We start from the raw sequence: 57,671 nt of genomic DNA, 5'->3' as shown, positions 1-57,671 counted from the left end.
TGCACTGGTTACGCCAGCGCACACAGGCAAAGGCCAAAGCCTGACTGGTTGTAGGAGCGAGCTTGCTCGCGAGCTCGCTCCTACAGATGGGTCTTAGTCCTTTTCCAGCGGCGAAAAATACAACCGCCCCAGCCCGCGCCAGGTTTTCCCGGTCCAGTGCCTGAACGGAATCTGGGCCAACAGCTCCCGGGCCAGGGCGCGGTTGCGGTTCGCGGTTTTCAGGAACATGGAATTGAGAAACTTGTACCGCACCTCGTCATACAGCGGGTGATCGCTGAATAACGCATAGGTTTTCAGAATGCTGTCGATCATGAAACGGTGGTTTTTGTACGAGTTGGTTGCGTGCTTGCGATAGCGCGCCATCACCACGTTCAAGCCATCAATGAAATACCCGGCATGGGTGATCTTCAGCTCGATATACAAGTCTTCCAGGCGGATCTGCGGGTCGAACCCCCCCACTTTATCCAGCGCTTCACGACGGATCATCAGGGTCGGAGCCGGCGGATACGGCTTGCGCTCAAGAAACATGTCTTCGAAATCGAGACGGCGAAACGGCACGTCACGGCGCTGACGCTTCTCCGGAAACAGGTTGCCATCGGCATCAATCAACTCGATGTTACCCGCGCAAATCCCGACCTCGGGCTTGCCGTCCATGTAGGCGACCTGAACCGAAATGCGGTCCGGCATCATGATGTCATCCGAACCGAACGGCACAATCAGGCTGCCTTTGGCGCGGGCAATCGCGCCGTTGAGCGTGTTGGTCAGCCCCTGATTCTGCTGTACCCGAAAATCGAAACCATGGGCCTGCTGCAGGCGCTGAATACGTTCCACGCTGTCATCGGGCGAGCCATCATCGATAACCAGCAACTCGATATTGGGATAGGTCTGATCCAGAACGCTCTGGATGCTTTGCTCGATGTACGGGCCATGGTTGTAGGAAGCGATGATCACTGTCACCAGCGGCTGCGAGTCGGTCATGGGCGATCCTTACGTGCCTGGCTCAGGCCAGAGTCAATCAAGTCCAGATACTCCTGACGGAACACCTCAATGTCATGGTGCTCCTGCAGGTAACGATACGCCTGCTCGCCCTTGGCCTGCAGCGCTGCATCCGGCAATGCCAGATACTCATCCAGCGCAGCGGTCAGTGTCACCACATCACTGGGTTTGACCGCCAGACCGCCGGCCCCCTCAATTAACGGCAGCATGGCCGGGACATTGGTAGCGATGACCGGCAAATGCCCGCTCATGCCTTCCAGCAGCGCCAGCCCCAGGCCTTCAGCGAGCGAAGGCATGGTCCAGATATCGAAGGCACGTACGTACTGCAGCGCGTTCTCCTGAAAGCCCAACAGGTGCGCCCGCCCCTCAAGCCCCAACTGCCCGATCTGCTCGCGCAAACGCGACTCTTCGCGCCCGGCGCCAATGATTGCCAGCTGCGCCTGCGGGTATTTGTCTTTCAACGCAGCGAAAGCCTGCAGCAGAAAACGGTGGCCCTTGATCGGCACCAGGCGACCCAGCGCGCCAATCATCCGCGCATCCTGATCCAGGCCGAGCTTTTCGCGCGCCTGCTGGCGTGGCAACTGCAGAGCCTCGGCCTGCTCGATGTCGATGGCGTTAGTAATGGCGTAGGTATTTTGCTCAGTGAAACCGCACTTGCAGTCGAGCAAGTACTGTTTGACCGCAGGCGATACACCGACAAAACGCCAGGCTTTATCGATCAGGCGCTTGGCCTGACTACGCCGGTAAAAGCGGTCGTACTCGCCAAAACCATGGGAAATCCCCACACACAGCGGGATCTTCAGCCAGCGGTTGAGTTGCAGCATCATGTTCACCGGCTTGAAGCGGTTGCAGATCACTACATCGAACTGCTCTTTGCGGCAGAACTTGTACAGCGCCCACATGGCACGGATACGCATGCCCTTGAGCGACTTGTCGCTGAACTCGAAATACACCGAATGATCGGCTTTGCTCACGGGCTCGCCCGGACCCGGACGGCCACGCAAAAAGGCCGCCGTGATTTCGTAGCGCTCAGTGGGCAGAGCGCGCACGATCTGCTCGGCAAGGTCGGCAAAGTCATGGGATTTGACGTTGTAATCAGGCTGCAACTGCAAAACCTTGGAACGCTTCATAGCTCTCCCCGGTAAAGACCGGACGCATCGGTTTTCAGGATCCAGAACAGTTCATGTCGCCGGACCGCTTTACGGAAAAATTCATTTTCGCCATAGGGGGAAGGTTTCCTGCCCGCCAGCAACTGCTGGATCAAGCGCCGGATTCGACGCTTGAGCGCGGCACGCGGTTGCAGGTCATGCATCATGCCCAACGCCATGGCCTTATCACGCTGCTGCGCGAGGTCGAGCGGCAAACTGCAGGGTTGCAATACGAGGGCCGGGTTGAACACCGGCGGCAAGGCGATGCCATCCCCGCTATCGCCCATCGGCCAGCGATCGTTATCGTGCAGATGGTTGGCATACCCCAGAATTGTAGTCGGTTGCCACTCCAGACCTTGCAGCGCTTCAAGAACCGCAGCATGGGCACAGATATGGTCCGGGTGCGGATCGATAGCAGGATGCGGCAACACCATGACTTCGGGTCGCGCGCGCAGGATCAAGGCGCGCAAGTCCGCAAGCAGGTTGTTCCAGGTAGGGGCGCCATCCAGATCACCGGGCAACGCATACGGGTTGAGCTGACGGAACAGGCGAGTGTCGCTCAGGTCTGCCTCCCGCGAACCTATTGGTTGGTCGGGGGCCGCCTGCATTGCGGATAGCTGCAGGCAAAAATACCCGAGCTGGGCGCAATGCGCTTCGGGAACCCCCGCCCAACGCGGTACCGCCAGGCTGTCCCAGGCACGCAGACGACCCTTGAGCCGTGCCGCCTCGGCACGTTCAAGGCCCATGTGCTGATAGTGTTCGGCTTCAATTTCGCCAGCAGTCAGGGTCACGATCCAGGCTTCTTTGGCCTGGCTGTACAACCCGAAGGCGGCGAGCTCGGCATCGTCGGCATGGGGCGCGATCACCATGACCCGCTGATCACGGTAGTCGGGCTGGCGAAACACCCACAACGCGGGCTCGCCCGCCAGTCGGCAAAAACGCCCTTGCAGGCGCAACGTGCCGCTGACCAGCGATGAAGCAAAGCCGCTCAGATTCAAATAGCGCAGGCCGTCAACTCCGCGCTCGAAGGTCTGTTTATCCATCGCCCCGGCGGCGAGCAGTTGCACGAACGGATCGACAAAACGCCCGAGTATCCCGGCCTTGATCTTGACTGCCAGTATCAGGGTTTCGTCGCCAGTCAGGTCCAGAGGCTGATCGACTACCAGCCTTGCCCCCTCAAGACGTACCGCCACACGCTCGCTGTCCGGCGCAAAGCTGTACTGATAATCGTCTTTTGGCGAGTAGAAAAGGTGGTCGGCAAACCAGGCTTCATGGGCTACCCAGCCCAGAACCGCCAACACCAGTGGCAGCCACCAGGCCAGCAGCACACCGCTGGCAATCAACACCAGCAGGCCAATCAGCAGGCCCATGCGCTTGTTACGCCGATGACGCTTGAGAAGTTGTTGTTTGCGGCTCATGGCTTTTGCTCTAAGGCTTTTGATTTCCTGCAGGAGCGAGCTCGCTCCTGCAAGGCCAATTACACTTTGAAGACCGGCACCGGGTTGCACCACCGCTCTTTGTACTCGCGGTCGGCACGACCGAACGAGAAACGCAAAGGCTTGTTGACGCTGCGAGCCTGCTCCCAGGCCGACTGGGTATTGAGGAAGCTCAACACGCTGCCAGGGCTGAAGGCACGGGTTTCGGGGTCAACGCCGCCATTGACGTACTCAATGCTGATCCACTCCGGCGACTCAGCGCGATACACCAGCTGAATCGCAATCGGCGCATCGTTCAGGAAAATCACCGAGCCAATCAACAGCTCGCGCAACAGTTCGATCACTTCAGCCATACGCTCGGCGCCGGTCGCGACAAATCCCCAGCGGCGCAGGAACAAATCGCAGTAAATAGAGGCCAGTTCGACACTGGAAAACTGCGCAACCGGACGCACCACACCCCCCGCCTCTTCCAGCAAGCGAAGTTCACGGCGCTGGTTATAGCGGAACTTCTTGGAAAGCTCTTCAGGTGTGCGGGCCATGGCCAACTGCTCGGCCTGGGGTACCAGGTTACTGAAACGACCTTCGTTGAGTTGCGACAGATAACGTGCGCGATGGCGCAACGGCGCATTGGCATCGGCTGCCGCAGGCAGGATCAGCTCGGCATTGCCCAGATCAAACAGACCTTTTTTACCGTGACGCTTGAGCACGTCCTTGGACAGGGCCACATCACGGCCCCAGACAGGAATTGCAGCTTTGAGCTCGCCATTTTGCTCCCAGGCCAGATAACGCACCGGGATACCCGCCAGCTGGGCCAGACGCTCGACTACCAGCGGATGCGTCGCAACACTGCCGCCAAAACGCTGCCAGGCGTCGGCATAAGCAGGAGCATCGACAACGCTCCAGCCACGCTCGCGCCAGCCTTGAAATCGATTGAGCATCAGGACTCCGCAGTCAGGTCGGTGACTTGCGGCAAATGCCAGAATGTATCGCGCACGGCCTGATCACTGAATCGCTCTTGCAAGCGCGCCAGCATCAGCTCAGCGCAAGCCAGACGCTGCGCATCATCGAGCACCGCAAGGTGTTGCAGGCCCTGGGCCAAATGCTCGGCATCACCGAGCGGGAACAAAATCCCCACGCCTTCGACCACTTCCCTGGCGCCGCCACAGGCCGTAGCCAGCAGCGGAACACCGGCGGCCATGGCTTCGAGCAGCACCATGCCGAACGGTTCGTGATCGGAGCTGAGGGCAAACACATCAAACCCGCGGAAATAGCGACGCGCATCAGGCACCTGACCCAGGAATTTCACCTGTTCGCCAACTCCCAGCTCGATCGCCAGTTCTTTAAGATCTTGCTCCAGGCGGCCCTTGCCAAGGATGGCCAGCTGACTGTCGGCAGGCAGGCCGGGCAGCGCCAGGGCAAAGCCCCGGATCAACGTGGCCTGGTCTTTATCCGGATGCAGACGCCCGACGTTGCCGACAATAAAGCCATTAACCGATAACCCCAGCGCCTCACGCGCCTGGGTGCCCGGCAATTGACCGGCTTGTACGCCAGCAACATCGATGCGGTTGTAGAGCGTGCTGATGCGCCCGGTCGGCCACTTGGGCAAGCACTGGCGCATGTCATCACGCACCGCATCCGAAACACCGAGCAGGCTCAGGCGCTTGCGGAACAGGTTCGCAAACAGCTTGCGGCTGCGACGCTGATAATCGCCAAACGCGTGATGCACGCCAATCACCGGCAAACCAGTGGCCAGCAAGGCGATATAAATCGGCTTGAAGCGATGGGCGATGCAAAAACTGAAATTGCGCGAAGCTGCGATTTTACGCAGCTCGCGGATGGCACCCAGCTTAAGGCCACGAATGGCCTTTGAGCTGAATTCCATAAACAGCACTTCATCAGACGCGCAGCCTGCAGCCACCTCGGGATCGGCCGCCCCGGTCAGGAAGACCGTGGTAACGCGATAGCCGGTACCGGAAAACAGGCTGGCGTACTGACGCGCACAGTCCAGAAACGGCCCGTCATAGCCGTGACAGAACTGCAGTACATGACGCTCAGTCGAGCGATTCATACGTTTGCGCACCTTCTTTAACAACCAGAATGTCTTCCATGATCAGGTACTGCAGGTCGGAGCCGAAGAACATGTTCAGCGCATCGGTCGGCGAGCAAACCATCGGCTCGCCACGACGGTTGAGCGAGGTGTTCAGCGACACACCGTTGCCGGTCAGCACTTCGAGGGCCTTCATCATGTCGTAGTAGCGCGGGTTGTATTCGCGCTTGAGCACCTGGGCACGGGAGGTGCCATCTTCATGCACAACTTCCGGCACACGGCTCTTCCACTCGTCCGACACTTCAAAGGTGAAGGTCATGAACGGCGCCGGATGATCGACCTTGATCATCTGCGGGCCAACGGTGTCGAGCATCGACGGGCAGAAAGGCCTCCAGCGCTCGCGGAACTTGATTTGTTCGTTGATGCGGTCAGCCACGCCTTCGCTGCTCGGGCAACCGATGATCGAACGACCGCCCAGTGCGCGCGGACCGAACTCCATGCGGCCCTGGAACCAGGCCACCGGGTTACCGTCGACCATGATCTTGGCGATGCGCTCGGGGGTATTGTCGATTTTGCGATATGCCGGCTTGCCAGGGTGACGGGCACAGGCCGCGATCACGTCTTCGTTGCTGTACGCAGGGCCGAGGTAGACGTGTTCCATCTTCTCGACCGGCACGCCGCGAGCGTGGGACACATAGGCCGCCGCGCCCACCGCCGTACCAGCATCGCCGGACGCAGGCTGCACAAACAGTTCTTTGACTTCAGGGCGGGCAATGATCTTCTGGTTCAGCTTCACGTTCAACGCGCAGCCGCCCGCGAAGGCCATCTTGCCGGTTTCCTTGAGGATGTCGCCCAGGTAGTAATCGATCATTTGCAGCGACAGTTTTTCAAACAGCGCCTGCATGCTGGCCGCGTAGTGGATGTAAGGTTCGTCGGCGATATCGCCTTCACGCTTTGGCCCCAGCCACTCGATCAGTTTTGGCGAGAAGTAGAAACCCTTGCCGTTTTCTTTATAGCGACGCAGACCGATGACGTTGGCGTATTCGGTGTTGATCACCAGTTCGCCGTTCTCAAACGAAGCCAGACGCGAGAAATCGTACTTGCTGGCATCGCCATACGGCGCCATACCCATCACCTTGAACTCGCCGTCGAGCATCTCGAAACCGAGGAACTCGGTAATCGCGCCGTACAGGCCACCCAGGGAGTCCGGATCGAAGAATTCCTTGATCTTGGTGATCTTGCCGTTTTCGCCATAACCGAAGAAAGTCGTGGCGTACTCACCCTTGCCGTCGATGCCGAGGATCGCGGTTTTCTCTTTGAAACCCGAGCAGTGATAAGCACTGGAGGCGTGGGCCAGGTGATGCTCAACCGGTTCGATCTTGATTTTCTTCGGATCGAAGCCCAGTTGCTCAAGGCAGAACACAATCTTGTTGCGGTAGCGCTTGTAGCGGCGGTTACCCATCAGGATCGCGTCAAGGGCGCGGTCCGGGGCATACCAGTAACGCTTGGCGTAATGCCAGCGCGCCTTGCCGAACAAGCTGATGGGTGCGAAAGGGATCGCTACCACATCAACGTCGCCAGGCTTGATACCGGCTTGTTCAAGGCAGAATTTCGCCGATTCGTAAGGCATGCGGTTCTTGGCATGCTTATCACGTACAAATCGCTCTTCTTCAGCCGCTGCGACCAGCTTGCCGTCGATATACAGGGCTGCGGAGGGGTCATGGCTCAGGGCGCCGGACAGGCCAAGAATCGTCAATGCCACAGGTTGTGCCTCTTTGAAATGCAGGCAGGCGGCAGGCGCCTGAAAAAATGGTGTGCTGCGCACTTCGCGCAGAAACAACTAAAGGGCGGGATTATAGCGTAAAGAACACAGGAATGACCCAGCGCGATTTGCCGCGCTCTCGCAACCCCCGCCGCGACGCCGGCTGTGGACACAGGGCTGCAGATGATGGCCCGATGAATCGCAGGAGGGGGGGGTGATGCTTATACGGCGCAGTGGCTATATCTGCGTCGGCCATGACGGCTGCACTTAGTGCAGCAATATGCTGCCATCCCTGCTCTGTCGATAAATCGTGTACGGCAAGGCCAGCGTGTCGGCCAGAGCAGAGGCGACAACATCTACAAACAACAATGGAATCAAGCCGCCCCCCATACCTGTGGTGTTGGCCGGGGCGTGTAAAACACAAAGATCGAACGCTGCACCGCTATAAACCCTGGGCACGGAGTCACAATAGGTTGACTCCTTTTTGAGCGCCGCACTCACTTGGGCGTCGCTATTGAATACAGTTTTGACCGTTCCACAGCCGCCCAGCGTCAGAACCAGAACACACCAAACCACAGGTTTAAAAGTCATCTGCACCAGCCCCCCAGGAAAGTCAGGCAACCTAGCAACTACTGACCAGACCTGACATAGGAGCTGTCCGAAAAAACCGTGCGAAACCTCCTGCATCCCGCAGTACCTGCCCCTCACGCCGATGCACCCAAGCAATTGCAGCGCTCAGCCGCTAAACTGCGCGCCCTCTGCTAGCCTGATACCCGTCGCCCGGACGGGTCGCTTCACACGGAACCCCTGAACCGCCCATGAAATTTTTTGCACCTGCACGCTTTGCTCTGCTGCTGCCCGGCCTGTGCCTGGCCTCCAACGGTTTCGCCGCCCAAACCCTGGAGCTGGACCCCAGCGTCATCACCGGCTCGCGCAGCGCTAGCCCAAGTTTTGATCTGCCGTACTCGGTAGACAGCATCAGCCAACAGCAAATCAGCGATGGCCAGCTGGGTATTAATGCCTCGGAGGTTTTATCCCGGGTGCCGGGGCTGGTGGTGCAAAACCGTCAGAACTACGCTCAGGACCTGCAGATTTCATCCCGCGGTTTTGGTGCCCGCTCGGCATTCGGCGTACGTGGCATCAAGTTGATTGCAGACGGCATCCCGGCCAGCACCCCTGACGGTCAGGGCCAGGCTGCCACCTTCAACCTCGACACCGCCGAGCGCATTGAAGTGCTGCGCGGCCCGGCGGCCACCTTGTACGGCAGCAACGCCGGCGGGGTCATTCAAATGTTCTCCCGTGATGGCGAAGGCCCGCCGCGCATAGGTGCCGAAACCCTGATCGGCAGCGACGGCCTGAGCAAAAACCACCTCACCGCCGAAGGCGCCACCGATGACATCGGCTTTGTGCTCGATGCCTCGCGCATGGACACCGACGGCTACCGCGACCACAGCGCTGCACGCCGCGACCAGACCTTCGCCAAGCTCAACCTGCACCCTGATGACGACAGCAAGCTGGCGCTGATTTACAGCAGCCTTGAACAAAACGGTACGCAAGACCCGCTGGGGCAAACCTGGGAAGCCTACAAGGCCGACCCGCGCTCGGTAACGCCAGCAGCCCTGACCTACAACACGCGCAAGAGCATCGACCACCAGCAACTGGGGATGAACTACGAGCGCTATATCGGCGACGCCACCCTGCAGGTCAACGCCTACACCGGCACCCGCAGCGTGATTCAGTATCTGGCGATCCCAAAGGGAACTCCCAGCAACGAGCAAGGCGGCGGTGTCGTTCAATTCGACCGCAAGTTCTACGGCGCCAGCCTGCGCTGGCTGCAACCGGTAGATGGCGTGCCGGGCGAGCTGACCCTGATTGGCGGCCTTGACTTTGACCAAAGCCAGGACAGCCGCCACGGCTACAACAACTACATAGGCGACCAACTAGGGGTCAAAGGCGCGATGGTACGCGACGAGGTCGATACCGCCCGCAGCCTGGATCCGTATGTACAGGCCAACTGGGCTATCGATGACTGGACCGTGCAGGCCGGCTTGCGCTACAGCACCATGGAAATGGACGTCAATGATCAATTTTTGAGCAATGGCGACGACAGCGGTACCAAGCGCTATGAGAAAGCCACGCCATCGGTCAGCGTGATGTATGCCTTCACCCCTGATCTGCATGGTTATGTCAGCGCGGGCAAGGGGTTTGAAACGCCGACCCAGGCCGAGCTGGCTTATTCCCCAGGCGGCAATGGCTTTAACTTCGGCCTCAAGCCTTCCGAAAGCACCCAGTACGAAATGGGCCTGAAGGCTCAAATCAATAACACCCGAATCAACGCGGCCGTGTTCCAGATCACCACCGAAGATGAGCTGGTGGTTCTGAGCAATACCGGCGGACGCACCACCTATCAGAACGCCGGCCGCACCCTGCGCCGCGGATTTGAACTGGGGGTCGAAAGCCAGCTCAGCGAACACTGGACCACCACCCTGGCCTACACCCGCCTGCAAGCGACCTACGACAGCGACTTCGCCAGCACCAAAGGTACTATCGACAAAGGCAACTACCTGCCCGGCGTGCCGCAGACCACCTTGTTTGCCGAGGTGAACTGGAAGCCGACCGACTGGGTCAGTACCGCCATCGAAGGCATGTACCGCAGCAAGGTCTACGTTGAAGACACCAACACCGCAAAGGCAGCACCGGCTTACAGCGTATTCAACTGGCGGGCGAAGTTTGAACAGAAGGTCGAGCACTGGACCTTCCACCAGACATTGCGTCTGGACAACCTGCTGGACCGTCAATACGTAGGCTCGGTGATTGTGGCCGATGGCAATAGCCGCTACTACGAAGCAGCCCCGGGCCGTTCGTGGTATGCCGGCGCAGGCGCCGAATACAGCTTTTAAACGAATCCCCGCCCCTGTAGGAGCGAGCTTGCTCGCGAGCTCTTATAACGTCGCAACCAAAAGCTCGCGAGCAAGCTCGCTCCTACAGAGGGTTGGGGTCAGGGCTGTCTGGGCAGGCGCCCGTCGATCAATTGATACAACGCACTGTCCGCTGGCCAGTTACGCATGAAGCGCGCCCGGTCACGGGCATACGCCGGGGCGAAACTGCTCAGGGAACGGTGCTGGCACATCGAATCCAGATCAATCAGCGCCCAGCGCCCTTCATCCCAGAACACGTTATGTCCCTTGAGGTCGCCGTGACTGATGCGCTCGCGAATCAAATCGGCAAACAACCCGTCCAGCGCCTGCAACTCGACTGGCGGCGCATCACCCCTCTCAACATAGGGCGCAAAGCGCTCGATGATGTCCGGGCCCGGCAAGTACTCGGTCACCAGATACGCTTTGCCGCGCAGCCAGCAAAAACGTGTTTCCAGCAACGCCAGAGGCTGGGGCGTCGCAATGCCCAGAAACGCCAGGCGGTTGCCCTCGCGCCACGAATGCCAAGCCCGGCTCGGACGCCAAAAACGCTTGAGCCAGTGGGCGAAACCTTTGATGTTGTAGCGCTTGACCACCAGCGTGCGGCCCGCCACTTCAACCTTGCCGACACTCGCTGCACCACCGGTTTTATAAAGGTGTCCCTGATCGAGCAAGGCATCGGCCCGGGCCAGTACCGGCAGCATCGCTGCCTCCTCGTCGCGGCGAATGGCGCGCAAGGCAAAAGCCCCGCGCTGCACGCTGAACAAGGTGCAGTCCCGACCGACCTTGGTCAAAAAGTCGTTCAGCCGCCAGGCACGGATTTTCTCGACTTGCTTGAGCAGCGCTTCCATCGGCAAGGCGTGCTCGCCATTGCTGAGCAAATAATGCACCAGCAATTCTTCGATAAACGGCTCAAGGTTTTTCGGCAACTGGGCGAAGAACACGCCCAGGTTTTCCAGCACTTTTTGTCGGGACAGCGGCTTGCCTGCCTCTTCGACGCAAATACCCGCACCGTCGATCAAATACAGCTTGCCGTTCTGACGCAGCAGGTTGTCCAGGTGCAGGTCTTCCTGCCAGAGCCCCTTGAGGTGCATCTGCCCGATCGCGCCCAGCGCTTGTGCCAATACGTCTTGCTGCTCATCTGCCAGGACCGGCAAACCCTGCACCGCTTTCCAGGCCATATCCAGGCTCTGGGCGTTTTCCAGAAACTCGAACAGCAACCAGCCGCCCTCGCCTTCCTGCAAACCGTCGGCCAGCAGCAAGGGCGTGGTCAGCCCTTGCTCGGCCAGCAGACGCACGCCATTGAGCTCGCGCTGAAAATTGCGCGCAGCTTTAGGGCCCACCATCAACTTGGCCAGCACCGTACGCCCGCGCCAGACACCGGCGCCGACATAGCGCTGGCCCGGCAACACGCGCAACAGTGTCAGCAGTTGCAGCTGGGCGGGCCCGGCGGCGTCCTCCAGCTCAATGCTTAGCGGCAAGCCCGGCGCACGCCCGGCGCTTTGCAGTTCGGACAAACGCATCAGCGGGTCTCCTTGTGGCTGCGACGCACGTTCAGGCGCTGATACCACGCATCCACCAGGCCACTGTCTGCCGGCTGTTCCAGATAGGCCGCGAGCAAGGCGCGCACGTCAGCTTCAGTCCAGGCATGGGCCCGACGCAGCAACGGCTCGATATCCTTGACCCGGTCACGCTGGCCCAGCAGCAAGGGCCGGGTTTTTTCCAGGTCGATCAGTTGCGCGCGATAGGCCGCACCATCAGGCTGCAAGAAAATGTGCTTGGGATAAAAACAGCCGTGAACCTGACGCACCGCGTGCAGGCGACGCGCCAACTGGCCGCATGCCTGCAAGATCGCCTGCTGTTGCCCGGCCGTCAGTTGCGACCACTGCTCAAGCAACGAATCCAGATCAGTCCAGCCATCCAGAGCGCGGGTCATCAGGATCGCCCGACGCTCGCCCGGCACTTTGCGCTCGCCAAAGAACACGGCTTCCAGCGCCGGAATGCCTAGCTGTTTATAACGTTCAATATTGCGAAATTCGCGGGCAAAGCTCGGCTCGCCCAACGGACTGTGCAGCGTGCGGGTCAGGTAGTTGCTCTGGCGCTTGAGGTAAAAGCCCTGGCCTTCCAGATCCATACGAAACACGCTGCTCCAGCCAGCACCACTGGTGTTGGGTTCATCCACCGCCTCCAGTTGCACGGCCCACAACGCATCAAAGTCAGCCAGCCCGTTGCGCTCAAGCAAGGCCCGTTCGGCGTCTGCAACAAAATCAGTCATTCCCGGCCCTCAAAGAAACGCACGATATGACGAACCCGCTCTTTGTCCGCCGCGTTGAGCGTATTACGCCCCGTGTACTGGAAATAAAAACGCAGGCGCTGGGTGGCAGTCAGGTGGTATTTGGCCACTTTGTCCAGGCATGCCAGGTCTTTGGTGATGCGGTACTTGAGCCAGAAACCGCGCCAGAAGTCGCCGTTGGGGCAGTCGATCAAATACAGTTTTGCCTGATCGTCGATCAGCAGGTTGCGCCACTTGAGATCGTTATGGGTGAAGCGGTGGTCGTGCATGATCCGCGTACAGCGGGCCAATTGACGACTCACGCCATCGACCCAGGCGCGATCCTTGAGCAACGGATCGTTGTTGTCGGCCAGCTCTGACAAGTCGCGGGTATTGGGCAGCTCGCGAGTAATCAAGGCACCACGGGCATAGGCCGCGCCGCTGCGCTCAAGCCCCCAGGCCACAACTTCTGCCGTGGGAATGCCCCACTTGGCGAAACGCTTGAGGTTTTGCCATTCGGATTTGACCCGCGGGCGCCCCAGATAACGGCGCAAGCCTTTGCCGGCACCGGTGTAGCGTTTGACGTAATAATTGACCCCGCCGCGCTCGACGCGAATGACCTCGGACAGCGGGTCACGGGTCAGGTGCTCCCCCTGTAAGGCAAAAACCGCATCCAGAGTGCCAAAATCCGCTGTCAGAGCGCTGTAAGCCGGTTCCAGATTCCAGCCCGCCATTACAGTGCATCTCCATAACGCAGTTTGCGTTCATAGAGTTTGCTCGCCTTGCCTTCGAGCCACGCCAGCAAGCGGGCCTCTTCGCGCAGGATCTGGCGTAGCGGCCGCTGGAAATAACCGCGCAGGAATCGCAGCTTGTCGCGTTGGGTCAAACCGATGTCCAGCGCCGAGAAATACAGCGCCGCCAGGTCTTTATTACGCCAGCGCTTACTGATCACCGTACGGGTCTGGGCGCGGTGCAGGTCAATGATCGACAGGCGGAAATTTTCGGCCGTGACCGGTTTGTCGGTGTGCAGCAAAAAGTGGCAGATGTAGCAGTCGCGATGGTTGACCCCGGCGCGGTGCATCATGCCGGTCATGCGCGCCACTTCGGCGATCAGCGCATGCTTGAGCTTGGGCTGCGGCGGCTCTTTGACCCAGTTGAGGCTGAAGTCTTCGAGGCTGACGGTGGGGGCCAGCTCTTCAGTAATGATGAACGAGTGCTGGGCGGCCGGGTTGCTGCCCTTTTCGCCATAGGCGACAGCCGTCATGGTTGGTACGCCGACTTCGTGCAGGCGCTTGATCGCACGCCATTCCTGGCCTGCACCGAGAACCGGCAGCTTGGCGGTCAGCAAGTTTTTAAAGACTTCACCCCAGCCAATGCCGCGGTGGATTTTTACAAAGAAACCGCGTCCGTCGACTTCAGTACGCAAGGTACGCCTGCCTTCCAGTTCGCGGTAAACCTCGCCTTCCAGACGCTCGACTTCGGTGAACGCATCGCGCCCGGCCCACAAGCTTTTGAACGGTTCGGCAAGAATCAGTTTCATCAGTGTTGCTCCGCCAGAATCACATCCGCAGCGTGCTGCGGCATGCTATAGAGGTCGGCCGTCTGCGCGTAGGCCAGGCCGTTTCGGCTCCAGGCCGCACGTGCAGCATCGTCGGACAACATGTGTGTCAGGTATTCATTGAGTTGCGTTTGTTCGAACGGCTCGTCCAGCACTCGCCCGCAATCGGCGTCACTGATGTAGTGGGCATAGCCGCACACCGCGCTGACCAGTACCGGCAACCCGGCCACCAGCGCTTCAAGCAGTACCGTGCCGGTGTTTTCGTTGTAAGCGGGATGGATCAGCAAATCGGCACCCAGCAGGAAGCGCGGGATGTCACTGCGGCCCTTGAGGAACTGCACGTGATCGCCCAGCCCCAGAGTGGCGCTTTGCAGCTGGAAAACCTTGGGATCGTCCTGGCCGATGACGAACAGCCGGGTGCGTTTTCTAAGCTGCGACGGCAACGCGGCCAGGGCTTTGAGGCTGCGGTCCACACCCTTGGTCTTGAACCCGGAGCCAATCTGTACCAGCAACAGGTCGTCGTCGGCCAGCTTGAACTCGCGGCGGAACTCGGCGCGAATCTCGGCCGCATTGGCCGGGGCACGGCGGTCCAGTGCAATACCCGGCGGCAGCAAATGGAAGCGCTGCAACGGGGTTTGGTAATGCTTGATAAACAGCGGTTGCTGGACCTCGGAAATCATCAGGATTTCGGTCCTGGCGTCTTTGTCGAAGACCGCGCGCTCGTATTCGGCAAAATGTTTGTAGCGCTTGAAGTGGCGATACATCGAGTGGCGCAAATTCTGCGCCTTGTCCTCAAAGCAGCCATCCGCCGCGTAGTACACGTCCAGACCCGGCATTTTGTTGAAGCCAATCACCCGATCAACCGGACGTTTGGCCAGATCGGCCTGCATCCAGGCGAGCATTTTTTCATTGCGCGTGTGGTTGAAGAATGCCTTGACCGGCGCCACCAGCACTTCGAAGCCCGGCGGAATATCGCCCTCCCAGATCATCGTATACACACGGATCTGGTGCCCGCGCTTCTGGCACTCCAGTGCAATACGCATGAAGTCGCGTTGCAGGCCGCCAAACGGGAAGTATTTGTACAACACAAAAGCCAGTTGCATCAGCGCAGTTCCTCAGCCAGTAACAACGTGCTTAATCGACTCGCGACACGCTCAGGGTTCAGACGAGTGAAGCACAAGGGCCACTCGTTCTTCAGATCAAACCGCTGCTGGTCCTGTGCAGTCGGCTGGTAAGTACATTTTTTCTGCAGGCACGGTGCACAGGGAAAATCGCTGGCCAGATGGATCTGCACCTTGCCGTAGGCGCCCGTGAGGCCGGGGTTGGTCGGCCCGAACAGGGAGATGGTCGGCACATCCAGTGCCGCAGCCAGATGCCCGAGGCCGGTGTCCACCGCCACACAGGCGCTGGCGCTGGCCAATACCCTGGCAACACCTGCCAGGTTCAGTTTGGGCAGAACCACTGCGTTGCTCAAACCGTTGGCAATGCGCTCTGCCCTGGCTTTTTCCGCCGGGTTGCCCCACGGCAGGCGAACTTCAACACCCTTGTCCGCCATCCGTAGCGCCAGATCGCGCCAGTACAGTTCAGGCCAGTGCTTGGTGTCCCAGGTAGTGCCGTGCAAAAACAGTACGTAAGGCTTGTTGCGCGGCAATTCAATCAGGCGCTCGACATCGAGGCCGTAATCGCCCAGCCCCTTGGGCAGGTCGTAGCCCAAAGCGACGGCAAACAACTGGCGCAGGCGCTCAACCGCATGCTGCCCACGGGCTACGGCCAGACGACGCTGATAAAAGCGGCTGGCCAGCGGTTCGCGGGCAGAGTTTTTGTCCAGGCCGGCCACCGGAGCGTTGACGTAGCGCGTCAGCCAGGCACTTTTGACCAGGCCCTGGGCGTCGATCACCAAGTCGTATTTCTCGGCGCGCAGGCTTTGCTTGAAGCGTCGCCATTCGCCGCTCTTGATGGTTTGCCAAATGTTTTTGCGCCAGCGGCGGATCGCCACCGGAATCACTCTACCCACTGCCGGGTGCCAGGTCGGAATCTCGGCAAAGCCTTCTTCCACCACCCAGTCGAAAGTGATCCCCGGAATGGCCCGCGCCGCATCGGTCAGCGCCGGCAAGGCATGAATCACATCCCCCAGGGATGAGGTTTTGACCAACAGAACGCGCACCTAGTTGACCTCGACCACAGAACCCTGCAAACGCTGCAAGGCTTCAACCACCGGTTGCGGCATCAGTTCACGCAGGCAGTTGTAGTGGCCGAAACGGCAGGTACGATCGAAGCACGGGCTGCAATCGAGGCCCAGGCGCACGATCTCGACCTTGTCGGCCAAGGGCGGAGTGAAGCCCGGCGATGTCGAGCCATACACCGCCACCAGCGGGCGATTAAGCGCCGCCGCCACGTGCATCAACCCCGAATCGTTGGACACCACCGCATCAGCGCACGACAACAGATCAATGGCTTGCGCCAGCGAAGTCTCGCCGCTGAGGTTGACCGACTCTTCACGCAGCCCCGGAATCAGCCGCGAGCGGATGTCTTCGCCCACCCCATGATCGTTTTTCGAGCCGAACAGCCAGACTTGCCAGCCTTCGCGGATTTTCTGCTCGGCCACCGCAGCGTAGTGCTCGGAAGGCCAGCGCTTGGACTCACCGAACTCAGCACCCGGGCACAGCGCCAGCACCGGACGGTCCAGCGCCAGACCAAACTTGTCCAGGGCCGCAGCGCGACTCCCCGGATCGATTTGCAAAGCGGGCCGCGGGTACGGCCGGGGCAGATCTGCACCGGGCGCATAGGCCAGCGCCATAAAGCGCTCGATCATCAGCGGATAGCGCTCTTTATCGAGCTTGCGCACGTCGTTGAGCAGGCCGTAGCGGAACTCACCGCGCCAGCCAGTGCGCTTGGGGATACCGGCGAAAAACGGCACCAGTGCCGATTTCAGCGAGTTGGGCAGCAGGATTGCCTGATCGTATTGCCCCTTGAGGGACTTGCCGATCTTGCGTCGCGTGGCCAGTTCGAGGGCGCCGTGGCCGAGCGGAAAGCTCAAGGCCTGACGAACTTCAGGCATACGCTCAAGGATGGGCCGGCTCCACTCTGGGGCCAGCACATCGATTGCGCACTCCGGGTGACGCTGTTTCAGGCACTGGAACAGTGTCTGCGCCATCACCATGTCACCGACCCAGCTGGGCCCAACGATCAAAATATTCATAAGTTTCCATAAACGAGCAAGGGAGGCATTCGCCTGATACCTGTCTGTTAAAAGCCCTGTTACCTCAACCGTAGGAGCGAGCTTGTCTCGCGATGATCTCGATAGCGCCGCGTTTATCCAGTAAACACGCGTTAGCGTTAACGACCATCGCGAGGCAAGCTCGCTCCTACAGAAACAGCGTTCATTTAACTGACGGGAATCAGGCATTCGCCTCCCCGCTGTAGTGCCATATCGCTTTATTTGACCAGTGTACGCCACTCTGGGTGAGCCGTAGTCTTGCCGGTCACTAGATCAAAGTAGGCTTTTTGCAGTTTTTCGGTGATCGGACCACGACGGCCAATACCGATCAGTCGCCCGTCAACTTCGCGAATCGGCGTTACTTCAGCGGCAGTGCCGGTAAAGAATGCTTCGTCGGCGATGTACACCTCGTCGCGGGTAATGCGTTTTTCTACAAACTTGTACCCAAGCTCGGTGGCCAGGGTCAGGATCGTGCTGCGGGTGATGCCGTTCAGGCAAGCCGTCACATCCGGGGTGTAGATCACGCCGTCCTTGATCAGGAATACGTTTTCACCCGAGCCTTCAGCCACGAAGCCTTCCGGGTCCAGCAGCAACGCTTCGTCGGCACCGCCGGAAATCGCTTCCTGCAGAGCCAGCATCGAGTTGATGTAGTGACCGTTGGCCTTGGCCCGGGTCATGGAAATGTTCACGTGGTGACGGGTAAAGGAGCTGGTACGCACCTTGATCCCGACTTCCAGGGCCTCGGCGCCCATGTAGGCACCCCAGCTCCACGGCGCGATGATCACGTGGACTTTAAGGCCGGTGGCACGCAGGCCCATGGCTTCGGATCCGTAGAACACCATCGGCCGGATGTAAGCGCTGTCGAGGTTGTTTTCACGCACCGCAAGGCGGGTCGCTTCGTTGATTTCGTCTTTGCTGAACGGGATTTTCATGCCCATGATGTGGGCCGAATCGAACAGGCGGTCAGTGTGCGCCTGCAGCCGGAAAATCGCCGGGCCTTGCGGGGTTTCATACGCGCGTACACCTTCAAACACGCCCATGCCGTAGTGCAGGGTATGGGTCAGCACGTGGGTTGTCGCATCGCGCCACGGCACCAGCTTGCCGTCATACCAGATCACACCATCACGATCAGCCATCGACATCATTACGCTCCTCAAAGAATCCAGCACCTGCGCATGACACGTCAGGCAAATTGGACGGGCCTTATGGACCCGCCGGATACGTTCTTTAGCTCAATCCTAGCTCAGACCAAATGCGCCGTACGTGTTGACGTTCGACCACAAATTGATCCCCCGTGACCACCCCGGCCTCCTTCTGCAAGGCTTGCCGGTGGGCTACGGCGCGAAAGGCCTTGTAAGCCTCGCGCAACAGGGCAGCATCAGCGGCGGGTATCAGCCCGTCCTGCTCCAGCCCTTCCAGAATGCGGATGTTATCGGTGTAGCGCAGTAACGCCGGGTGTTCCCTGGACCAGGCCAGGGCCGCGTATTGCACCATAAATTCAATATCGACGATACCTCCGGCGTCCTGCTTGAGGTCGAACGGCACCGTGGCCTGAAAGGCATTTTCAGCAGTACCTGCAGCGGTTATCCGGGTACCGAGGTTGCCGCGCATTTTGGCCCGCATCTCGCTGACTTCCTGGCGCAGGGTGGGCAAATCGCGCTCCCGGCACAGAACGCTCGCGCGCACCTGCTCGAATGCGGCCCCGACCTGCTTGCAACCCACCAGTACCCGAGCCCGCACCAGCGCCTGATGTTCCCAGGTCCAGGCTTCGTTTTGCTGGTAACGCTCGAAAGCCCCGAGCGAGCTGACCAGCAACCCCGAGGCGCCTGACGGGCGCAGGCGCATATCGACGTCATACAGCTGCCCGGAGTTGGTCTGGGCGGTCAACAAGTGGATGATGCGCTGGCCAAGACGGGTGAAAAATTGCGCGCTATCGATGGGTTTGGACCCATCGGTGTCAGCACTGGGGTCGCCATCGTGAATAAACACCAGATCCAGATCCGAGCCGTGCCCCAGCTCGATTCCGCCCACCTTGCCATAGCCCACGATAATAAAGCCGGGATCGCACAGGCTGCCGTCCGCACGCTGCGGCGTGCCGTACTTGGCCACCGTCTGGCGCCAGGCCAGCGCCAGCACTTGTTCCAGAATCGCTTCGGCCAGCCAGGTCAGGTAATCGCTGACTTTCATTAAAGGCAGGCTGCCGGCGATTTCCGAGGCGGCCACCCGCAGGCGGTGCGCCAGCTTGAAATTACGCAAGGCCTCCATCTGCTGCTCAAGGTCGTCTTCTGGAATACGCGTCAGACGTTCGCGCAGTTCGCCAGCCAGCTCTGGGGCCAGCGGCGGCTTGAACAGACGGCTTTCATTGAGCAACTCGTCGAGCAACAACGGGAAACGGGTGATCTGCTCGGCAATCCATGGGCTGGCCGCGCACAGAGTCAGCAAACGTCGCAGGGCATCGGGGTTCTCGGTCAACAACACTAAATATGCGGAGCGCCGGGCGACTGCCTCAACCAGCGGCAACACCCGCTCCAGCACCAGATCGGGGTTGGCATGCTCCACCGCCTGAGCCAGCAGACGCGGAATAAAGGCATCCAGCCGCTCGCGCCCCAAACGCTGCATGGCCCGCAATTGCGGGCTGGAGCGCAGGCTGGCCAGCTGCTTAAGGGCCTTGGGAGCATCGACAAACCCGGCTTCTTGCAGTTGGACGCAGGCCGCCGCGTCATCCTGGACTTCTTCCCACAACGGCAACCACTCGCCACCGACGATCAGCTCACCTTCGTCGATATCTTCTTCGTCGTCCGGGTCGGCAATTACCTGACGGAAGTGCCAGTCGATACGGCCGCGCCACTCCATCAGCTGCTCGTGGAACGCCGCCCAGCTGTCGAAGCCCATCATGAAGGCAATACGCGCCTGATCCTGCTCAGTGTCCGGCAGCATTTGGGTCTGGCGGTCGGCAATGGCCTGAATCGCATGCTCGGTGTAGCGCAAAAATTCATAGCCTTCACGCAGCTCGCTGACGACCGCGGCGGGCAGGTAACCCTGACCTTCGAGGATGCTCAGCACTTTAAGCAGCGGGCGTTGCTGCAGACTGAGGTCACGACCGCCGTGGATCAGTTGAAAGGCCTGGGCGATAAATTCGACTTCACGAATCCCGCCAGCGCCCAGCTTGATGTTGTCGGCCATGCCTTTGCGCCGCACTTCCTGCTGGATCAGCTGCTTCATGGTGCGCAGCGCTTCAATCGCCGAAAAGTCGAGGTAGCGCCGATAAACGAACGGTCGCAGCAAACTGAGCAACTGCGCCCCCGCCTCCTGGTCACCGGCCACTACCCGGGCCTTGATCATGGCGTAGCGCTCCCAGTCGCGACCTTGATCCTGGTAGTACTGCTCCAGTGCGTTGAAGCTCAACACCAGCGCGCCAGAAGAACCGTAAGGCCGCAGGCGCATATCGACACGGAACACAAAACCGTCAACGGTCATCGGGTCCAGGGCCTTGATCAGGCGCTGGCCCAGGCGGATAAAGAACTCCTGATTGTCCAGCGCACGCTTTGCTCCGACAGTTTCGCCGCCCTCGGGGTAGGCGAAAATCAGGTCGATGTCCGATGACAGATTGAGCTCCACGGCGCCCAGTTTGCCCATGCCCAGAATGACCATCTGCTGTGGCTCGCCACTGCGATTGCCGGTAGGCGTACCAAATTGCTGGCAATGGCGCTCATACAACCAGCGATAAGCCTGATCGATGCTGGCATCGGCCATGTCCGACAGGTCGCGGCAGGTTTCAATCAGATCGGCCTGACGGTTGAGATCACGCCAGATAATCCGGATTTGCTGACGGGTGCGCTGACGCCGCAGTACACGGCCCAGTTCGTCATCGGTGGTTGCCGTCGCCACGACAGCCGCGATTTGCCCGCACAACTCGCCAGGCTTGAAGCTGCGGTCCAGCTCCCCCGCGCGCACCAGTTCAAGCAACATCAAAGGGTCACGCAATGACTGTTCAATAAAGAAGTCACTCGCCGCACTTACCCGATCAAACGCTGCCCAGCGCTGCGGCGACCAGTCATCGAGTTCCTGCTCGCCTGCGAGTTGCGCGACCGCAGCACGCCATGACTGTTGGCTACGGCTGGCAAGTGGCAATAAAAGGCTGGGGATTGCGGCAAGCGAGGGAAGGCTCATGGTCTATCCTTGATCGGCGAAGACGTTGCCGAGTACGGTGACAGGAAGAAACAGCGGTTAAATCCGACTGTCGAACAAAGGTTACAAATAGCTGGATTTTCTATTTAATTGGCAGCCGACCTGACATCTGAAGGTCAAATTGTAAATTACCCACCAACAATATCGATTTTTCACACAACGCAATAGGTAAGCATCCTATGCTTTCCTGTAGTTTTACTACTGAGCAAGATACTCGAAAGGCTGAAATGGCCGACGATTTGTAGTAAAACTACACAACGCCGGAATCAACCCTCCGGTCATCCAAGAATTTATGTCGTCTGCCCACAAGGCCAGTCGCAAACTCAGGCAACCGATTCTGGAAGCCTTTCCGCCCTGGAGCAAGCCATGCAAGACCTCGATCCCGTCGAAACCCAGGAATGGCTGGACGCCCTGGAATCGGTTCTCGACAAAGAAGGCGAAGAACGCGCTCACTACCTGATGACCCGTATGGGTGAGCTCGCTACACGCACCGGTTCGCAACTCCCGTACGCCATCACCACGCCATACCGCAACACGATTCCTGTTACCCACGAAGCACGCATGCCTGGCGACCTGTTCATGGAACGCCGCATTCGCTCGCTGGTACGCTGGAACGCGATGGCGATGGTTATGCGCACGAACTTGAAAGATTCTGACCTGGGCGGTCACATCTCCAGTTTCGCTTCCAGCGCAACGCTGTATGACATCGGCTTCAACTACTTCTTCCAGGCTCCGACCGAAGAACATGGCGGCGACCTGATCTACTTCCAGGGTCATACCTCGCCAGGCGTTTACGCCCGTGCGTTCATGGAAGGCCGCATCACCGAAGACCAAATGAACAACTTCCGCCAGGAAGTCGACGGTCAGGGCCTGTCGTCCTACCCGCACCCTTGGCTGATGCCTGACTTCTGGCAGTTCCCGACTGTATCCATGGGCCTTGGCCCGATCCAGGCGATCTACCAGGCACGCTTCATGAAGTACCTGGAAGCCCGTGGCTACATTCCTGCCGGCAAGCAAAAAGTCTGGTGTTTCCTGGGCGACGGCGAGTGTGACGAGCCGGAATCCCTGGGCGCCATCTCTCTGGCAGGCCGCGAAAACCTCGACAACCTGATCTTCGTCATCAACTGCAACCTGCAGCGCCTTGATGGCCCGGTTCGCGGTAACGGCAAGATCATCCAGGAACTCGAAGGCGTGTTCCGCGGCGCTCACTGGAACGTGACCAAAGTCATCTGGGGCCGTTTCTGGGACCCACTGCTGGCCAAGGACGTCGACGGTATCCTGCAACGTCGCATGGACGAAGTCATCGACGGCGAATACCAGAACTACAAAGCCAAAGACGGCGCGTTCGTGCGTGAGCACTTCTTCAACACGCCAGAACTCAAGGCGATGGTTGCCGATCTGTCCGACGACGAGATCTGGAAGCTCAACCGTGGCGGCCACGACCCGTACAAGGTCTACGCGGCGTACCACGAAGCGGTCAATCACAAAGACCAGCCAACCGTCATCCTGGCCAAGACCATCAAAGGTTATGGCACCGGTGCCGGCGAAGCGAAAAACACTGCGCACAACACCAAGAAAGTTGATGTTGAAAGCCTGAAGCTGTTCCGCGACCGTTTCGACATTCCGGTCAAAGACGACGAAATCGAAAACCTGCCGTTCTTCAAGCCGGAAGACGGCAGCGCCGAAGCCCGTTACCTGAGCGAGCGTCGCACTGCACTGGGCGGTTTCGTCCCTCAGCGCCGCGCCAAGAGCCTGAGCATCCCTACTCCGCCACTGGACACGCTCAAGGCCATCCTTGACGGTTCCGGCGACCGTGAAATTTCCACCACCATGGCTTTCGTGCGCATCCTGGCGCAGTTGGTGAAGGACAAGGACATCGGTCAGCGCATCGTTCCGATCATCCCGGACGAAGCACGCACCTTCGGTATGGAAGGCATGTTCCGCCAGCTGGGCATCTACTCGGCCGTCGGCCAGCTCTACGAGCCGGTTGATAAAGACCAGGTGATGTTCTACCGCGAAGACAAAAAAGGTCAGATTCTCGAAGAAGGCATCAACGAAGCAGGCGCCATGAGCTCCTTCATCGCCGCCGGTACTTCGTACTCCAACCACAACCAGCCAATGCTGCCGTTCTACATCTTCTACTCGATGTTCGGCTTCCAGCGCATTGGCGACCTGGCCTGGGCTGCCGGCGACAGCCGCACCCGTGGCTTCCTGATCGGCGGCACCGCCGGGCGTACCACGCTCAACGGTGAAGGCCTGCAGCACGAAGACGGTCACAGCCACATCCTGGCCAGCACCATCCCGAACTGCCGCACCTTTGATCCGACCTACGGCTATGAGCTGGCGGTGATCATTCAGGACGGCATGAAGAAGATGACCGAAGAGCAACAGGACGTCTTCTACTACATCACCGTGATGAACGAGTCGTACCAGCAGCCAGCCATGCCGGCCGGTGTTGAGGAAGGCATCGTCAAGGGCATGTACCTGCTTGAAGAAGACACCAAGGAAGCGGCTCACCACGTTCAGCTGATGGGCTCCGGCACCATCCTGCGCGAAGTACGTGAAGCGGCGAAAATCCTGCGTGAAGACTTCAACATCGGTGCTGACGTATGGAGCGTTACCAGCTTCAACGAACTGCGTCGCGACGGCCTGGCCGTTGAGCGCAGCAACCGTCTGCACCCGGGCCAGAAGCCCAAGCTGAGCTACGTTGAAGAGTGCCTGACTGGCCGTAAGGGTCCGGTCATTGCCTCTACCGACTACATGAAGCTGTTCGCCGAGCAGATTCGTCAGTGGGTACCGGTCAAGGAATTCAAAGTGCTGGGCACTGACGGTTTCGGCCGCAGCGACAGCCGCAAGAAACTGCGTCACTTCTTTGAAGTAGACCGTCACTTCGTGGTGTTGGCAGCCCTTGAAGCACTGGCTGACCGTGGCGATATCGAACCCAAGGTGGTGGCTGAAGCCATCGTCAAGTTCGGCATCAACCCGGAAAAACGCAACCCACTGGACTGCTGAGGAGAATATTTGTGAGCGAACTCATTCGAGTACCTGACATCGGCAGCGGTGACGGCGAAGTCATCGAACTGTTTGTAAAAGTCGGCGACCGTATCGAAGCCGACCAGAGCATCCTGACCCTGGAGTCGGACAAGGCGAGCATGGAAATCCCTGCTCCCAAGGCCGGCGTCGTCAAGAGCCTGAAGGTCAAGCTGGGCGACCGCCTGAAAGAAGGCGACGAACTGCTGGAGCTGGAAGTTGAAGGTGGCGCTGCTGCACCTGAAGCACCAGCCCCTGCGGCGCCTGCTGCCGCCGCTGAAAAGCCGGCCGCCGCACCTGTTGCCGAGGCCCCTGCGCCCCCGGCTGCAGCACCTGCACAAGCCACCGTCCAGGACATTCACGTCCCGGACATCGGTTCGTCGGGCAAAGCCAAAATCATCGAGATCCTGGTCAAGGCCGGCGATACCGTTGAGGCTGATCAATCGCTGATCACCCTTGAATCCGACAAAGCCAGCATGGAAATTCCATCGCCGGCCGCCGGTGTGGTTGAAAGCATTTCGGTCAAGCTGGACGACGAAGTCGGCACTGGCGACTTCATCCTCAAGCTCAAGGTAGCGGGCGCCGCTGCGCCAGCTGCACCGGCTCAGGCGCCAGCACCTGCTGCGGCCACAGCTGAAGCGCCAGTGGCTGCTCCTGCAGCTGCACCGGCTGCCAAAGCCGCGGCACCTGCCCCGGCCGCCGCACCTGCGCCAAGCGGTGCCAAAGTTCACGCCGGCCCGGCCGTGCGTCAACTGGCCCGCGAGTTCGGCGTCGAGCTGAACGCGGTCAGCCCGAGCGGCCCGCACGGTCGTGTGATCAAGGAAGACGTGCAGGCTTACGTCAAAGCCATGATGCAGAAGGCCAAGGAAGCTCCAGCAGCCGGCGCAACCGGCGGCGCAGGTATTCCTCCGATCCCTGTAGTGGACTTCAGCCGCTTCGGCGAAGTTGAAGAAGTGGCCATGACCCGCCTAATGCAAATCGGCGCGTCGAGCCTGCACCGCAGCTGGCTGAACATCCCGCACGTGACTCAGTTCGATCAGGCTGACATCACCGAGCTGGAAGCCTTCCGCGTCGCGCAAAAAGCCGTCGCAGAAAAAGCCGGCGTGAAGCTGACCGTACTGCCTCTGCTGCTCAAGTCCTGTGCCCACCTGCTCAAGGAAATGCCGGACTTCAACAGCTCGCTGGCGCCAAGCGGCAAAGCGATCATCCGCAAGAAGTACGTCAACATCGGCTTTGCCGTAGACACCCCGGATGGCCTGCTGGTCCCTGTGATCAAAAACGTCGACCAGAAAAGCCTGCTGCAACTTGCCGCGGAGGCCGCTGCACTGGCTGCCAAAGCCCGTGACAAGAAGCTCACTGCTGACGACATGCAGGGCGCCTGCTTCACCATTTCCAGCCTCGGGCACATCGGCGGCACCGGCTTCACGCCGATCGTCAATGCACCGGAAGTGGCGATCCTCGGCGTTTCCAAGGCAACCATCCAGCCAGTCTGGGACGGCAAAGCCTTCCAGCCGAAACTGATGCTGCCTCTGTCGCTGTCCTACGATCACCGCGTGATCAACGGCGCGGCGGCTGCACGCTTCACCAAGCGCCTGAGCGACTTGCTGGGCGACATCCGCACTATCCTGTTGTAAGCCATACCCGGCCTTCTTCACCGAAGGCCGGGGTAGCGCACAGTTTTCCGGGCGCCACGCTCGTACCTCAACCCCGCCCGTTTGGCGGGGCTTTTTTTGCCCGCGATTTTTGCCGGTCATCCGACTCACCCCGTAACCCTGTGTGAACTGTGGCACCGGTGACGACAGAGCCGGGCTGACAGTCATAAAAACGCAATAGCCGACGGACAACCTGCAGCTATCGGCAAGCCCGCCGATAGCGCCTAGAGTCAACATGCTCACTTGTCAGCACCGTAAGCATGATGCAACCTTGCCCAAGACCGCAGGACCAGGGCGCCAGCCCGTATGCAATCAGCATTTGTGAAGCGAGTGTCTTAATGAAAAGCCATCCTGATACTGCCCTGCGTATGGCAGTCGAGGTCGTGACCCAGCTACCCGTGCCTTCCCGGCTCGGCATGCTGCGTTTCGAACGGCTTAATGAAGCCAGCTGGGCACTGCTCTACCTGGACCCGCACTGCGAACGCCAGTTCGGCCTGCCAGCGGCAGAACTGTGCGCGTTCACCGGCTCACCCTATGCCAGCCTGATGGAACCCAAGGCCCGCTATCACCTGCACGATGCGATTGAGCTGCAACTGCGTACCAGCTCCCACTACGTGGTGCATTACACCCTGCATACGCCTCAGGGAGCGCTGAGCCTCATCGAGCTGGGCGAGGCTTACAAACAACATAACCGGCACTTGCTGCGTGGCTATCTGCTGGTGGTTGAAAGCGCGGTGAACAGTGAGCTGCCTGTGGTTGCGCCCGGGGCCGAACCCGAAACCCAGAACAGCCGCCTGCACCTTGCCCTGGAGCTCAACCAGCGGGCCCAGCAAGAACAACTCCAGCACCTGGAGCGGGTGCGGGCCCAACAGGATTTGATCCTGCTGCTGGCCCGCCACCGGTACAGCCAGCACAATTCGCTCCAGGAAGCCGCAGAACTGATTACCCGCAGTGCCTGCGAGATTTATCAGGTCGACGGCGCCAGCCTGTGGAACCTTGAAGGCAACCAGCTGCTGCCGATTTCGGCCTATCAACGCGAAAGCCAGGCCTTTGCCGAGCTGCAAGTCTTCGACGCCAGCGCATTTCCGGCCTACCTCGAAGCCCTGCACACCAGCCGTTCCATCGATGCCCAAAACGCTAACCGCGACCCGCGCACCCGCGAGCTGATGGCAAGCCCGGGGCGATGCAAGGCCAACGCCATGCTCGATGCCAGCATCCGCATCGACGGTCAGGTAGTCGGCGTGCTATGCCTGGAACAGACCGGTAAAACCCGCGCCTGGCAGGCGGATGAGATCGCCTTTGCCGGAGAGCTGGCAGACCAGTTCGCCCAGGTCATCAGCAACCACAACCGGCGCACCGCCACCAACGCCCTGCACCTGTTCCAGCGGGCCGTCGAACAAAGCGCCAACGCCTTTTTGCTGGTCAACTGCATGGGGGTGGTCGAGTACGTAAACCCCAGTTTCACCGCCATCACCCAGTACAGCTCCGACGAAGTACAGGGCCACAAGCTGTCTGAACTACCGGCCCTGGAGAACCTCAGCGAGCTGCTGTTTGATGCGCACTCAAGCCTGAGCAAAGGCAATAGCTGGCAAGGCGAATTCAAAAGCCGGCGCAAAAACCTGGAACCTTACTGGGGCCAGATGTCGATCTCCAAGGTGTATGGCGACAACCGTGAACTGACCCACTACATCGGCATTTACGAAGACATCAGCGAATCCAAACTGGCCCAGCAACGCATCGAGCGCCTGGCCTATACCGACAACCTGACCAATCTGGGCAACCGCCCGGCTTTCATCCGCAACCTCGATCAGCGCTTCGCCCGCAACAGCACCACCCAGGTCTGCCTGCTGCTGGTGGATATCGACAACTTCAAGCGCATCAATGACAGCCTCGGCCACCAGACCGGCGACAAATTGCTGATCAGTCTGGCCAGACGCCTGCGCAACAGCCTCAACCCCGGTGACAACCTGGCGCGCTTCGCCAGCAATGAATTCGCCGTGCTGCTCGACGACACGGGCCTGGAAACCGGACAGAAAGTCGCCAGCCAGCTGCTGATGACCCTCGACAAGCCGATGTTCGTCGACAATCAACTGATCAGCGTCACCGGTTCTGTCGGGGTCGCCTGCTCCCCGCTGCACGGGCGTGACCCGCAAACCCTGATGCGCAACGCCGGCCTGGCGCTGCACAAGGCCAAAGCCAACGGCAAGCATCAGGTGCAAGTGTTCACCGAAGCCCTGAATGCCGAAGCCAGCTACAAACTCTTCGTCGAAAACAATCTGCGTCGGGCCCTGACCCAAAATGAGCTCGACGTGTTCTACCAGCCCAAGCTTTGCCTGCGCAGCGGCCGCCTGCTGGGCATGGAAGCCCTGTTGCGCTGGAACCACCCTGAAAAAGGCATGATCCGCCCCGACCAGTTCATCAGCGTGGCCGAAGAAACCGGGTTGATCATTCCGATTGGTAAATGGGTCGCGCGCCAGGCCTGCCGTATGAGCAAGCAACTGTCCGGCGCAGGCCTGGGCAACCTGCAGGTGGCCATCAATTTGTCGCCCAAGCAGTTTTCCGACCCGGACCTGGTGGCCTCGATTGCCAGCATCCTCAAGGAGGAGCAACTGCCCGCCTCGTTGCTGGAACTTGAACTGACCGAAGGTCTGCTGCTCGAAGCAACCGATGACACGCGCCTGCAACTCGATCAGCTCAAAGAACTCGGCCTGACCCTGGCCATGGACGATTTCGGCACCGGTTATTCATCACTCAGCTACCTGAAAAAATTCCCGATCGACATTCTCAAAATCGATCGCAGCTTTATCAAGGACATCCCCGACAACCAGAACGACATGGAAATCACTTCTGCGGTAATCGCCATGGCCCACAACCTCAAACTCAAAGTGGTTGCCGAAGGCATCGAAACCGCTGCACAGTTGGGGTTCCTGCGCCGCCATCGTTGCGATGTGGGTCAGGGCTACCTGTTCGACCGCCCGATTCCCGGCAGCGAACTGATTGCAAAGCTCAAACGCTATCCGCGTGGCCCCCTGGCCTGACAACGATGCAACACTGGGGCAAACTGCAGATCTTAATTCCTACAATCTGACTGAGAGGACTTGAAACATGGTCTTGCGCTCGGAAATCCTGGTGAATAAAAACGTGCTACCTACTCAAGAACAGGCCCTGCCGGGCCGTGAAACGCCCATGGTGTTGCCGCAATACCATTTCTTCCACAAAGACACCCCGCTGCTGGGCCCCTTTATCGGCAATGTCGGTTTTGCCATTTTCGGCCTGGGTTGTTTCTGGGGCGCAGAACGCAAGTTCTGGCAACGTGAAGGCGTGGTCAGCACGGTCGTGGGCTACGCGGGCGGCTACACGCCGAACCCGACCTACGAGGAAGTCTGCTCCGGCCTGACAGGCCACACCGAGGTGGTTCTGGTGGTCTACGACCAGGACAAGGTCAGCTATGGCGAACTGTTGAAGATGTTCTGGGAACTGCACAACCCCACCCAGGGCATGCGCCAGGGCAACGACATCGGCACCCAGTACCGCTCGGTTATCTACTGCACCACGCCTGAACAGCTGGACGAGGCGCTGGCCAGCAAAGCCGCATTCCAGACCGAGCTGACCAAAGCCGGCCTGGGCACCATCACCACCGAAATCGAAGAAGCCCCGACGGTTTACTTCGCCGAGGCTTATCACCAGCAATACCTGGCGAAAAACCCGGAAGGCTACTGCGGTATCGGCGGCACCGGCGTGACCTGCCCGATTTGAGGTGACACAAACAACATCGCGAGCAAGCTCGCTCCTACAGGTATCAACTAAACCTGCAGGAGCGAGCGTGCTCGCGATGGTTTTTTGCCTGATGCAAATTACTCTGCGATCAACCATTCCATCTGAAAGCCGCCCTGGGTTTGCCCCAGGTTCCTGGCCAGCCACGGCATCAATTCGCGCAGCTCTTCTTCCAGACCCCAGGGTGGATTGGCAATCGCCAGGCCCGAGCCATTGAGGCTGTTCGGGGTATCCAGTGGATGGACGAACAACTCCACCTGCAGCAATTTAGGCGCACCTGAACCTGCCAGGTCCTGATAGAAGCGACGCAGCTGGCGCTTGTCCTTGATCGGGTACCAGATCGCTACAACGGTTTGACGCATACGGCTGATCGCATCTTTGAGCGATTCGGCACAGCGCTTCATCTCATCGAGCTTTTCAAACGGCGGGTCGATCAACATCAATCCGCGCTTCTCGGCTACCGGCAGCAGAGCCCGCGGCACATGCCAGCCCTCACCCAGGTGCACCGCCACCCGGCGATCGCCCTTCATGTTCTCTTTGAGCAACACGCCGTCTTCCGGGTGTTTCTCGTTCAACAGCACGCGATCATGGGAGCGGGTCAAACACCGCGCCAGCTCGGGCGAACCCGGGTAATAGCGCAACTCGCCATCCGGGTTCATTTTGTTGAGCACCTGCATGTAGTCGGCAGTCACCGCCGGCAAGTTCTTCTTGCCCCACAACCGCGCAATGCCTTCCAGGTACTCGCCCGTGCGATTGGCCTGATCACCCTTGAGGTCGTACAGGCCGATCCCGGCGTGGGTATCGAGGTAGGCGAAAGGCTGCTCTTTACGCGACATCAGGGCGATGAGGCGGGTCAAGACAATGTGTTTAAAGACGTCGGCGTGGTTGCCGGCGTGGAAGGCGTGACGATAGTTCATGGTTGCTCCTGCGCAGGGAGCGAAGTTTACCCTGTGCAGCGGATAACGTCAGGGGTTAAGCCCGCGGCTGCGCCAAACGGTGCTGCAGATCCGCGCCACCGCGGCCGCGCAAGCAAAAAAGGCCCGCCTCCAAAGGAGACGGGCCTTTTTCAATAGCGCCAGAGCGAACCCCGGCGCAAAGCATTTAGCTGTTCTGCAGGAAGTCTTTCTCGGCAGCGTCGAAGCGCTCGAGCATCTTCTTGCTAGGGCCCTGGCCCATGGCGCTGACTGCCACAATGGCAATGCTGGCGAAGATGAAGCCCGGGATGATTTCGTACAGCCCGAACAGCGAGAAGTGTTTCCACACAATCACGGTAACGGCACCCACCAGAATACCGGCCAGCGCGCCGTTGCGGGTCATGCCTTTCCACAGTACCGAGATCAGTACCACTGGACCGAAAGCAGCGCCGAAGCCTGCCCATGCGTAGCTCACCAGGCCCAGAACACGGTTCTCGGGGTTAGCGGCCAGCGCGATAGCAATCAGTGCAACGGCCAGCACCATCAGACGACCGACCCATACCAATTCTTTCTGGGACGCATTTTTACGCAGGAAAGATTTGTAGAAGTCTTCAGTCAGGGCGCTGGAGCACACCAGCAACTGGCAGCTCAGGGTACTCATCACGGCAGCCAGAATGGCCGACAGCAGTACACCGGCAATCCACGGGTTGAACAACAGCTTGGCCAGCTCGATGAACACACGCTCAGGGTTTTCATTTACCGGGCCTGCCACTTCCGGGTGCGCCGAGAAGTAAGCAATACCGAAGAAGCCCACGGCTACGGTACCGGCCAGACACAGGATCATCCAGGTCATGGAGATGCGACGCGCCTTGGCGATCGACTTGACCGAATCGGCAGCCATGAAACGCGCCAGAATGTGCGGCTGACCGAAGTAACCCAGACCCCAGCCCATCAGCGAGATGATGCCGATGAAAGAAGTGCCCTTGAGCATGTCGAAGTTGCTTGGGTCTTTGGCTTCAATCGCCAGGAAGGTGGTATCTACGCCGCCAGTGGCCAGCAGCACGATGATCGGCGTCAGGATCAGCGCGAAGATCATCAAAGTTGCCTGGACGGTATCGGTCCAGCTGACGGCCAGAAAGCCGCCCACAAACGTGTAAGCAATGGTCGCTGCAGCGCCTGCCCACAGTGCAGTCTCGTAAGACATGCCGAAGGTGCTTTCAAACAGACGGGCACCGGCCACGATGCCGGAAGCGCAATAGATAGTGAAGAACACCAGGATCACGATCGCCGAGATGATCCGCAGCAGCCCGCTTTTGTCTTCAAAACGGCTGGAGAAGTAATCCGGCAGGGTCAGTGCATCACCGTTGTGCTCGGTCTGTACCCGCAGGCGACCGGCAACAAACAGCCAGTTTAGGTAAGCACCGGTTACCAGACCGATAGCGATCCAGCTTTCCGACAGGCCGGACATGTAAATCGCACCCGGCAAACCCATCAACAACCAGCCGCTCATGTCGGAGGCGCCAGCGGACAGTGCAGTTACTACGCTGCCCAGGCTACGGCCACCGAGAATATAGTCAGAAAGGTTGTTGGTGGAGCGATAGGCCATAAAGCCGATCAACACCATTGCCGCGATATAGATCACGAACGTGATCAGGGTTGGGTTACTAACGATCATTGAATAAAGCCCTGGCATTGTTTTTATGTTTAGCGGCGGTCTGGCCGTACGCTCACAAACGTCCTGTCTGAGACGAATAACCTGGCCGCACATTTATGACTGACGTTTCCCCAGGAAATCCATCAGCCGATGAACCTATCCGCAAGCGAGGTTGCACCTTAACCGCGAATGCTATGCAACAAAGCAAATAAGGTGCAACCAGTTTCTTGCGCGACAGTTGCACCTTGTCGCATTTTCAACTCAATCGAGCTTTTTTGCTCCTTTTCGGAGCAAGAACTCAGCGTAACGGCTAAAACACCACCCACCCTGCAGGAGCGAGCTTGCTCGCGAGATCTTGAGCTCCTGTGAGAAAAATCTCGCGAGCAAGCTCGCGCCTACATTCGGGTTAGACACACCGCCGATTTTTCCGACAAAAAACGGGTTGCACTAGGTTGCACCTCTTTCAGCGCAGCGCTAATCTTGCCGCCAGCTGATGCCACGCAAATGTGGCACCCATGAGGATAAAAATATGGCTACCACCACCCTTGGGGTCAAACTTGATGACCCTACCCGCGAGCGCCTCAAAGCCGCCGCGACCTCGATTGATCGCACGCCACACTGGCTGATCAAGCAGGCAATCTTCAATTACCTGGAAAAACTCGAGGGTGGTGCAACCCTGAATGAGTTGAGCGGTATCCCTGGCATTACCAGCGATGACGCCGACGACGTACAAACGGACCACGCGCATCAGTGCTTCCTGGAGTTCGCAGAAAGCATCCTGCCGCAATCCGTGTTGCGCGCAGCCATTACCTCAGCCTACCGCCGCCCGGAACCGGAAGTGGTGCCCATGCTGCTGGAGCAGGCCCGTCTGCCCGCGCCAATGGCTGAAGCCACACAAACCCTGGCCGCCTCGATTGCCGAAAAACTGCGCAATCAGAAGAGCGCCGGCGGCCGTGCAGGCATTGTCCAGGGCCTGCTGCAAGAATTCTCCCTGTCGTCCCAGGAAGGCGTGGCACTGATGTGCCTGGCCGAAGCGCTGTTGCGTATCCCGGACAAAGGCACCCGTGACGCCCTGATCCGCGACAAGATCAGCACCGGCAACTGGCATCCGCACCTGGGCAACAGCCCGTCGCTGTTCGTTAACGCGGCCACCTGGGGCCTGTTGCTGACCGGCAAGCTGGTGTCGACCCACAACGAAGCAGGCCTGACTTCCTCCCTGAGCCGGATTATCGGCAAAAGCGGCGAGCCGATGATCCGCAAGGGCGTCGACATGGCCATGCGCCTGATGGGCGAACAGTTTGTAACCGGCGAGACCATCGCCGAAGCCCTGGCCAACGCCACGCGCTTTGAAGCCAAAGGCTTCCGCTATTCCTACGACATGCTCGGCGAAGCGGCACTGACCGCCCATGACGCGCAGAAGTACCTCGCGTCCTACGAGCAAGCCATCCACTCGATCGGCAAAGCCTCCAACGGTCGCGGCATTTACGAAGGCCCGGGCATTTCGATCAAGCTGTCGGCCCTGCACCCGCGCTACAGCCGCGCCCAGTACGAACGCGTCATGGACGAGCTGTACCCGATCCTGCTGTCGCTGACCCTGCTGGCCAAACAATATGACATCGGCCTCAACATCGATGCCGAAGAAGCCGACCGCCTTGAACTGTCGCTCGACCTGCTCGAGCGCCTGTGCTTCGAGCCACAGCTGAGCGGCTGGAACGGTATCGGTTTTGTGATCCAGGCTTACCAGAAGCGTTGCCCGTACGTGATCGACTACGTAATCGACCTGGCACGCCGCAGCCGTCACCGCCTGATGATCCGCCTGGTTAAAGGCGCGTACTGGGACAGCGAAATCAAGCGCGCCCAGGTCGAAGGCCTGGAAGGCTATCCGGTCTACACCCGCAAGGTGTACACCGACGTTTCCTACATTGCTTGCGCGAAAAAACTGCTGGCCGTACCTGAAGCCATTTACCCGCAGTTCGCTACGCACAACGCCCACACCCTGTCGGCCATCTACCACCTCGCCGGTCAGAACTACTACCCGGGCCAGTACGAGTTCCAGTGCCTGCACGGCATGGGCGAACCACTGTACGAGCAAGTCGTAGGCAAAGTTTCCGAAGGCAAGCTGAATCGTCCGTGCCGCGTGTACGCACCGGTCGGCACCCACGAAACCCTGCTGGCGTACCTGGTACGTCGTCTGCTGGAAAACGGCGCGAACACTTCGTTCGTTAACCGTATCGCCGACCACACGATCTCGATCCACCAGTTGGTGGCCGACCCGGTGAGCCAGATCGAGCAGATGGCGACCGCGGAAGGCGGCTTCGGCCTGCCGCACCCGCGTATCCCGCTGCCGCGTGACCTGTACGGTAGCGAGCGCGCCAACTCCAGCGGCATCGACATGGCCAACGAACACCGTCTGGCATCGCTGTCCTGCGCCCTGCTGGCTTCGGCCCATAACGACTGGAAGGCCGCGCCGATGCTCGGCTGCCCGTCGAGCAACGAAGTGGCTGCAGCAGTCCTCAACCCGTCCGACCTGCGTGACGTTGTCGGTTACGTACAGGAAGCCACGGTTGAAGATGCCGACAACGCCATTCAGTGCGCCCTGAGCAACGCCCCGATCTGGCAGGCCACCCCGCCCGCCGAGCGCGCAGCGATTCTGGAACGCGCCGCCGACCTGATGGAAGCCGAAATCCAGCCACTGATGGGCCTGCTGGCCCGTGAAGCCGGCAAGACCTTCGCCAACGCCATTGCCGAAGTTCGTGAAGCGGTCGACTTCCTGCGTTACTACGCGGTACAGGCACGCAACGACCTGACCAACGACGCCCACCGCCCACTGGGCCCGGTGGTTTGCATCAGCCCGTGGAACTTCCCGCTGGCCATCTTCAGCGGCCAGGTGGCTGCAGCGCTGGCTGCCGGTAACCCGGTACTGGCCAAGCCTGCGGAACAGACCCCGCTGGTAGCGGCACAAGCAGTACGCATTCTGCTGGAAGCCGGTATTCCCGAGGGCGTGCTGCAACTGCTGCCGGGCCGTGGCGAAACCGTAGGTGCACGCCTGGTCGGCGACGATCGGGTCAAAGGGGTGATGTTTACCGGTTCCACCGAAGTCGCACGGTTGCTGCAACGCAACGTGGCCGGTCGTCTGGATGCCCAGGGTCGCCCAATCCCGCTGATCGCTGAAACCGGCGGCCAGAACGCCATGATCGTCGACTCCTCGGCGCTGACCGAGCAAGTGGTCATCGACGTCGTGTCCTCGGCCTTCGACAGTGCCGGGCAACGCTGCTCGGCCCTGCGCGTACTGTGCCTGCAGGAAGATTCGGCCGATCGCGTCATCGAAATGCTCAAAGGTGCCATGGCCGAATCGCGCATGGGCAACCCTGAACGTCTGAACGTGGACATTGGCCCGGTGATCGACGCCGAAGCCAAGGCCGGGATCGAGCGACACATCCAGGGCATGCGTGACAAAGGGCGCAATGTTTACCAGATGGCCATTGCCGACATCGAAGAGTGCAAACGCGGCACCTTCGTGATGCCGACCCTGATTGAACTGGAAAGCTTTGACGAGCTGGAACGCGAAATCTTCGGCCCGGTCCTGCACGTCGTTCGCTACAAGCGCAAAGACATCGACCAGCTGATCGCACAGATCAACGCTTCGGGTTACGGCCTGACGCTGGGCGTGCACACCCGTATCGACGAAACCATCGCCAAGGTGGTCAACAACGTCAATGCCGGTAACGTCTACGTCAACCGCAACATCGTAGGCGCAGTGGTCGGCGTGCAACCGTTTGGCGGCGAAGGCCTGTCAGGCACCGGCCCTAAAGCCGGTGGCCCGCTGTACCTGTACCGCCTGCTGTCGACCCGCCCGGCCAACGCGATCGAGCAATCATTCGCCAAAGTCGACGCCATCACCGCTCCGGACACCCAGGCCCGCGAAGTATTGAGCAAACCGCTCAACGCTCTGCAAGCCTGGGCCACCAGCAACCAGCAACCTGCGCTGGCAGAGCTGTGCGGCGAGTACGCAGCACATTCGCAAAGCGGTATCACCCGCCTGCTGAACGGCCCGACTGGCGAACGCAACAGCTACGCCATCCTCCCGCGCGAGCACGTGCTGTGTCTGGCCGAAGTTGAAAGCGACCTGCTGACCCAGCTGGCTGCGGTCCTGGCCGTAGGCAGCTCGGCAGTCCTGCCGGAAAGCGAACTGGCCAAAGCACTGGTTGCACGCCTGCCAAAAGAAGTGAAGGCGCGCATTACTCTGGTGCCAGACTGGACCAAGGACGACGTCATCTTCGACGCCGTTGTCCATCACGGCGACTGCGATCAACTGCGTGACGTCTGCCAGCAAGTGGCAAAACGTCCGGGCGCCATTATCGGCGTACAGGGCCTGTCCCAGGGCGAGACCAACATCGCTCTGGAACGCCTGGTGATCGAGCGCGCACTGAGCGTCAACACCGCGGCAGCTGGTGGTAACGCAAGTTTGATGACGATCGGCTGACAGCTGGCTGAAACATGAAAAACCGGACGCCCCCAAGGGTGTCCGGTTTTTTTATGCCGTCACAAATACAATCCGCACACCCTGTTGCTCAGGGCCGGCCAGCGAACTCGATATAGACCACAAGCGCCAAAGCCATCCCGCCCGCCAGTGTGCACAGCAGGTTCGTGCTGCTGAACGCGTGGTTGCTGCGGCCTTGCGGGTCATCACCCAAGACATTGATTGCGCGCTGGGCGCCGATGAACAGGAACACACCCGCTACTACCAGCACTGCATCGGCCACCAGCACAAATCCGGTGTCCGAGGGACGATCAAAAAACAGCGACAACAGGATGGCGATCATGACCAGCAACATGATCAGCAACGCCCTGGCTTCGGAATACCAACGGTATGAGCGCCCGCTGATATCCAGGCTCTTCTGAATTTTGTCGAACAGTTCAAGAATGAAAAAAGGCCAGAACACAGCACGCATGGCGGGCATGATGTCGGCCCTGCCGACGGCTCTGAACGACGTCCAGTTACGGTAGGACCAATAGAAGATGTAGCCGCCACCGGTCAGTAGATACAACAGTACAAATTTGCTGACAGACACAACATACAACTCGCCCGGGCTGTCAAAAAATGGCCGTTTCCCATCCGGCACACAGGCGTTATCGGCAGTGGTGGTTTTCATGACTCATCCATTCATCAAGAAGAAGATGTGTATAGATACAATTCACTCATGCAAAAAAATGCAGTCTTGCTCCCTTTCTTGCGTAAGAAAAAGCGCCATCACTGGATCCGAAGCTTCTATGAAGCCGCGCACGCCACAAACACCGCCCGAGCACGCTGGCTTCTGCTCGCGTCATGCCCTTAAAAACCTTTTTGACAGTCCGCCAAGAACGCAGGTTAGAATCGCTGGCACGCAGACTGCATGAGCCGTTTGCGCCCTGTCTTTGAAGTTTTCCGGAGTACTGCCTTTGAATGCGACGACCATCAACAGCCTGTTCTTGATCGGCGCGTTGCTGGTAGGTGCAAGCATTCTGGTGAGCTCACTGTCCTCGCGTCTGGGCATCCCGATTCTGGTCATCATCCTCGCGGTGGGCATGGCGGCAGGTGTCGATGGCGGCGGGATTATTTTCGACAATTACCCGACTGCGTACCTGGTGGGCAACCTCGCCCTGGCAGTGATCTTGCTCGACGGCGGCTTGCGCACCCGGGTCTCGAGCTTCCGGGTGGCCTTATGGCCCGCACTGTCGCTGGCCACGGTCGGGGTGATGATCACCACCGGCCTGACCGGGATGATGGCGGCCTGGCTGTTCAACCTGAACATGATTCAAGGCTTGTTGATCGGCGCCATCGTCGGCTCCACCGATGCCGCAGCGGTGTTCTCGTTACTGGGCGGTAAAGGCCTGAACGAACGGGTCTCGGCCAGTCTCGAGATCGAGTCCGGCAGCAACGACCCGATGGCGGTGTTCCTCACGGTCACCCTGATCGACATGCTTGCCAGCGGCGAAACCGGCCTGCATTTGAGCCTGCTGCTTAACTTGCTGCGCGAGTTCGCGATCGGTGGCGCGGTGGGCCTGGCGGGAGGCTGGCTGCTGCTGCAAATGGTCAACCGCATCCACCTGGCCAACGGCCTGTACCCGATTCTGGTGATCGCTGGCGGCCTGGTGGTGTTCGCCCTGACCAACGCCCTGCATGGCAGCGGCTTCCTCGCGGTTTACCTGTGCGGCCTGGTGATCGGCAACAGCCCGATCCGCAGCCGCCACGGCATTTTGCACATGCTCGACGGCATGGCCTGGCTGGCACAGATCGGCATGTTCCTGGTTCTGGGTTTGCTGGTCACCCCGCACGACTTGCTGCCGATCGCCGTGCCAGCACTGGCGCTGGCACTGTGGATGATCCTGTTCGCACGGCCACTGTCGGTGATAGTCGGCCTGCTGCCCTTCAAGGCCTTCCACTCACGCGAAAAAGCCTTTATCTCCTGGGTCGGCCTGCGCGGTGCAGTACCGATCATTCTGGCGGTGTTCCCGCTGATGGCCGGTCTGCCCAATGCTCAGCTGTACTTCAACCTGGCATTCTTTATCGTGCTGGTATCGCTGCTGGTACAAGGCACCAGCCTGCCCTGGGTTGCAAAACTGTTGAAAGTTACCGTGCCGCCTGACTTGGCACCGGTATCGCGCGCAGCACTTGAGGTCCACCCGACCAGTGAATGGGAGCTGTTCGTTTACCGGCTCGACGCACAAAACTGGTGCATCGGTGCGGCCCTGCGGGAACTGAAAATGCCTGAGGGCACCCGTATCGCGGCGTTGTTCCGCGACCAGAAATTGCTCCACCCGTCGGGCAGTACCACCCTCGAAATCGGCGATTTACTGTGCGTGATCGGTCACGAACACAATTTGCCGGCCCTGGGCAAACTGTTCAGCCTGCCGCCGACCCGTGGCCTGGACCTGCGCTTCTTCGGCGATTTTGTACTCGAAGGCGACGCCCGGCTGGGCGCGGTGTCGGCGCTGTACGGTCTCAAGCTCGACGGCATCGACCCCGACATGCCACTCAGCAGCTTCATTGCACAGAAAGTCGGTGGTGCACCGGTGGTCGGTGACCAAGTGGAGTGGAACAACACCATTTGGACAGTGGCGGTCATGGACGGGAACAAGATAGCCAAAGTGGGCGTCAGATTCCCCGAAGGAAGTGCCCCGGGTCCGGGGTTGTTCCTCTAAACTCTCACTTTTCGACCCTTGTCTGACCGGTATCTATGCCAACTCTGCGCACGTTTTTCGCAACAGTCCTGCTCGGCCTGAGCCTTAGTGTCGGCATGCTCCAGGCCGCCGAACCGCCCTCCGCTGAGGCGGTGCAGCAAAGCCTGGACAAAATAGCTGATCGCAAACTGCCAGAGGCCGATCAGAAAGCCTTGCAAACGGTGCTCCAGCAGACCCTCAGTCTGCTGGCCAACAAAGCCGATTACGAACAGCGTTTGAACGATGTCAAAGAGCTGCTGGCCAATGCACCCCGCCAAACCACAGAAAACCAGCGGGAACTGGCCCGGCTCAAGGCCACAAAACCCCTGCCGGTAGCCCAGCGCTACAGTGGCATGACCGTACCGCAGCTGGAACAGATGCTGGCCGACCGCACCACGCAACAGGGCGAACTGCAAAAATCCCTGGCCAGCGCCAATAGCCAGAGCATCGCCGCCCAGACCCGACCAGAGCGTGCTCAGGCAGAAATCAGCAACAGCCAGACGCGCATCCAGGAAATCAGCAACATCCTGAAAACCGGTCGCGACAATGGCAAATTGCTCAACGCCGACCAGCGCAACCAGCTCAACGCCGAAGCCGCTTCGCTCACCGCATTGATTGCCCTGCGCCGCCAGGAACTGGCGGGCAACAGCCAACTGCAAGACCTGAGCGGCAGCCAGCACGACCTGCTGCTGGAGAAAACCACGCGCCAGGATCAGGAAATCCAGGAGCTGCAAACCCTGATCAACCAGAAGCGCCTGGCCTACTCACAGCAGACCGTGACCGAACAATCGATCGAGGCGCAAAAGTCAGGCAGCAGCAGCCTGCTGGCAACCGAAAGCGCGATCAACCTCAAGCTCTCGGACTACCTGCTGCGCAGCACCGACCGTCTCAACGAGGTCACCCAGCAGAACCTCGAAACCAAGCAACTGCTGGATAACGTCACCCAGAGCGATCAGGCGCTGGATGAGCAAATCAGCGTGCTCAAAGGCAGCTTGTTGCTGTCCAAGATTCTCTATAAGCAGAAGCAGGCGCTGCCGCGCGTGCAGAAAATGGACAAGAATCTGGCGGATGAAATCGCCGATATCCGTCTGTATCAGTTTGAGATCAACCAGCAGCGCGAGCTGATCAGCAACCCGACGACCTATGTCGACAACCTGCTGTCGACACAACCCGCTGATCAAGTAACCCCTCAACTGCGCAAAACCCTGCTTGAACTGGTTAACACCCGCAGTGATTTGCTCGACCGTCTGAACCGCGAATTAAGCTCGCTGCTCAACGAATCGATCACCCTGCAACTTAACCAGAAACAGCTGGTCAGCACCGCCCAGAGCCTGCGCGCCACCCTTGATGAGCAAATGTTCTGGATTCCCAGCAATAAACCGCTGGACCTGGAGTGGCTGGAAGGTGCGCCACGCCAACTGGAGCGACAAGTCGTCACCCTGCCCTGGACGTCAAGCTTCAGCGAAGTCGCCGACGGTTTGTCCAAGCGCCCGCTGCTGTTCCTGCCGTTTGTGCTGTTGATGGTGGGCCTGCTGTGGAAGCGCAGCTACCTGTACCGCAAGCTGAATAAAATCCACCAGGACATCGGCCACTTCAAACGCGACAGCCAATGGCACACGCCACTGGCGATCCTGATCAACATCCTGCTGGCAATGCCGGTATCGCTGGCGTTGGCGCTGTGCGGTTACGCCCTGCAGATTGATGCCCGGGGTATGAACAGCAACACCGGAGCGGCCCTGATTCAAATGGCCGAGGCCTGGCTGGTGTTCTATACCGCGTACCGGATCCTGGCGCCTGGCGGCGTGGCCGAGCTGCATTTCCGCTGGGAAAAACCGCTGGTTGAATTCCTCCAGAACTGGATCCGCAAGCTCGGCTTTGTGGTGCTGGCCCTGGTCGCAGTGGTGGCCTTTGCCGAACAACAACCGGCTGCACTGGCCGAAGACGTACTGGGCATACTCGTGGTCCTGAGCTGTTATGCCGCCATGGCCTGGCTGCTGATGCGCCTGTTGCTCAACGACAAGACCGAGAAAAAAGCCTATCGCCTGCGCAAGTTCCTCGGCTTCCTGTTTGCCATCTTGCCCATCGCCTTGTTTGTGGCCGTGTGTTTTGGCTATTACTACACCGCCCTCAAACTCAGCGACCGCTTGATCAACACCCTGTACCTGCTGATGCTGTGGATGGTCATCGAAGCCGCCTTTGTTCGCGGTCTGGCCGTGGCGGCGCGACGCCTGGCCTATCAGCGCGCTCTGGCCAAACGCCAGGCCGCCAAGGAAGCCGGCGAAGGCAACGACATCATCATTGAAGAGCCGACACTGGACATCGAACAGGTCAACCAGCAGTCGCTGCGCCTGATTCGCCTGGCCCTGCTCGCGGGCTTTATCGGCGTGCTGTACTGGGTGTGGGCCGACTTGATCTCGGTATTTTCCTACCTCGACAACATCACCCTCTATGAGTACACCAGCGGCACCGGTGCCAACATGAGCATGGTGCCCATCAGTATTGGCGATGTGATCGGCGCACTGATCATCATCGGCATCAGCATTGCACTGGCGCGCAACCTGCCCGGCCTGCTTGAGGTACTGGTGCTGTCGCGGCTCGACCTGGGCCAGGGTAGCGCCTATGCCACCACCACTTTGCTGACCTACGTGATTATCGGCATCGGCTTTGTGTCCACCCTATCGACTCTCGGCGTGAGCTGGGACAAGTTGCAATGGCTGGTGGCCGCCCTCTCGGTGGGCCTGGGTTTCGGCATGCAGGAAATCTTCGCCAACTTTATCTCCGGCATCATGATCCTGTTCGAGCGTCCGGTGCGCATCGGCGACACCATCACCATCGGCAACCTGTCGGGTACCGTGAGCAAGATCCGCATCCGCGCGACCACCATCACCGACTTCGACCGCAAGGACATCATTGTCCCGAACAAAACCTTCATCACCGGGCAACTGATCAACTGGTCGCTGACCGACACCATCACCCGCGTCACCCTCAAGCTGGGTGTCGACTACGGGTCTGACCTGGACCTGGTGAAACAACTGTTGCTCAAGGCCGCCCAGGAAAACCCGCGAGTGCTCAAAGAGCCTGAGCCTCACGTGTACTTCCTCAATTTCGGCACCAGCACCCTGGACCACGAACTGCGCATGCATGTGCGGGATCTGGGTGACCGCAACCCGGTCATCGACGAAGTGAACCGCTTTATCAACCGCGAGTTCAAGAACCACCACATCAACATCTCGTTCCAGCAGATGGAGGTTTACCTCAAGAACCTCCAGGGCGAGGAATACAAACTGGTACCGGTAGAGCCGCAAGCGCAGTCCGAGACGCCAGCGCCGCAAAAGCCGCAACTGGGCAAGCTGGACTGATCACTGCTCCCTGTAGGAGCGAGCTTGCTCGCGAGCTTTTCCACATAGCCGCACAGAGCTCGCGAGCAAGCTCGCTCCTACAGACGATACGCCCCCCTTTTTCACTGGAGACGGTCATTGAAAGCCCTCGACGAACTGACCTTCGATAACCGTTTCGCCCGTTTGGGTGATGCCTTTTCGACCCACGTGCTGCCCGAACCCATCGACGCGCCGCGCCTGGTGGTTGCCAGCGATGCGGCGATGGCCCTGCTCGACCTTGACCCGGCTGTCGCCCGCGACCCGGTGTTCGCCCAACTGTTTGGCGGCCACACCCTGTGGGCTGACGCCGAACCCCGCGCCATGGTCTATTCCGGCCATCAGTTCGGCTCGTATAACCCGCGCCTGGGTGACGGTCGCGGGCTGCTGCTGGGTGAGGTGTACAACCAGGCCGGCGAGCACTGGGACCTGCACCTCAAAGGTGCCGGCATGACGCCCTGGTCGCGTATGGGTGATGGCCGCGCCGTGCTGCGTTCATCGATCCGCGAGTTCCTCGCCAGCGAAGCACTGCATGCACTGGGCATCCCCAGCAGCCGCGCCCTGTGCGTGATCGGCTCGGACACCCCGGTGTGGCGCGAGAAACAGGAGCGCGCAGCCATGGTCCTGCGTCTGGCGCAGAGCCATGTGCGCTTCGGGCATTTCGAGTACTTCTACTACACCAAGCAGCCCGAGCAACAAAAACAGCTGGGCGAGCATGTACTGGCGCTGCACTTCCCCGAGTGCCTGGAACAGCCGGAACCGTATCTGGCGATGTTCCGCGAGATCGTCGAGCGCAACGCCGAACTGATCGCCAAATGGCAGGCCTACGGTTTTTGCCACGGGGTAATGAACACCGACAACATGTCGATTCTGGGCATCACCTTCGACTTTGGTCCGTTCGCTTTCCTCGACGACTTCGACGCCAACTTCGTCTGCAACCATTCCGACCATGAAGGGCGCTACTCCTTCAGCAACCAGGTGCCCATTGGTCAGTGGAACCTCAGCGCACTGGCCCAGGCGCTGACACCGTTCATCAGCGTCGAAGCATTGCGCGAAACCCTGGGCCTGTTCCTGCCGTTGTACCAGGCCCATTACACCGATCTGATGCGCCGCCGCCTGGGCCTGACCACCGCTGAAGACGATGATCAAAAATTGATCGAAACCCTGCTGCAGCGCATGCAAGGCAGCAGTATCGACTACACCTTATTCTTCCGTCGCCTGGGCGATGAACCGGCCGCACAGGCCGTGGCCCGACTGCGTGACGAGTTTGTCGACCTCAAGGGATTTGACGAGTGGGCGGCACAGTATGTCGAGCGGGTCGCACGTGATTGCGTGAGCGATCAAAACGCCCGCCGCGAGCGCATGCACGGGGTCAACCCGCTGTACATCCTGCGAAACTATCTGGCGCAAAAGGCCATCGATGCGGCTGAGGCGGGGGACTACAGCGAAGTACGGCGCCTGCACCAGGTGCTGACCCAACCGTTCACCGAACAAGCGGGCATGCAGAGTTATGCCGAACGCCCGCCCGAGTGGGGCAAGCATCTGGAGATCAGTTGTTCGTCGTAACAGCCATGAATGCGCGGCAGCTCACCGGGGCTGCCGATTGCCTGCGTAATAGCCTCAGATAAACATGTCCACGGGCACTTTGAAGTACTCCGCCAACCAGCGAATTTGCCGTACGTTGAGCTGGCGCTTGCCACTGAGTATTTCGGACACTACCGACTGGGTTCCCACACCCGGCAGATCGCTTTGGGTCAGCCCGTGTTCCTGCATCACCGAACGAAGTACATCGACACCACTGGCCCGGGGTATCGGCCGATGCTCCAGGTCATAGGCTTCAATCCGGTCACCGAGGATGTCTACCAGACTCATCAACGGGTGACTTTCGTCATCGCCGATCATGTCGGTCAGCTCATCAAGGGCTTCGACCAAACCGTCATAGTCTGCTTCAGTTTTTGGTTTTTGCAGAAGTGGCGAAACATACTGCCAGTGCTCCGTCGCTTGTTTAATCAATGCACTCATCCGGGTTACTCCTTCCATTTGCCCTTGTCATAGTCGCGATGATCCAGCACATGGCGAATGTAGAGACGCTGGGTTTGATAGCGCACAAGGGCAATCAATCGCAATTTGTTACCGCCAATATTGAATACGTGCAACGGACCCACCTTGTCTGCGGCAGGGAAAAAAGACCTCAAAGCTGAAAAATCCTCTGGGCAGATAACTTTGATTTTGCGATACCACTCATCCAGAGCAGTGGATGAATGTGGCCATTTGGCTTTTGCTTCCCAAATCCGCTTTGCCGTAATCACTCGCATGCAATGTCCTTATCGCATCTTGCTATGAAGGTTAATTCCGACACTGAAGTATCGCAAATTGCGATTACAGGTGTCTGACCAGTGGTCAATTACTGGATGCGCCATTGCACACTAGATTGCCGATCGCATGTCGACACTCTCGTATTGTGAGTAGATACATCATGACCATTGGCGTGCTAACCCATCATCTGCTGAACTGCACCCTCTAAAGGCATGTACATGACTTGTGGGAGCTGGCTTGCCAGCGACTGGTTGGCATCTGCAACCAGCCCGATACCGGAGTATTTGAAATGACCGACCCGCTACTCATCCCCTGCCCTCACTGCAATGGCCTGAACCGCATTCCCGCGGCTCGTGTGGGCGAACAGCCAAAGTGCGGACGCTGCAAAAATGAGGTGCTGCTCGCCAGGCCTTTCGACTTGAAGCAAACCGACTACAGCAGTCAGATCAAGGGTGATCTACCGCTATTAGTGGACGTATGGGCGCAGTGGTGCGGACCGTGCAAAGCGTTCGCGCCCGTATTTGAACAGGCGGCCGGCCAGCTGGTCGGAAAATGCCGCCTGGCCAAACTCGACAGCGAGGCCAACCAGCAACTGGCCGCGCAACTGGGGATTCGCTCGATCCCCAGCTTGATCCTGTACAAGAACGGCCAGGAAATTGCCCGTCAAAGCGGCGCCTTCCCGTTGCAACAACTCAAGGCATGGCTGCAAAGCCACGGCATCAGCGCTTAGGCTTTCTGGTCCAGATAGTCGTGCAACTCAACAAACTGGCGGGTCAGTTTATGTCGCGGGTCAAAATAGACCAGCGGCTGACTGGCCTGGTGCGATTCGCGCATACGCACTGAACTGCCCAGATACACCGGCAGTACGGGCAAACCTTCAGCCATCAGTTCGTCGAGCATTTGCTGGGGCAGACTGGCACGGGCCTGGAACTGATTAACCACGATGCCTTCAACCTGCAGGTCTTGGTTGTGGTCCTCTTTAAGCTCTTCGATCTCCGCCAGCAGGCCATACAGGGCCTGCCGCGAAAAGCTGTCGCAGTCAAAAGGGATCAGTACCCGATCGCAGGCAATCAGCGCCGATACGGCATAAAAATTCAATGCAGGCGGGGTATCGACGTAAATCCGGTCATAGTCTTCGGCCAGTTCATCGAGCAGCTTTCGTAACTTGTTGATCTTGTGCTTGGCTTCAAGTTTTGGCTGTAGATCAGCCAGTTCGGCGGTGGCGGTAATAACGTGCAAGTTCTCGAAGGGCGTTTCGTAAATATCGACCCGATTCTTCTTGCTTCCCACCCCGGCCGACAAACTGTGTTTGAAGAAGTCGGCGATCCCCATAGGGATGTCTTCGCCCGTAAGCCCTGTGAGGTATTGAGTGGAGTTGGCCTGCGCATCCAGGTCCACCAACAATGTCCGGTAGCCTTCGCTGGCGCTGACTGCCGCCAGATTACAGGCGATGCTGGACTTGCCCACGCCACCTTTTTGATTGAACACCACGCGACGCATTTCAAACCTCCGTGTATCAATAAGTGCCCGAGTGTAGATGCCATTTGTGACGCTTCGCTACCTTGGTGCGAAATGTACTTGAGCTCCAGCGAACATATCGCTGTTTTGGAAGTCATAAAGGCTATCCATAGTTCAATAATGGCAAAAAGACAGCTTTTTCTTCCGCAGCGGGCAAAAAACTCTGTTCAAAATGCAAGCGATGTTTGCTACGAGCCAACCGCACCGGGATAATGCCGCCACTTTGTAATAGGTGCCGCATTGATCGCTGCCTACCTCCGTATCAAGGAAGCCCGCAAGGGCGGGATAGACCTGCAGTGATTAATTTCAATATTGCCGCATGGCGCGCCTGGGCTCCGGGCCTCGACAGCGTGGCCGATTGGCGGGCCTGGAGCCAGCAACCCCGCACGCTCGCCGTCAGCGACAGCGCCCCCGACGTATCGTTTTTGCCTGCCATGCAACGCCGTCGTCTCAGCCGCCTGGCACGCATGGCATTCAGCGTCGGCTGGCCACTGGCAGAAGGTATCGCAGACCTGCCGCTGGTGTTTGTCTCCCGCCACGGCGAAACCCCGCGCACCTTCGACATTCTCAGCGACCTTGGCGCAGCGCAACCCCTGTCACCCACTCAGTTCAGCCTCTCGGTGCACAACGCCGTGATTGGCCTGTGGTCGATCATGCGGGGCGAGACCAGCGAGATGACCGCCCTCGCAGCAGCGGGCGATGGCCTGGAACACGGCCTGATCGAAGCCTGTGCACTGCTCAACGAAGGCGCACCGGCGGTACTGCTGGTGATTACCGAAGAACAACCTCCCGAGGCTTATGCGCGCTGGATCGACGACGTGCCGTTCCCCTATGCCGTAGGCCTGCTGCTTGAGCCCGGCGAACAATGGCAGCTGTCGCTCGCCACTGGCGCGCCCTCTTCGACCGGTACCCGCTGGCCCCATGCCCTGGAACTGGTACGCCACCTGCTCGATGAGCACACCTCGTTCCAACACGCCTGGAAAAGCCGTGTCTGGAACTGGCAACGCACCCCGTGAGCAGGCGCAGCGATATCTATTACTGGCGCCTGATTGCCACAGCCGCAAGCTTCACGCTGTTCGGGCTCGGCGGCCTGAGCCTGCGTCTGGTGGTCTTCCCGCTTCTGAGTTGCCTGCCCGGCGATGCAGTGCGCCACCGTCAACGTGCGCGTTACACCGTCAGCCGGCTGTTCTGGCTGTTTATCCGCTTTATGACGCGTACCGGCGTGCTGAGCTATGAAGTGCATGGCGCAGAGCGCCTGGGCCGGCCCGGGCAAATGATCATTGCCAACCATCCGTCACTTATTGACGTGGTGTTTTTGATCGGCCTGATGCGCGACACCAACTGCGTGGTCAAACAAAGCCTGTGGCAAAACCCGTTCACCCGCAGCCCGGTACGGGCCACGCAATACATCAGCAATGACGGCAGTGTCGACATGCTCGACAACGCCGCCGGGGCGCTCAAAGAAGGCCAGACCCTGATTATTTTTCCGGAGGGGACGCGCACCCGGCCCGGCCATGCACCTGCCTTTCATCGCGGCGCCGCCGCCATTGCGCTGCGGGGTGCGAAGATCCTCACCCCGGTGGTGATCACGGTCAATCCAACCTCGCTGACCAAGGCTGAACCCTGGTATCGGATCCCCAAGCGACGCATGCACTTCAGTTTTCGTGTCGGGGCCGATATAGATCCACAAACCTTTGCCGTACTTGGCCCGCCGCCCAAAGCGTCGCGCCTGCTAAACGACTTCGTGCATGACTACTTTATTAAGGAGCTCGCCATAGATGAGCGATCTGAAACGTGACATCAAACAGCTGATCATTGACGCCCTGGGTCTGGAAGACATCAGCGTCGACGATATCGGCGATGAGCAGACCCTGTTTGGCGAAGGCCTGGGGCTCGATTCGGTTGACGCCCTGGAGCTGGGCCTGGCGATTCAAAAAACCTACGGCATCAAAATAGACGCCGACGCCAAAGACACCCGCGATCACTTTTCCAACGTGGCCAGCCTTGCGGCTTTTGTCACTGCCAAACAGGCTGCCTGAGACCGAACCATGCAAACCCGTGAAGACATTTTCAACACCCTGCGCGACTCTCTGGTCGAGCTCTTTGAACTCGAGCCCGAGCGCGTCACTCTGGACGCCAACCTGTACCAGGACCTGGAAATCGACAGTATCGACGCCGTTGACCTGATCGATCACATCAAGCGCAAAACCGGCAAAAAAATCGCTGCCGATGAGTTCAAGTCGGTGCGTACCGTCAATGACGTGGTTGAGGCGGTTTATCGCCTGGTCCACCCCGGCGCATGAGTCGACTGATTGCCCCGGCACTGCTGCTGGCCGGCCTGCTGTACCCCTTCGCGGTGTATTTCGGCATGGCCCGTTTCGCCCCGTGGCAGTTTGCGCTGCTGCTCGGCGGCCTGTGGCTGGCGCGGGCCCTGACCGGCCAACGGCGTGCGGCCAACCTGTGGATGGCCGTGGTTGCGCTGGTGTTCTGCGCGTTGCTGGCACTGTTCAACAGCCCGGCCCTGCTGAGTTGGTACCCGGTGCTGATCAGCACATTCATGCTCAGCCTGTTCGGCCTGAGCCTGAAATTTGGCCCACCCATGATCGAGCGCATGGCGCGATTGCGCGAGCCCGTGTTGCCCGCCATTGCGATTCATTACACACGGCAGGTGACCAAAGTCTGGTGCCTGTTTTTTCTGCTCAACGGGTTAGTCGCAGCCAGTCTGACGCTGTGGGCGCCGCTGAGCTGGTGGACGTTGTACAACGGCCTGATCGCCTACGCGCTGATGGGGTTGTTGTTTGCCATTGAATGGCTGATACGACAAAAAGTACGAGGCAGGGCATGAACTGGATAAAACTTGAGCAGTTATTGCTCAAGGGCTACACGCAACGGGCGGTCAGCTTCGACCCGGCCCTGGATCACGCCACCCTGCGCGAGCAGGCACTGAGCCTGGCAGGTGGATTGCAGCAGCGCGGCGTGCAACGGATTGCCGTGCACCTGGACGATGCCGCCGAGCTGGCGGTCGCCTTGCTCGGTGCCTGGCGGGCCGGCGTCAGCGTGTTACTGCCCGCCGACCTGCAAGCGCAAACCCGGCAACGCTGGGATGCCCAGGTTGACCTGTGGATAACTCAAGGCAGCGAACTGCAGGCGCTGTATGCCGCCCCTCTGCCTGCTGCCGCGCTGGATCTCGACGGGTGCCGGCTGAGCCTATGTACCTCGGGCTCCAGCGGTGAGCCCAAGCGCATCGACAAGACCCTGCGCCAGATGGCCAATGAAGTTGAGGCGCTGGAGCAACTGTGGGGCAGTGAGCTGGGCGATGCCTGCATCATCGCCAGCGTGGCCGCACAGCATATCTATGGCCTGTTGTTCCGGGTGCTCTGGCCGCTGTGTGCGGGCCGCAGTTTTGTGCGTCAGCAACTGGCGTTCCCCGAAGACATGCAACGCGTCAGCCGCGAGCACCCGGCCTTTGCCTGGATTGCCAGCCCGGCCCTGCTCAAGCGCATGGGCGACAACCTCGACTGGGCCGCGCTGAGCCCGGTACGCCGGGTGTTTTCCTCGGGCGGCGCCTTGCCCGCCGAAGCCGCGCAAGCCTTGCACCAGCGCCTGGGCCAATGGCCCACGGAAATTTTCGGCAGTTCTGAAACCGGTGGTATCGCCTGGCGACAGGGCCCGACCCTGTGGCAACCGTTTGCCGATGTACAGCTCAGTCAGGGCGAAGACGGCGCGCTACGCATTGCCTCCACCTACCTGCCCCCAGGCCATATTGAACACAGCGCCGATGCAGCACGTATCGAAGCCGACGGGCGCTTCGAATTGCTCGGGCGCCTTGACCGTATCGTCAAACTCGAAGAAAAACGCATCTCGCTGCCAATGCTGGAACAGGCACTGGTGGCACACGACTGGGTGCTTGAAGCCCGCTTGGGTGTCGTGCGGGAAAACCGGGCTTCGCTCGGCGCCTTGCTGGTCCTGAGCGACAGCGGCCTGTTTGCCTTGCGTGAACATGGCCGCCGCACGCTGACCCAGACCCTGCGCCAGCACCTGAGCCAGCACTGTGAAGCACTGGCTTTGCCGCGTCGCTGGCGCTTGCTGCGCCAGCTGCCCCTCACCAGCCAGGGCAAACTGGCGCAGTCCCAGGTCGATGCGTTGCTGCTGGCGCCACGGCCCAAACTGCCCGAAGTCCTGAGCCAACACCTGGTCGACGGCGTGTTGACCCTGAGCCTGGCGGTGCCCCCGGACCTGGAGTTTTTTAGCGGTCACTTTCCCAAAACCCCGGTGCTGCCGGGGGTGGTGCAAGTGGACTGGGCCATCGGCCTGGGCCAGCAACTGCTCGACCTGCCACCGCGGTTTGCCGGGATGGAAGTGCTCAAATTCCAGCAACTGGTGCGCCCCGGCGACGAAATTGAGCTGACCCTGCGTTTTGACCCTGAGCGCAGCAAATTGCACTTCGCCTATCGCCATGGCGACGCCGCCTGCTCCAGTGGGCGCATTGTCCTGGCCGCCCATGACAGCCGCAGTGGGAGCAGCGACACAGAGGGGCCTGCCCATGCATAACCCCTGCGCGGTGATCCCGGTCTACAACCACGAAACCGCCGTGCCTGCAGTGGTTGATGCGCTGCTCGCCGCCGGTTTGCCCTGCGTGCTGGTGGACGACGCCAGCAACCCCGCGTGCAGTGCCGTCCTCGAACAGCTGGCGCAAGGCGAAGGCATCCATCTGGTCCGCCTGGCGGTCAATCAAGGCAAGGGGGGCGCGGTCATGGCCGGCCTGCGCGAAGCCTCTGCCCTGGGCTTTACCCACGCCCTGCAGGTGGACGCCGACGGCCAGCACGACCTGCGCGACGTGGTGACCTTTATCCAGGCCTCGCAACTCAACCCCCAAGCGCTGATTTGCGGCTACCCGCAATATGACGCCAGTGTGCCCAAAGGCCGTTTGTACGCGCGCTACCTGACCCACGTCTGGGTGTGGATCAACAGCCTGTCGCTGCAAATCCCCGATTCGATGTGCGGCTTTCGGGTCTACCCGCTGCCTGCAACCCTGGCCCTGATCAACTCGGTCAAACTGGGCAAGCGCATGGACTTCGACCCCGAAATCCTGGTGCGCCTGGCCTGGCGCAATCAACCGATGCGCTGGCTGGCGACCCGGGTCCATTACCCCCAGGACGGTCTCTCGCACTTTCGCCTGTTCCACGACAACGCGTTGATCAGCGCCATGCACACCAAGCTTTTCTTCGGCATGCTGATCCGTTTCCCGGTCATTCTCTGGAGGCGCTGGCAGGCATGAGCGATGCACAACAGCATTGGGCTGAGCACAAGGAGCGCGGCAATTTCTGGTTGATGAAGCTCACCTCCCTGGGCATCAAACTGCTTGGCCGCCGCCTGCTGACGCCGGTGTTGTATGGCATCGTGCTGTACTTCTTTATCTTCGGCCGCCGCGCCCGCCACAGCATTTGGTGCTACCAGCAACGGCTGGCCGACTGGAGCGGGCAACCCGCCTTGCGCCCCTCTCACTGGAAGGTGTTCCGCCAGTTCATGGCATTTGCCGACGCGCTGCTGGACAAGCTCGACATCTGGAATGGCCGGCTCAGGATTGAAGACATCGAAATCGTCGACCCGGCCCACCTGCGCGATCAACTGCGCGGCGAACGCGGGCAAATGCTGGTGGGCGCGCATCTGGGCAACCTTGAGGTATGCCGCGCACTCGCCGAGCTGGGCGAAAAGGTCACCATGAACGTGCTGGTGCACACCCGCCACGCCGAGCAATTCAACCGCCTGCTGGGCGAAGCCGGGGCCACCAACCTGCGGCTGATCCAGGTCAGCGAACTCAACCCCGGGGTCATGCTGCAGCTGAGCCAGCGCCTGGAAAACGGCGAGTGGCTGGCGATTGCCGGTGACCGGGTACCGCTGCATGGCGGGCGCAATGTGCAGGTCGATTTTTTAGGCCACCCGGCGCCCTTCCCCCAAGGCCCGTGGCTGCTGGCCGGGCTGCTCAAGTGCCCGGTCAATTTACTGTTTTGCCTCAAGCGCGAAGGCCGTTACCGAGTGATCCTCGAACCCTTCGCCGACGCCGTGCTGTGGCGGCGCAGCGACCGCCAGCAAGTGATTGCCGACTGGGCCACGCGCTACGCCGAACGCCTGGGCCATTACTGCCTTGAAGCGCCACAACAGTGGTTCAACTTTTACCCTTTCTGGAAAGCCGATGACGACGCAACCCCATGAGCCAGTAACCTTCGGCCAAACCCCATTGCGCATTGAAGACGTGCTGGCGCTGGCCAATCGTCAGGTGCCCACCCGTCTGCAAGACGACGACGCCTATCGCGAGCGCATCGCCAGGGGCGCGCGTTTTCTCGATTCGTTGCTGGACAAGGAAGGCGTGATCTACGGCGTGACCACCGGTTACGGCGATTCATGTGTGGTGGCGGTGCCGCTGGAGCATGTCGAAGCGTTGCCGCGTCATCTCTATACCTTTCATGGCTGCGGGCTGGGCAAACTGCTCGACGCCCAGGCCACCCGCGCCGTGCTCGCGGCGCGTTTGCAGTCGTTATGCCATGGCGTGTCCGGGGTACGCATCGAGCTGCTGGAGCGCCTGCAGGCCTTCATCGCCCACGACATCCTGCCGCTGATCCCGGAAGAAGGCTCGGTCGGCGCCAGCGGTGATCTGACCCCGCTGTCCTACGTGGCCGCCACCCTGTCCGGCGAGCGCGAAGTGCTGTTCAACGGTGAACGCCGCCTGGCGGCTGACGTACACCGCGAGCTGGGCTGGGCCCCGCTGGTACTGCGGCCCAAGGAAGCGCTGGCGCTGATGAACGGCACCGCCGTGATGACCGGCCTCGCGTGCCTGGCCTATGCCCGCGCCGATTACCTGCTCAAGCTGGCGACCCGCATCACTGCGCTCAACGTCGTTGCGCTGCAGGGCAACCCTGAGCATTTCGACGAGCGCCTGTTCGCCGCCAAGCCGCATCCGGGGCAAATGCAGGTCGCCGCATGGATTCGCCAGGACCTGGCCATCGACGCCCCGACCGCGCCGTTGCATCGCCTGCAAGACCGCTACTCGCTGCGCTGCGCCCCCCATGTACTGGGCGTGCTGGCCGACAGCCTGAACTGGCTGCGGTCGTTTATCGAGATCGAACTCAACAGTGCCAACGACAACCCGATCATCGACGCCGAAGAAGAACGCGTGCTGCACGGCGGGCATTTCTACGGCGGCCATATCGCCTTTGCCATGGACAGCCTCAAGACCCTGGTCGCCAATGTCGCCGACCTGCTGGACCGCCAACTCGCACTGCTGGTGGACGTGCGTTACAACCACGGCCTGCCGAGCAATTTGTCGGGCGCGACGGCGGAACGGGCCATGCTCAACCACGGCTTCAAGGCGGTGCAGATCGGCACCAGTGCCTGGACCGCCGAGGCCCTGAAAAACACCATGCCGGCCAGCGTGTTTTCGCGTTCCACCGAATGCCACAACCAGGACAAGGTGAGCATGGGCACCATCGCTGCCCGCGATGCGATCCGCGTGCTGGAGCTGACCGAACAAGTGGCCGCCGCAGCCTTGCTGGCCGCCAACCAGGGCGTGTGGCTGCGCAGCCGTGGTGAAGATGCCCGCCCGCTACCGCCGGCACTGGCGCATATGCACGCCGAACTGGCCAAGGACTTCCCGCCCGTGGTTGAAGACCGCGCCCTAGAAGCCGAACTGCGCCTGTGCCTGGCACGGATCGCCCAACAACACTGGAGGCTGCATGCGTAGCAAAGGCGTTCTGCACGTTGACACTGAAATTCTGGTGCCGTTTTTCGACATCGATACCATGCACGTGGTGTGGCACGGGCATTACGTCAAATACCTGGAAGTGGCGCGCTGCGCGCTGCTGGACCACATCGGCCACAACTACACCCACATGCTCGACGCGGGCTATGCCTGGCCGGTGATCGACATGCAGCTGCGTTATGTGCGCGGCGCCACCTTTGGCCAGCGGATCAACGTACGCGCCAGCCTGGTGGAGTGGGAGAACCGCTTGAAGATCAATTATCTGATCAGCGACCTGGCCAGCGGCGAACGCCTGACCCGCGCCTGCACCGTGCAGGTTGCGGTGCAGATTGCCAGTCGCGAAATGCAACTGGCGTCGCCCAAATGCTTTACCGACGCCGTCGCCAGGGTGCTGCCATGACCCCGAAATCCTGTAGGCGCGAGCTTGCTCGCGAGATGTTTGGTCACTTTAAAAAGCTCGCGAGCAAGCTCGCTCCTACAGGGTTTGTGCTGATGTTTTTATGTTCATCAGCCCACGCCTTCGACCTGGAACAGCTCAGCGCACAACTGGCCCGGCCGCAGGTTATCCACGGCGATTTCATCCAGGAAAAACACCTGCGCGCCCTGCCCAAGCCGCTGACCAGCACCGGCACCTTTGTGCTGGCCAAAGACCACGGCCTGCTCTGGCAGCTCAAAACCCCGCTTCAGCAGGATTACCGCATCACCGCCCAGGGCATCGCCCGGCGCAACGGCAATGAATGGCAAATGCTCCCCGGCAAGAGCGCCGGCGCCGAGCAAAACCGGCTGTTCCTCGCCGTATTGCAAGGCGACAGCAGCGGCCTGCAGCGCGACTTTGACCTGCAACTGCAAGGCGAAGCCAAAAACTGGAAGCTGACCCTGACCCCGCGTTCACTGCTGCTCAAACAGATCTTCACGAGGATCAATATCGACGGTGGCGAACTGGTGCAGCGCATCGAGTTGCAAGAAACCCAGGGCGACAGCACCTTGCTCAAGATGCAAAACAGCGTCAGCAACCTGCCATTAAGCGACGCGGAGCAGCACGATTTTGCGCAGTGAACGCTGGTTGCCCCGTGGTTTTCTGATCCTGCTGCTGGCCGTGCTCGCAGTGGCCGCCTGGCAATGGCGTCATGGCGCGCCGCTGTCGGCCAACCTGATGGAACTGGTGCCCGGTGAGTCGCCGGACGCCCTGGAACTCAGCGCCGAACAGCGCATGCAAGAACCGCTGAACCGCGAGATGCTGGTGCTGGTGGGCAGCGCCGATCGCCAGCAGGCCATCGCCACCGCTCAGCAGCTGGGCGAAACCTGGCAAGCCAGCGGCCTGTTTGAAAAGGTGCAGTGGAACCTGCAAGCCGACCTGCCGGCCCTGCGCCAACAACTGCTGCGCGGACGTCTGGCGATGCTGGCCGAAGATGACCGCTCACAACTGATTGAACACCCCGACGCCTTCATCCAGCAGCGGGTGCAATCGCTGTACGACCCCTTTACCGGCTTCAGCCTGGTGCCGAGTCAGGACGACTGGCTGGGCCTGACCGGACGCATTCAGAACAGTCAGCCGGCCCGCGGCACAGTGCAACTGGATATCAGCAGCGGGGCCCTGATCGCCGATGCCGACGGCAAAAGCTGGGTGCTGCTGCGGGCGCGGACCCGGGGCAACGCCTTTGACATGAAGCTGCCGCTGCAAGTGGCCGCCCTGCTCGAACAAAGCCGCCAGCAGGCCGCCAGCAACCACGTGCAACTGCTGGCCGCCAGCGGCCTGTTGTATGCGGCGAGCGGGCAACAGCAAGCAAGCCGCGAAATCACCTGGGTCGGCGGCGGTGCCACCCTGGGGATTCTCCTGCTGTTGCTGCTGGCCTTTCGTCGCTGGCGAGTGCTGCTGGCCTTTGTCCCGGTGCTGGTCGGCATGCTGTTTGGCGCGGTGGCCTGCGTCGCCTTCTTTGGCAGCATGCATGTGATGACGCTGGTGCTGGGCTCCAGCCTGATCGGCGTGGCAGTGGATTACCCGCTGCATTACCTGTCCAAGAGCTGGAGCCTGAAACCCTGGCGCAGCTGGCCTGCCTTGCGCCTGACCCTGCCCGGGCTGAGCCTGAGCCTGGCTACCAGTTGCATCGGTTACCTGGCCCTGGCCTTTACCCCGTTCCCGGCCCTCACCCAGATCGCCATTTTCTCCGCCGCCGGCCTAGTCGGTGCTTACCTCAGCGCCGTATGCCTGCTGCCCGCCCTGCTCAAGGGCGTCGAGCTGCGCCCCGCGCAATGGCCGCTGAGCATTGCGCAAACCCTGCTGGATATCCGTGCCGCATTGCTGAAAAAGATCCCCACACCCGCCTTGCTGGCCTTGTTGCTGGCGTTCTGCGCCGCCGGTTTGTGGCAACTGACCAGTAAAAACGATGTCCGCCAATGGGTCGGCGCACCGCCGCAGTTAATGGCCGAAGCCCAAGCTATTGCGCGGATCACCGGCTACCAGCCCACCAGTCAGTTTTTCCTGGTGCGCGCCGACAATGAACAGCAGTTGCTGGAGCGCCAGGCCGCCCTCAGTGAACGCCTGGATCAGTTGGTCAACATGGGCAAGCTGCAAGGCTATCTGGCGCTCAACCAGCTGGTCAGTCAGCCCGGCGAGCAACAGCAACTGCGGGCCGCCCTGGATCAACTTCCGCAGCACTGGCAGCCACTGCTGGAGCTTGGCGTCCCTCAAGAAGCCCTGCAAAACGAACTGGCGCAGCTCAAAGCCCTGCCCGAGCAGCATGTTGACGATGCCATGACGGGGCCGCTGGCCGAGCCGTGGCGTGCGTTGTGGCTGGGTAAAAACCCTCAGGGCGTGGCCGCGATGGTCAGCCTGCAAGGGTTGAACAATGCCAGCCTGTTGCGGGTGCAAGCACTGGACTTGCCCGGTGTGCAACTGGTGGACCGGCTGGGGGATTTGAACAAGGTGTTCGCCGCCACCCAAATC

General features: G+C 60.1%; 45 protein-coding genes (2 of these 45 running past the window's edge). 23 read left to right on the top strand and 22 right to left on the bottom strand.

Annotated elements, in window-relative coordinates; genetic code table 11:
- A protein-coding gene (locus ACP7BO_RS15175; RefSeq protein ID WP_426211211.1) for an acyltransferase family protein crosses the window boundary here: on the top strand, positions 1–44 show its 3' portion. It extends 1,162 nt beyond the left edge of the window; only the last 44 of its 1,206 coding nucleotides appear in the window; its start codon lies beyond the left edge, outside the window; its stop codon occupies positions 42–44.
- A 49-nt stretch (positions 45–93) separates the two neighbouring features.
- Here the strand turns inward: ACP7BO_RS15175 and ACP7BO_RS15170 are convergent, their stop codons facing one another.
- The 7 genes from ACP7BO_RS15170 to ACP7BO_RS15140 form a co-directional block, all read right to left on the bottom strand.
- Positions 94–978 carry a glycosyltransferase gene (locus ACP7BO_RS15170; protein ID WP_426211209.1) on the bottom strand — a complete coding sequence of 295 codons (885 nt, stop codon included), beginning with the start codon at positions 976–978 and terminating at the stop codon, positions 94–96.
- Positions 975–2,126, bottom strand: a complete 1,152-nt coding sequence (locus ACP7BO_RS15165; protein WP_426211207.1) for a glycosyltransferase — start codon at positions 2,124–2,126, stop codon at positions 975–977. The genes ACP7BO_RS15170 and ACP7BO_RS15165 overlap by 4 nt, the downstream gene beginning before the upstream one ends.
- On the bottom strand, positions 2,123–3,562 hold the full coding sequence (locus ACP7BO_RS15160; protein WP_426211205.1) for a PIG-L deacetylase family protein: 1,440 nt from the start codon (positions 3,560–3,562) through the stop codon (positions 2,123–2,125). The genes ACP7BO_RS15165 and ACP7BO_RS15160 overlap by 4 nt, the downstream gene beginning before the upstream one ends.
- A gap of 59 nt (positions 3,563–3,621) precedes the next feature.
- Positions 3,622–4,518 carry an antimicrobial resistance protein Mig-14 gene (locus ACP7BO_RS15155; RefSeq protein ID WP_397455074.1) on the bottom strand — a complete coding sequence of 299 codons (897 nt, stop codon included), beginning with the start codon at positions 4,516–4,518 and terminating at the stop codon, positions 3,622–3,624.
- A complete protein-coding gene (locus ACP7BO_RS15150) occupies positions 4,518–5,648 on the bottom strand; it encodes a glycosyltransferase (RefSeq protein WP_397455075.1) in 1,131 nt (376 codons plus the stop codon). Before ACP7BO_RS15150 ends, ACP7BO_RS15155 begins: the two co-directional genes overlap by 1 nt.
- Entirely contained in the window at positions 5,632–7,389 is a 1,758-nt protein-coding gene (locus tag ACP7BO_RS15145; RefSeq protein WP_003438928.1) for a carbamoyltransferase family protein, read from the bottom strand. Before ACP7BO_RS15145 ends, ACP7BO_RS15150 begins: the two co-directional genes overlap by 17 nt.
- Positions 7,390–7,656: 267 nt before the next feature.
- A complete protein-coding gene (locus ACP7BO_RS15140; protein ID WP_426211203.1) occupies positions 7,657–7,980 on the bottom strand; it encodes a YceK/YidQ family lipoprotein in 324 nt (107 codons plus the stop codon).
- 227 nt (positions 7,981–8,207) lie between these two features.
- Between ACP7BO_RS15140 and ACP7BO_RS15135 the strand changes: the two genes are divergently transcribed.
- Entirely contained in the window at positions 8,208–10,289 is a 2,082-nt protein-coding gene (locus tag ACP7BO_RS15135) for a TonB-dependent receptor family protein (protein ID WP_426211201.1), read from the top strand.
- A 98-nt stretch (positions 10,290–10,387) separates the two neighbouring features.
- Here ACP7BO_RS15135 and ACP7BO_RS15130 read toward each other — a convergent pair whose 3' ends face one another.
- The 9 genes from ACP7BO_RS15130 to glnE all read right to left on the bottom strand — a co-directional run bounded on the left by ACP7BO_RS15130 (position 10,388) and on the right by glnE (position 21,521).
- Entirely contained in the window at positions 10,388–11,827 is a 1,440-nt protein-coding gene (locus tag ACP7BO_RS15130) for a lipopolysaccharide kinase InaA family protein (RefSeq protein ID WP_426211200.1), read from the bottom strand.
- Positions 11,827–12,579 carry a lipopolysaccharide kinase InaA family protein gene (locus tag ACP7BO_RS15125; protein WP_426211198.1) on the bottom strand — a complete coding sequence of 251 codons (753 nt, stop codon included), beginning with the start codon at positions 12,577–12,579 and terminating at the stop codon, positions 11,827–11,829. Before ACP7BO_RS15125 ends, ACP7BO_RS15130 begins: the two co-directional genes overlap by 1 nt.
- Positions 12,576–13,310: a lipopolysaccharide kinase InaA family protein gene (locus ACP7BO_RS15120; RefSeq protein WP_397455081.1), complete on the bottom strand. Its 735-nt coding sequence runs from the start codon at positions 13,308–13,310 to the stop codon at positions 12,576–12,578. The genes ACP7BO_RS15125 and ACP7BO_RS15120 overlap by 4 nt, the downstream gene beginning before the upstream one ends.
- Positions 13,310–14,116: a lipopolysaccharide core heptose(I) kinase RfaP gene (gene rfaP / locus ACP7BO_RS15115; RefSeq protein WP_073509404.1), complete on the bottom strand. Its 807-nt coding sequence runs from the start codon at positions 14,114–14,116 to the stop codon at positions 13,310–13,312. The genes ACP7BO_RS15120 and rfaP overlap by 1 nt, the downstream gene beginning before the upstream one ends.
- The gene (locus ACP7BO_RS15110) at positions 14,116–15,237 is read right to left on the bottom strand and encodes a glycosyltransferase family 4 protein (RefSeq protein WP_397455084.1); all 1,122 of its coding nucleotides are present in this window, start codon (positions 15,235–15,237) and stop codon (positions 14,116–14,118) included. The genes rfaP and ACP7BO_RS15110 overlap by 1 nt, the downstream gene beginning before the upstream one ends.
- A complete protein-coding gene (gene waaC / locus ACP7BO_RS15105; RefSeq protein WP_426211196.1) occupies positions 15,237–16,298 on the bottom strand; it encodes a lipopolysaccharide heptosyltransferase I in 1,062 nt (353 codons plus the stop codon). The genes ACP7BO_RS15110 and waaC overlap by 1 nt, the downstream gene beginning before the upstream one ends.
- Positions 16,299–17,333 carry a lipopolysaccharide heptosyltransferase II gene (waaF, locus tag ACP7BO_RS15100; protein WP_397455086.1) on the bottom strand — a complete coding sequence of 345 codons (1,035 nt, stop codon included), beginning with the start codon at positions 17,331–17,333 and terminating at the stop codon, positions 16,299–16,301. It lies immediately after the preceding gene.
- Positions 17,334–17,569: 236 nt separating this feature from the next.
- Entirely contained in the window at positions 17,570–18,493 is a 924-nt protein-coding gene (locus tag ACP7BO_RS15095; protein WP_003438904.1) for a branched-chain amino acid transaminase, read from the bottom strand.
- A gap of 85 nt (positions 18,494–18,578) precedes the next feature.
- Positions 18,579–21,521: a bifunctional [glutamate--ammonia ligase]-adenylyl-L-tyrosine phosphorylase/[glutamate--ammonia-ligase] adenylyltransferase gene (gene glnE, locus ACP7BO_RS15090; RefSeq protein WP_426211193.1), complete on the bottom strand. Its 2,943-nt coding sequence runs from the start codon at positions 21,519–21,521 to the stop codon at positions 18,579–18,581.
- 384 nt (positions 21,522–21,905) lie between these two features.
- Between glnE and aceE the strand changes: the two genes are divergently transcribed.
- The 4 genes from aceE to msrA all read left to right on the top strand — a co-directional run bounded on the left by aceE (position 21,906) and on the right by msrA (position 29,977).
- Positions 21,906–24,551 carry a pyruvate dehydrogenase (acetyl-transferring), homodimeric type gene (aceE, locus tag ACP7BO_RS15085; protein ID WP_060695871.1) on the top strand — a complete coding sequence of 882 codons (2,646 nt, stop codon included), beginning with the start codon at positions 21,906–21,908 and terminating at the stop codon, positions 24,549–24,551.
- 11 nt (positions 24,552–24,562) lie between these two features.
- Positions 24,563–26,203 (top strand): dihydrolipoyllysine-residue acetyltransferase, encoded by a 1,641-nt coding sequence (gene aceF, locus ACP7BO_RS15080; RefSeq protein ID WP_426211191.1) that lies wholly within the window; start codon positions 24,563–24,565, stop codon positions 26,201–26,203.
- A 356-nt stretch (positions 26,204–26,559) separates the two neighbouring features.
- On the top strand, positions 26,560–29,259 hold the full coding sequence (locus ACP7BO_RS15075; RefSeq protein ID WP_426211189.1) for a putative bifunctional diguanylate cyclase/phosphodiesterase: 2,700 nt from the start codon (positions 26,560–26,562) through the stop codon (positions 29,257–29,259).
- 67 nt (positions 29,260–29,326) lie between these two features.
- Entirely contained in the window at positions 29,327–29,977 is a 651-nt protein-coding gene (gene msrA / locus ACP7BO_RS15070) for a peptide-methionine (S)-S-oxide reductase MsrA (RefSeq protein ID WP_397455090.1), read from the top strand.
- Between the two features lie 98 nt (positions 29,978–30,075).
- On the opposite strand, the gene ACP7BO_RS15065 is transcribed toward msrA, so the two are convergent.
- On the bottom strand, positions 30,076–30,912 hold the full coding sequence (locus ACP7BO_RS15065) for a 23S rRNA (adenine(2030)-N(6))-methyltransferase RlmJ (protein ID WP_060695879.1): 837 nt from the start codon (positions 30,910–30,912) through the stop codon (positions 30,076–30,078).
- A gap of 184 nt (positions 30,913–31,096) precedes the next feature.
- Positions 31,097–32,584 (bottom strand): sodium/proline symporter PutP, encoded by a 1,488-nt coding sequence (gene putP / locus ACP7BO_RS15060; RefSeq protein WP_397455092.1) that lies wholly within the window; start codon positions 32,582–32,584, stop codon positions 31,097–31,099.
- A 508-nt stretch (positions 32,585–33,092) separates the two neighbouring features.
- Here putP and putA point away from each other — a divergent pair.
- Positions 33,093–37,046 carry a trifunctional transcriptional regulator/proline dehydrogenase/L-glutamate gamma-semialdehyde dehydrogenase gene (putA, locus tag ACP7BO_RS15055; protein ID WP_426211186.1) on the top strand — a complete coding sequence of 1,318 codons (3,954 nt, stop codon included), beginning with the start codon at positions 33,093–33,095 and terminating at the stop codon, positions 37,044–37,046.
- 88 nt (positions 37,047–37,134) lie between these two features.
- Here the strand turns inward: putA and ACP7BO_RS15050 are convergent, their stop codons facing one another.
- A complete protein-coding gene (locus ACP7BO_RS15050; protein ID WP_397455094.1) occupies positions 37,135–37,716 on the bottom strand; it encodes a hypothetical protein in 582 nt (193 codons plus the stop codon).
- 286 nt (positions 37,717–38,002) lie between these two features.
- Between ACP7BO_RS15050 and ACP7BO_RS15045 the strand changes: the two genes are divergently transcribed.
- From ACP7BO_RS15045 to selO, 3 genes are all read left to right on the top strand, one after another.
- Positions 38,003–39,745: a potassium/proton antiporter gene (locus ACP7BO_RS15045; RefSeq protein ID WP_060695887.1), complete on the top strand. Its 1,743-nt coding sequence runs from the start codon at positions 38,003–38,005 to the stop codon at positions 39,743–39,745.
- A 35-nt stretch (positions 39,746–39,780) separates the two neighbouring features.
- On the top strand, positions 39,781–43,122 hold the full coding sequence (gene mscK, locus ACP7BO_RS15040; RefSeq protein WP_060695890.1) for a mechanosensitive channel MscK: 3,342 nt from the start codon (positions 39,781–39,783) through the stop codon (positions 43,120–43,122).
- A 117-nt stretch (positions 43,123–43,239) separates the two neighbouring features.
- Positions 43,240–44,703, top strand: coding sequence for a protein adenylyltransferase SelO (gene selO, locus ACP7BO_RS15035; RefSeq protein WP_426211183.1), 1,464 nt, complete (start codon positions 43,240–43,242; stop codon positions 44,701–44,703).
- A gap of 54 nt (positions 44,704–44,757) precedes the next feature.
- On the opposite strand, the gene ACP7BO_RS15030 is transcribed toward selO, so the two are convergent.
- A complete protein-coding gene (locus tag ACP7BO_RS15030; RefSeq protein ID WP_426211181.1) occupies positions 44,758–45,159 on the bottom strand; it encodes a helix-turn-helix domain-containing protein in 402 nt (133 codons plus the stop codon).
- Positions 45,160–45,164: 5 nt separating this feature from the next.
- Complete coding sequence (locus ACP7BO_RS15025) at positions 45,165–45,452, bottom strand: type II toxin-antitoxin system HigB family toxin (RefSeq protein ID WP_426211179.1); 288 nt, start codon at positions 45,450–45,452, stop codon at positions 45,165–45,167.
- A 290-nt stretch (positions 45,453–45,742) separates the two neighbouring features.
- Between ACP7BO_RS15025 and trxC the strand changes: the two genes are divergently transcribed.
- Positions 45,743–46,183 carry a thioredoxin TrxC gene (gene trxC / locus ACP7BO_RS15020; RefSeq protein WP_060695893.1) on the top strand — a complete coding sequence of 147 codons (441 nt, stop codon included), beginning with the start codon at positions 45,743–45,745 and terminating at the stop codon, positions 46,181–46,183.
- Here trxC and ACP7BO_RS15015 read toward each other — a convergent pair.
- Positions 46,180–46,953: a ParA family protein gene (locus tag ACP7BO_RS15015; protein WP_426211177.1), complete on the bottom strand. Its 774-nt coding sequence runs from the start codon at positions 46,951–46,953 to the stop codon at positions 46,180–46,182. The two genes, trxC and ACP7BO_RS15015, sit on opposite strands and share 4 nt — an antisense overlap.
- Before the next feature lie 314 nt (positions 46,954–47,267).
- Here ACP7BO_RS15015 and ACP7BO_RS15010 point away from each other — a divergent pair, with 314 nt between their 5' ends.
- The 12 genes in view from ACP7BO_RS15010 to ACP7BO_RS14955 are tightly spaced (at most 9 nt apart) and all read left to right on the top strand, a layout consistent with a single transcriptional unit that may run on beyond the window.
- Complete coding sequence (locus ACP7BO_RS15010; protein ID WP_426211175.1) at positions 47,268–47,987, top strand: beta-ketoacyl synthase chain length factor; 720 nt, start codon at positions 47,268–47,270, stop codon at positions 47,985–47,987.
- Positions 47,963–48,769, top strand: coding sequence for a lysophospholipid acyltransferase family protein (locus ACP7BO_RS15005; protein WP_426211414.1), 807 nt, complete (start codon positions 47,963–47,965; stop codon positions 48,767–48,769). Before ACP7BO_RS15010 ends, ACP7BO_RS15005 begins: the two co-directional genes overlap by 25 nt.
- Complete coding sequence (locus ACP7BO_RS15000; RefSeq protein ID WP_060695901.1) at positions 48,750–49,010, top strand: phosphopantetheine-binding protein; 261 nt, start codon at positions 48,750–48,752, stop codon at positions 49,008–49,010. The genes ACP7BO_RS15005 and ACP7BO_RS15000 overlap by 20 nt, the downstream gene beginning before the upstream one ends.
- Positions 49,011–49,019: 9 nt before the next feature.
- Positions 49,020–49,274: an acyl carrier protein gene (locus ACP7BO_RS14995; RefSeq protein WP_073509394.1), complete on the top strand. Its 255-nt coding sequence runs from the start codon at positions 49,020–49,022 to the stop codon at positions 49,272–49,274.
- Positions 49,271–49,816: a hypothetical protein gene (locus tag ACP7BO_RS14990; RefSeq protein WP_060695904.1), complete on the top strand. Its 546-nt coding sequence runs from the start codon at positions 49,271–49,273 to the stop codon at positions 49,814–49,816. Before ACP7BO_RS14995 ends, ACP7BO_RS14990 begins: the two co-directional genes overlap by 4 nt.
- Positions 49,813–51,522, top strand: a complete 1,710-nt coding sequence (locus ACP7BO_RS14985) for an AMP-binding protein (protein ID WP_426211172.1) — start codon at positions 49,813–49,815, stop codon at positions 51,520–51,522. The genes ACP7BO_RS14990 and ACP7BO_RS14985 overlap by 4 nt, the downstream gene beginning before the upstream one ends.
- Complete coding sequence (locus ACP7BO_RS14980) at positions 51,515–52,249, top strand: glycosyltransferase family 2 protein (protein WP_426211170.1); 735 nt, start codon at positions 51,515–51,517, stop codon at positions 52,247–52,249. The genes ACP7BO_RS14985 and ACP7BO_RS14980 overlap by 8 nt, the downstream gene beginning before the upstream one ends.
- The gene (locus ACP7BO_RS14975; RefSeq protein WP_397455100.1) at positions 52,246–53,184 is read left to right on the top strand and encodes a glycosyl transferase; all 939 of its coding nucleotides are present in this window, start codon (positions 52,246–52,248) and stop codon (positions 53,182–53,184) included. The genes ACP7BO_RS14980 and ACP7BO_RS14975 overlap by 4 nt, the downstream gene beginning before the upstream one ends.
- Positions 53,165–54,709 (top strand): HAL/PAL/TAL family ammonia-lyase, encoded by a 1,545-nt coding sequence (locus ACP7BO_RS14970; RefSeq protein WP_073509391.1) that lies wholly within the window; start codon positions 53,165–53,167, stop codon positions 54,707–54,709. The genes ACP7BO_RS14975 and ACP7BO_RS14970 overlap by 20 nt, the downstream gene beginning before the upstream one ends.
- Positions 54,702–55,127 (top strand): acyl-CoA thioesterase, encoded by a 426-nt coding sequence (locus tag ACP7BO_RS14965; RefSeq protein ID WP_060695914.1) that lies wholly within the window; start codon positions 54,702–54,704, stop codon positions 55,125–55,127. The genes ACP7BO_RS14970 and ACP7BO_RS14965 overlap by 8 nt, the downstream gene beginning before the upstream one ends.
- The gene (locus ACP7BO_RS14960; RefSeq protein WP_426211168.1) at positions 55,124–55,783 is read left to right on the top strand and encodes an outer membrane lipoprotein carrier protein LolA; all 660 of its coding nucleotides are present in this window, start codon (positions 55,124–55,126) and stop codon (positions 55,781–55,783) included. Before ACP7BO_RS14965 ends, ACP7BO_RS14960 begins: the two co-directional genes overlap by 4 nt.
- Positions 55,773–57,671: the 5' portion of an MMPL family transporter gene (locus ACP7BO_RS14955; protein WP_426211166.1), read on the top strand. 417 nt of this gene lie beyond the right edge of the window; 1,899 of the gene's 2,316 nt are visible here — the first part of the coding sequence; it begins with the start codon at positions 55,773–55,775; the stop codon falls past the right edge of the window. Before ACP7BO_RS14960 ends, ACP7BO_RS14955 begins: the two co-directional genes overlap by 11 nt.

This window comes from Pseudomonas sp. TWR2-1-1 (genome assembly GCF_049897045.1).
GTDB classification, from domain to species: domain Bacteria; phylum Pseudomonadota; class Gammaproteobacteria; order Pseudomonadales; family Pseudomonadaceae; genus Aquipseudomonas; species Aquipseudomonas versuta.
The sequence above is the reverse complement of the archived record's forward strand: the minus strand, read 5'-3'. Positions and strand labels throughout refer to the sequence as shown.

What these genes read in the sequence shown, in the direction of transcription:
- ACP7BO_RS15050 (WP_397455094.1), bottom strand. Translation starts at nt 37,716, where the DNA reads ATGAAAACCACCACTGCCGATAACGCCTGTGTGCCGGATGGGAAACGG.
- ACP7BO_RS15130 (WP_426211200.1), bottom strand. Translation starts at nt 11,827, where the DNA reads ATGCGTTTGTCCGAACTGCAAAGCGCCGGGCGTGCGCCGGGCTTGCCG.
- putA (WP_426211186.1), top strand. Translation starts at nt 33,093, where the DNA reads ATGGCTACCACCACCCTTGGGGTCAAACTTGATGACCCTACCCGCGAG.
- ACP7BO_RS15120 (WP_397455081.1), bottom strand. Translation starts at nt 13,310, where the DNA reads ATGGCGGGCTGGAATCTGGAACCGGCTTACAGCGCTCTGACAGCGGAT.
- ACP7BO_RS14965 (WP_060695914.1), top strand. Translation starts at nt 54,702, where the DNA reads ATGCGTAGCAAAGGCGTTCTGCACGTTGACACTGAAATTCTGGTGCCG.
- trxC (WP_060695893.1), top strand. Translation starts at nt 45,743, where the DNA reads ATGACCGACCCGCTACTCATCCCCTGCCCTCACTGCAATGGCCTGAAC.
- mscK (WP_060695890.1), top strand. Translation starts at nt 39,781, where the DNA reads ATGCCAACTCTGCGCACGTTTTTCGCAACAGTCCTGCTCGGCCTGAGC.
- waaF (WP_397455086.1), bottom strand. Translation starts at nt 17,333, where the DNA reads ATGAATATTTTGATCGTTGGGCCCAGCTGGGTCGGTGACATGGTGATG.
- ACP7BO_RS15065 (WP_060695879.1), bottom strand. Translation starts at nt 30,912, where the DNA reads ATGAACTATCGTCACGCCTTCCACGCCGGCAACCACGCCGACGTCTTT.
- ACP7BO_RS15000 (WP_060695901.1), top strand. Translation starts at nt 48,750, where the DNA reads ATGAGCGATCTGAAACGTGACATCAAACAGCTGATCATTGACGCCCTG.
- putP (WP_397455092.1), bottom strand. Translation starts at nt 32,584, where the DNA reads ATGATCGTTAGTAACCCAACCCTGATCACGTTCGTGATCTATATCGCG.
- ACP7BO_RS14985 (WP_426211172.1), top strand. Translation starts at nt 49,813, where the DNA reads ATGAACTGGATAAAACTTGAGCAGTTATTGCTCAAGGGCTACACGCAA.
- ACP7BO_RS15155 (WP_397455074.1), bottom strand. Translation starts at nt 4,518, where the DNA reads ATGCTCAATCGATTTCAAGGCTGGCGCGAGCGTGGCTGGAGCGTTGTC.
- ACP7BO_RS14960 (WP_426211168.1), top strand. Translation starts at nt 55,124, where the DNA reads ATGACCCCGAAATCCTGTAGGCGCGAGCTTGCTCGCGAGATGTTTGGT.
- ACP7BO_RS15165 (WP_426211207.1), bottom strand. Translation starts at nt 2,126, where the DNA reads ATGAAGCGTTCCAAGGTTTTGCAGTTGCAGCCTGATTACAACGTCAAA.
- ACP7BO_RS15015 (WP_426211177.1), bottom strand. Translation starts at nt 46,953, where the DNA reads ATGCGTCGCGTGGTGTTCAATCAAAAAGGTGGCGTGGGCAAGTCCAGC.
- ACP7BO_RS15110 (WP_397455084.1), bottom strand. Translation starts at nt 15,237, where the DNA reads ATGCAACTGGCTTTTGTGTTGTACAAATACTTCCCGTTTGGCGGCCTG.
- ACP7BO_RS15075 (WP_426211189.1), top strand. Translation starts at nt 26,560, where the DNA reads ATGAAAAGCCATCCTGATACTGCCCTGCGTATGGCAGTCGAGGTCGTG.
- aceE (WP_060695871.1), top strand. Translation starts at nt 21,906, where the DNA reads ATGCAAGACCTCGATCCCGTCGAAACCCAGGAATGGCTGGACGCCCTG.
- ACP7BO_RS15150 (WP_397455075.1), bottom strand. Translation starts at nt 5,648, where the DNA reads ATGAATCGCTCGACTGAGCGTCATGTACTGCAGTTCTGTCACGGCTAT.
- ACP7BO_RS15125 (WP_426211198.1), bottom strand. Translation starts at nt 12,579, where the DNA reads ATGACTGATTTTGTTGCAGACGCCGAACGGGCCTTGCTTGAGCGCAAC.
- rfaP (WP_073509404.1), bottom strand. Translation starts at nt 14,116, where the DNA reads ATGAAACTGATTCTTGCCGAACCGTTCAAAAGCTTGTGGGCCGGGCGC.
- ACP7BO_RS15170 (WP_426211209.1), bottom strand. Translation starts at nt 978, where the DNA reads ATGACCGACTCGCAGCCGCTGGTGACAGTGATCATCGCTTCCTACAAC.
- ACP7BO_RS14970 (WP_073509391.1), top strand. Translation starts at nt 53,165, where the DNA reads ATGACGACGCAACCCCATGAGCCAGTAACCTTCGGCCAAACCCCATTG.
- ACP7BO_RS15030 (WP_426211181.1), bottom strand. Translation starts at nt 45,159, where the DNA reads ATGAGTGCATTGATTAAACAAGCGACGGAGCACTGGCAGTATGTTTCG.
- ACP7BO_RS15160 (WP_426211205.1), bottom strand. Translation starts at nt 3,562, where the DNA reads ATGAGCCGCAAACAACAACTTCTCAAGCGTCATCGGCGTAACAAGCGC.
- ACP7BO_RS14995 (WP_073509394.1), top strand. Translation starts at nt 49,020, where the DNA reads ATGCAAACCCGTGAAGACATTTTCAACACCCTGCGCGACTCTCTGGTC.
- ACP7BO_RS14990 (WP_060695904.1), top strand. Translation starts at nt 49,271, where the DNA reads ATGAGTCGACTGATTGCCCCGGCACTGCTGCTGGCCGGCCTGCTGTAC.
- ACP7BO_RS15135 (WP_426211201.1), top strand. Translation starts at nt 8,208, where the DNA reads ATGAAATTTTTTGCACCTGCACGCTTTGCTCTGCTGCTGCCCGGCCTG.
- msrA (WP_397455090.1), top strand. Translation starts at nt 29,327, where the DNA reads ATGGTCTTGCGCTCGGAAATCCTGGTGAATAAAAACGTGCTACCTACT.
- ACP7BO_RS14975 (WP_397455100.1), top strand. Translation starts at nt 52,246, where the DNA reads ATGAGCGATGCACAACAGCATTGGGCTGAGCACAAGGAGCGCGGCAAT.
- ACP7BO_RS15095 (WP_003438904.1), bottom strand. Translation starts at nt 18,493, where the DNA reads ATGTCGATGGCTGATCGTGATGGTGTGATCTGGTATGACGGCAAGCTG.
- ACP7BO_RS14980 (WP_426211170.1), top strand. Translation starts at nt 51,515, where the DNA reads ATGCATAACCCCTGCGCGGTGATCCCGGTCTACAACCACGAAACCGCC.
- ACP7BO_RS15025 (WP_426211179.1), bottom strand. Translation starts at nt 45,452, where the DNA reads ATGCGAGTGATTACGGCAAAGCGGATTTGGGAAGCAAAAGCCAAATGG.
- ACP7BO_RS15140 (WP_426211203.1), bottom strand. Translation starts at nt 7,980, where the DNA reads ATGACTTTTAAACCTGTGGTTTGGTGTGTTCTGGTTCTGACGCTGGGC.
- glnE (WP_426211193.1), bottom strand. Translation starts at nt 21,521, where the DNA reads ATGAGCCTTCCCTCGCTTGCCGCAATCCCCAGCCTTTTATTGCCACTT.